Source organism: Micromonospora arborensis (assembly GCF_003205615.1).
Taxonomy (GTDB): Bacteria; Actinomycetota; Actinomycetes; order Mycobacteriales; family Micromonosporaceae; genus Micromonospora; species Micromonospora arborensis.
The window spans coordinates 65,960-123,057 of sequence record NZ_PYBV01000016.1 but is presented as its reverse complement, the minus strand read 5'-3'; the positions used below and the strand labels follow the sequence as shown (position 1 = coordinate 123,057).

The following is a 57,098-nucleotide window of genomic DNA, read 5'->3' as shown; positions in this document are numbered from 1 at the left end:
CGAGTTGGCCGCCGCGCAGCCGTACGGCGAGTGGCTGCACGCCGGGCTGATCGAGCTGGGCGACCTGCCCGCCCGCGAGCACACCGTCTACACGCACGACTCGGTCCGCCGCCGCCAGCAGACCTTCGGCTACACGGAGGAGGAGCTGAAGATCCTGCTCGGGCCGATGGCCCGTACCGGGGCCGAGCCGCTCGGCTCGATGGGCACGGACACTCCGATCTCGCCGCTGTCCACCCGGCCGCGGCTGCTCTACGACTACTTCCACCAGCTCTTCGCCCAGGTCACCAACCCTCCGCTGGACGCCATCCGCGAGGAGCTGGTGACCAGCCTGGCGTCGACGATCGGGCCGGAGGGCAACCTGCTCGACCCGGGCGCGGCGAGCTGCCGGCAGATCGTGCTGCCGCATCCGGTGATCGACAACGACGAGCTCGCGAAGATCCTCTCCATCGACGAGGACGGCGACCTGCCCGGCTTCAAGGCGGTCCGGGTGTCCGGCCTGTACCGCATCCGGGAGGGCGCCGCCGGGATCAAGGCACGGCTGACCGAGATCTGCCGGCACGTCTCCGAGGCGATCGAGGACGGCGTCCGCATCCTGGTGCTCTCCGACCGGGACTCCAACGCCGACCTGGCGCCGATCCCGTCGCTGCTGCTCACCGCCGCCGTGCACCAGCACCTGGTGCGGGAGCAGACGCGTACGCAGGCGGCGCTGATCGTGGAGTCCGGCGACTGCCGCGAGGTGCACCACGCGGCGGTGCTGATCGGCTACGGCGCGGCGGCGGTCAACCCGTACCTGGCGTTCGAGTCGGTGGAGGACATGATCGCCACCGGCGCGCTGGCCGGTGTCGAGCCCGTTGCGGCCGTGCACAACTACGCCAAGGCGCTCGGCAAGGGCGTCCTGAAGATCATGTCGAAGATGGGCATCTCGACGGTCTCCTCGTACTGCGGTGCGCAGGTCTTCGAGGCGGTCGGCCTGGACACCCGGCTGGTCGAGCGCTACTTCCGGGGCACCCCCAGCCGGATCGGCGGGGTCGCGCTCGCGGGCGTGCACACCGAGGTGGCCGCCCGGCACGCGCTGGCCTGGCCGCCGGCCGGCACCGCCGTCTCCGACCGCTTGGAGGTCGGCGGCGAGTACCAGTGGCGCCGCGAGGGTGAGCTGCACCTGTTCAACCCGGAGACGGTCTTCCTGCTGCAGCACGCCACGCGCACTCGGCAGTACGACGTCTTCCGGCAGTACACCGCGAAGGTCGACGCGCTCGCCGCGCAGGCCGGCTCGCTGCGCGGGTTGTTCACCCTGCGTACCGGGGTCCGCCCGGCGGTGCCGATCGAGGAGGTCGAGCCGGCCACCGAGATCGTCAAGCGGTTCGCCACCGGCGCCATGTCGTACGGGTCGATCTCCGCGGAGGCGCACGAGACGCTCGCGATCGCGATGAACCGCCTCGGCGGCAAGTCCAACACCGGCGAGGGCGGCGAGGACGTCGAGCGGCTGCACGACCCGGCCCGCCGCTCGGCGGTCAAGCAGATCGCCAGTGGCCGGTTCGGTGTGACGAGCGAATACCTGGTCAACGCGGACGACCTCCAGATCAAGATGGCCCAGGGCGCCAAGCCGGGTGAGGGTGGTCAACTGCCCGGCAACAAGGTCTGGCCGTGGATCGCCCGTACCCGGCACGCCACCCCCGGCGTCGGTCTGATCTCGCCGCCGCCGCACCACGACATCTACTCCATCGAGGACCTCGCCCAGCTGGTGCACGACCTGAAGTGCGTCAACCCGGCGGCCCGGGTGCACGTCAAGCTGGTCAGCGAGGTCGGCGTCGGCACCGTCGCCGCCGGGGTGGCGAAGCTCAAGGCGGACGTCATCCTGATCTCCGGCCACGATGGCGGCACGGGCGCGTCCCCGATGAACTCGCTCAAGCACGCCGGCACCCCGTGGGAGTTGGGGCTGGCCGAGGCACAGCAGACGCTGCTGCTCAACAAGCTGCGCGACCGGGTCACCGTGCAGGTCGACGGCCAGCTCAAGACCGGCCGGGACGTGCTGATCGCGGCGCTGCTCGGCGCGGAGGAGTTCGGCTTCGCGACCGCGCCGCTGATCGTCGAGGGTTGCGTGATGATGCGGGTCTGCCACCTGGACACCTGCCCGGTCGGCATCGCCACCCAGAATCCGGTGCTGCGGGAGCGCTTCACCGGCAAGCCGGAGTTCGTGGAGAACTTCTTCCTCTTCCTCGCCGAGGAGGTCCGGGGGTATTTGGCCGAGCTGGGTTTCCGGTCGATCGAGGAAGCGATCGGGCAGTCCGAGCTGCTCGACGTGGCCCCGGCGGTGACGCACTGGAAGGCGCACGGGTTGGACCTGGCGCCCGTCCTGCACCTGCCGGAGTTGCCGGCGGGCGCGGCCCGTCGGGGGGTCCGCGCGCAGGATCACGGCCTGGAGCAGGCGCTCGACAATGAGCTGATCGCGCTGGCCCGTCCGGCTCTGACGGACGGGGCGCCGGTGCGGGTCGAGGTGGCGGTGCGCAACGAGCACCGCAGCGTCGGCGCGATGCTCGGCGGCGAGGTGACCCGTCGCTTCGGCGGCGCCGGCCTCCCCGACGACACCATCGAGTTCGTGCTGCACGGCACGGCTGGGCAGTCGTTCGGCGCGTTCCTGCCGAGCGGGGTGACCCTGCGGCTGCATGGTGACGCCAACGACTACGTGGGCAAGGGCCTCTCCGGTGGGCGGCTCATCGTCCGCCCGGACGCCGCCGCGCCGTTCCTCGACGTCGACGCCGAGCCGGGGCAGCGGGCCGAGGATCAGATCATCGCCGGCAACACCATCCTGTACGGGGCCACCGCGGGCGAGGTCTTCCTGCGTGGCCGGGTGGGGGAGCGGTTCGCGGTGCGTAACTCCGGCGCGGTGGCCGTGGTCGAGGGTGTCGGCGACCATGGCTGCGAGTACATGACCGGCGGCACGGTGGTGGTGCTCGGTGCGACCGGCCGTAACTTCGCGGCCGGCATGTCCGGCGGTACGGCGTTCGTGCACCAACTGGACCGCGCCCGGGTCAACACGGAGCTGGTCGACCTGGCGCTGCTGAGCGAGCAGGAGCAGTCGTTGCTGCACGAGCTGGTCCAGCGGCACGTGGCCGAGACCGGGTCGGCGGTAGCCGAGGAGCTGCTCAAGCGTTGGCCGGAGGCGGTGGCTGAGTTCACCGCGGTGGTGCCGCGCGACTACCGCCGGGTAATGGAGATCATGCGGGCCGCCGAAGCCGCCGGCCGCGACGTCGACGACGCGGTGATGAGCGCGCTCAGCGCGCCGTCAGCCGTGCCGGTGCCGCCCGCCCCGCGGGTGGCGGCCCAGGAGGTGGCACGTGCCTGACCCGAACGGTTTCCTGCGCTACGACCGGCGACTGCCGGCCCGCCGCCCGGTGCCGGTGCGGATCAGCGACTGGCGTGAGGTCTACCCGCCGGCCGGCGAGGAACTGGTCCGCGAGCAGGCCACGCGATGCATGGACTGCGGCATCCCGTTCTGCCACAGCGACACTGCCGGTTGCCCGCTGGGCAACCGCATCCCGGACTGGAACGACCTGGTGCGGACCGGCAACTGGGACGCCGCCGTGGAGTCGCTGCACGCCACCAACAACTTCCCGGAGTTCACCGGCCGGCTCTGCCCGGCGCCGTGCGAGGCGGCCTGCGTGCTCGGCATCTCTGGCGGCCAGCCGGTGACCATCAAGCAGATCGAGGTGGAGATCGCCGACGCCGCCGTGGCGCGCGGACTCGGCGCCCGCCCGGTGCCGGCGCCGTCCGGTCGGTCGGTCGCCGTCGTCGGCTCCGGGCCCGCCGGTCTGGCCGCCGCCCAGCAGTTGGCCCGCGCCGGTCACGCGGTGACGGTGTACGAGCGTGACGACGCGATCGGTGGCCTGCTCCGGTACGGCATTCCCGACTTCAAGTTGGAGAAGCGGCACATCGATGCCCGGCTGGCCCAGCTCACCGCCGAGGGGGTGCGCTTCCGCACCGGCGTGAACGTCGGGGTGGACGTCACCGCCGAGCAGCTGCGCGCCGAGCACGACGCGGTGCTGCTGGCCTGCGGGGCGTTGCAGGGCCGGGACACCCCGGAGACCCCGGGGCGGGCGCTTCGGGGCGTACACCAGGCGATGGCGCACCTGGTCGCGGCGAATCGCGCGGTCGCCACCGCGGCCACCGACCAGGCCGGCGTGGTGGCCACCACCGAGCGTCGGCTGGCGCCGGCGGTGTTGCCGGACGGCACCCCGATCGACGCGGCCGGCAAGCACGTGGTGATCATCGGTGGGGGTGACACCGCGGCGGACTGCCTCGGTGTCGCACACCGCCAGGGTGCCGCGGGCGTGCACCAGCTCGACCTGTACCCACAGCCGCCCGAGGCGCGCGACGAGGCACGGGACCCGTGGCCGACCTGGCCGTGGATCCTGCGCAGCTACCCGGCGCACGAGGAGGGTGGCGAGCGGGTCTTCGCCGTGGCGGTGCAGGAGTTCGTGGACGACGGCACCGGCCAGGTGCGGGCGGTGCGGATCGCCGAGGTGACCGTGGAGAAACGCGACGGCCAGCGGGTCGTCACCGTGGTGCCGGGCTCCGAGCGGGAGTTGCCGGCCGATCTGGTGCTGCTGGCGATCGGTTTCGAGGGCACCGAGCAGCAGCCGCTGCTGGCCCAGTTCGGCGTGACCCGTAATCGCCGGGGCGCTGTCGACGCTCGCGACGACTGGCAGACCGACGCCGACGGGGTTTTCGTCGCCGGTGACATGCACCGGGGCGCCTCGTTGATCGTCTGGGCCATCGCCGAGGGGCGTGCGGCGGCGGCCGCCATCCACGGGTATCTCGGCGGTGTCGGTGTGTTGCCGGCGCCGGTGGGCTCGGCCGCGCAGCCCCTCGCCGCCGCCCGCTGAGGCGGCACTCGACGGGATCGACGGAGGTCCGGCCGGCGCGGCAGCTTCTGCCCGCCGGTCGGGCGTCTCCGCTGGTGAGACCGCTCACAAATATGGGCGAATAGGTTTAAAGCCGCAAGACTTGTCGGCTGCCGAACCGCACCGCGATCGGCATGAATGATCATGCAGCCGATCGCTTGGAGGTTCGTCGTGGCCAAGGGTGCCACCTTCGCCGCGTTGCGCCACCGCAACTACCGGATCTGGGCGTTCGCCGGGTTCGTCTCCGTCATCGGCACCTGGATGCAGGTCCTCGGGGTCAACTGGTACGTCCTGAAGGAGACCGGCTCAGCGACGTCCATGGGCTTCGCCGTGCTGCTCCAGGCGGCTCCCACGCTGTTGCTCAGCGTGTGGGGCGGTGTGCTCGCCGACCGCCTGCCGGCCCGCCCGCTGCTGATCGCCGCCCAGGTCGCCCACGCGGCACTCGCCGCCGGACTGGCCGCGGTCGCGCTGACCGGCGTTGGCGGCCTGCCGCTGATCTTCGCGATCTCCCTGGGCACCGGCGCCGTCTCGGCCATCGAGGGCCCGGTGATGGGCCGCTGGGCCTCCACCCTCGTCGACCGGGAGACGCTGGGCAACGCCCTGGCGCTCGGGTCGCTCACCAACTCCGCCGGCCGGATCCTCGGCATGAGCCTCGGTGCGGTCGTGGTGGCCGCCGTCGGGCCCGCGCTGCTGTTCGGCATCAACGCGGCGAGCTTCGCCGCCGTGGTGGTGGCGCTGTTCGCCGTACGCCCGGGAGCTTTGCCCGCGCTGGCGGCACAGGGCGGCCGTCGGAGCCACGACGGTGTTCGCGCCGGTTTCGCCTACCTGCGCGGGCAGCCCGTGCTGCTCCTCGCGCTCGCCCTGTCGTTCGTGCTCGGCAGCCTGGGCCGCAACTACCAGGTGACGATGGCGGCGATGAGCGACGGGCCGCTGGGTGCCGGCGCCTCCGGCTACGGCTTCCTCTCGACCGTGTTCGCGGTCGGAACGGTGCTGGGTGCGCTCGTCGCGGCCCGCCGGCGTTCCCTGGACTACCGGACCCTGGTCGTCGCGGGTCTGCTCGCGAGCGGGCTGCAGATCGTCGCCGGCCTCGCACCGAGTACCTGGAGCTTCGCCGCGGTGATCCTGCCGATCGCCGCCGCCGCGGTGGTCATCGACACCACCGTCGGCACCCGCGTCCAGCTCGACACCGACGGCGCGATGCGGGGCCGGGTGCTCGCCGCCCTGGCGGTCACCGGCTCGGTCTCCGCCGCGGTCGGCGCTCCGCTGCTCGGGTGGCTCGCCGAACACGCCGGGCCGCGCCAGACGCTCGTGCTCGCCGGCTCCGCCGCGGCGGTCGCCACGGCCGTCGCGGCGGTCGCCCTGGACCGTCAGCGCGCCCGCGCGACGACCCTCACGCTGGTCGTGCCGCGGCCACGCCATCCGGTACGACGAGTGGCGTGGAGGGCGGCCCGCATGGTCCGGCCCGCCGGGGCGGTCTGTGTCGTCGCGCCCGCCGGGCCCGGTGGGGTCCGGTTGGGCTCGGTCCGGCTCGGAGAGCTGGCCACGGCCGGGTCGGCGCCGCGCGGCTGAGACAGCGGTCACCCCCCGGCGGCCCCGCTACGGGACCAACCACCGCGAAGATCATCGTTACGCTGCGCTCATGGACAACGAGGAGCGGCTACGGCGGACCCGCCGGTGGCTGTGGATCGTGCTGATCGGGCTTTTCCTGAGCGGTGCCACCGCGTTTCCGCTGGAGATCGAGGTGCGCTGGCTGCTGCGGGCTCTGGATCCGCTCGCCGGCCAACTGCCCGCCCTGGTCGAGTGGATCGAGCGGGTGCACGCCGGGCTCGTGACCGCCGACGCGGACTACCCGTTCCTGCTCTACGGCACCGACTGGCTGGCCTTCGCCCACCTGGTGCTGGCGGTGGCGTTCTGGGGGCCGCTGCGCGACCCGGTGCGCAACGTCTGGGTGGTGCAGGTCGGCATGATCGCCTGCGCGGGCATCGTCCCACTGGCGTTGATCTGCGGCCCGATCCGGGACATCCCCTGGTTCTGGACGCTCATCGACCTCTCCTTCGCGGTCGGGGCGTTCCCACCGCTCTGGTTCGCCTACCGGCACATCCGTGCCATCGAAGCGAGCACGGCTGCGGCGACAGGTGTCCCAGCGATGTCCTGAGCGGGCCTCCCTCGGCCCCCGGCCCCCGGCCCTCGACCCTCGACCCTCGACCCTCGGCCCTCGGCCCCCCGGCCCTCGGCCCCCCGGCCCTCGGCCCCCCGGCCCTCGGCCCCCCGGCCCTCGGCCCCCCGGCCCTCGGCCCTCGGCCCTCGGCCCTCGGCCCTCGGCCCCCGGCCCCCCGGCCCCCCGGCCCTCGGCCCCCGGCCCCCCGGCCCTCGACCCCCGGCCCCCCGGCCCTCGGCCGGGTGGGCGGGGGTGACAACCCCCTGACGGTGCCTGTAGAGCTGCCCCAGATATGGGCCGCCGTCATCGCCCCATTTCTGGGGCAGCTCTACAGGCAAGCAGCGAAGTGGTCGGTCGCCGGTCCGCTCTACAGGCAAGCACTGAAGTGGTCGGTCGTCGGTCCGCGCCCCGGGAGAACAGTGGGATGCCGGGGAGACGGGGCGCCGACGACCCGGAAGGGCCCGCCGCGGGGGCGGCGGGCCCTTCCGTCCACACCGGATGCCTAGTGCGACAGCAGCTGGTGCGACTCGCGGATCTTGGCCCAGGACTTCGGCTCGGTCGGCGGGGCGGCCTTGCGCGCGGCGGTCGCCACGTCGGGTCGGCCGGCGGTGAACAACCAGGTGGTGAAGAGGTCGTCCAGGTCCAGACCGGAGATCCGTTCGGCCAGCGCCTGGAACTGCGCGATGCTGCCGTTGCCGTACCGGTGCTCGGCCGTCCAGGTCGGCAGGATCTCGAAGAACGCGTCGTCGCCCACGGCCAGCCGCAACTGGTGCAGGGTCATCGCGCCCCGGTCGTAGACGGCGCCGTCGAAGACCCGGTCGGCACCCGGGTCACCCGGCAGCACCTGCCAGAACTCGTCGTCGGCCGGGTAGCTGGCATAGGTGAAGTCGAACACCTCCTGCGCGGTGCCCTCGCCCTGCTCTTCCGACCAGAGCCACTCGGCGTACGAGGCGAAGCCCTCGTTCAGCCAGATGTTGCTCCACTCGGCCACCGAGACCGAGTCGCCGAACCACTGGTGGGCGTTCTCGTGCGCCACCACGTACGTGTTGGCGCCGCGTCGCCAGAAGCCCGGCCCGTACACCGGTCGGGTCTGCGTCTCCAGTGCGAAGCCGATGCCGTCGAGCGGACCGGCCACGCCACCCTGCGCCTCGAACGGGTACGGGCCGAAGATCCCGCTCTCCCAGTCGACGATCTCGGCGGTCCGCTCGATGCTGGCCTTCGCGGCCGGCCCGAGCTCGCCCAGTGAGGTGCTGTACGCGTTGATCACCGGCTGGCCGCTCGGGGTGGTGTCGGTGACGATGTCGTACTGGCCGATGGCCATGAAGGCCAGGTAGGGGGCGGTGGGGGAGGTGGTCCGCCAGATCCACCGGGTGCGGTTGCCGGCCTCGGCCAGCGGGGGCCGCGGCTGCACGCCGTTGCTGATCACCTCGACGCCGGTGGGCACCGACACCGAGACGTCGAAGGTGGCCTTGTCCAGTGGGTGGTCGTTGCTCGGGAACCACCACCACGCCGACTCGGGCTCGTTGACGGCGAGGGCGCCGTCGTCGGTGCGCGTCCAGCCGGTGTAGCCACCGACCAGGGTCTCCGACGGGATGCCGGCGTAGCGCACCACGATGGTGAGCTGCTGGCCCCGGGTCACCGTGCGGGCCGGAGTGACCACCAGCTCGTGGGCACCCGCGGTGCTGGTGCTCGCCGCCCAACCGTTGACCCGCACCGATTCGACGTCGAGCAGGAAGTCCAGGTTGAAGGCGGAGAGGTCCTGGGTGGCGGTGGCGAGGATGGTGGTGGTGCCGCTGAGCTGGTCGGTCGCCGGGTCGTAGCGCAGCCGGACATCGTAGTGCTCGACGTCGTAGCCGCCGTTGCCGTAGTCGGGGAAGTAGGTGTCGCCCAGGCCGGCCGCGCCGGGTTGTGGCGCCGCGGTGACGACGGGACGGCCCCAGCCGGTCGGGGCGGCCTGGCTGGGGGTGCCGGCGAGCATGGTGCCGGCGGTGGTGAGGGTCAGGGCGGCGGTGGCCGCCGTGAGAACTCGTCGCACGGGGTGGACTCCCTCCATCGGGTGTTCGCCACGCCAACGTAATCGACAACGTTGAACATCGCCGGCCTGCTGCTCGATCACGTCGGCCGGCGTGACACGTCCTCGCAGGACTGTCCGGGTGCCACCGGCGTCCGTTAGGGTTCCTGGGACCAGGCGGCCGTTGGCGTTGGGGGCAGAGGTTGAGCAGGCTCGCGTCGGCGTACCGGCAGGCGGTCAACTCGCACCGGGCGGCCCGGGCACACCTGGACACCGCCCGGCGAGCCCTCGGCACGGCACCGGCTGCCGTCGCGCCGGCCGGTGTTGACGAGCTGGTGGCCCGTCTCGCCCGCCTCGGCGGGGCCCTGGCCACACCCACCCCGAACGCCACGCCGTTGACCGACGCGCCGGCCGCGGTGCGGATCGGTGAGGCGTCCACCTCGGACGGCGGCTTCCCGGTGCTGGTCCCGCTCGGCGGCGGCCACCACCTGGCCCTGGACGCCGATGTCCGCGACCCGCGGGTCGCCGGGCTGCTGCGGGCGCTGGTGCTGCGGCTGGTCGCCACCGCACCGCCCGGGCACGTCCGGGTCGCCGGCATCGACACCGCCGCGGTGGGCGCCACCTTCGGCCCGTTGCGCCCCCTGCTCGACGCGGGGGTGCTCGACCCGCCGGCCACCGGCGAGGCCGAGGTGGCGGCGCTGCTGGACGCCGCCGAGCAGCACGCCCGCACCGCGCAGCACGCCCAGCCCGCCGCCCGGCACCTGCTGGTGGTGGTCGCCACCGCCGCGCCACCGCCGCGCGAGCTGGCCCGGCTCGCCGCGCTCACCCATGCCGGCCCGACCGCCGCCGTCTGCGTGCTGCTCGCCGGCCACCCGTCGCGGCAGCCCGGCGAGACCGCGACGCCGCTGGGCGGCACCACCGCGGTCCGGCTCAATCAGGGGTACGCGCACGTCGGCGACCCGCCCGGCACCCCGTTCAGCGCCGATGGCACCGGCCTCGCCGCACCCGTCCAGCTCGACGGCGACCCGCCGCCCGCCTCGGTACGCGCGCTCGCCGAGCACCTGGGTGCCGCCGCCCGCCGCGCCGACGCGCTGCCCTTCACCGACCTGCTGCCCGAGCGGCGCTGGGTCGAGTCCGCCGGCAACGGCCTGCGCACGGTGATCGGTCGGGCCGGCGCCACCCCGTGGACGCCCGCCTTCGACACTGCGTTGACTCTCGCCTTCGACGACGCCACCCCGCACTGGCTGGTCGGTGGACGCACCGGCGCCGGCAAGACGGTCTTCCTCCTCGACGTCCTCTACGGGCTGGCCGCCCGCTACTCCCCGGCCGAGCTGCAGCTCTACCTGCTCGACTTCAAGGAGGGCGTGAGCTTCACCGAGTTCGTGCCCACCGGTCGGGACCCGTCGTGGCTGCCACACGCCCGTGCCGTCGGCATCGAGTCCGACCGCGAGTACGGGCTCGCCGTGCTGCGCGAGCTTCGCCGGGAGGCGCAACGCCGGGCCACCGCGCTGAAGCGGCACGGCGTCACCAAACTCGCCGACCTGCCCCGCGACAACCCGCTGCCACGCATCGTGGCCGTCATCGACGAGTTCCAGGTGCTGCTCGCCGGCAACGACGCGCTGGCCCGCGAGTCCGTCGACCTGCTGGAGGAGCTGGCCCGCAAGGGCCGCTCGTACGGCATCCACCTGGTGCTGGCCAGCCAGAGCATGACCGGCATCGAGGCCCTCTACGGGCGGGCCGAGGCGATCTTCGGGCAGTTCGCGCTACGGGTGGCGCTGCCCGGCGGCGGCGGGGTGCTCGACCAGCTCAACGACGCCGCCGCGGCCCTGCCGATCGGCTCGGCCGTGGTCAACACCGCAGCCGGTGCGGTCGGCGCCGACACCGTGCTGCGCTTCCCCGACGCGCATGCCGCCACAGCGGACCTCGCCGCGCTGCGCCACGACCTGTGGCAGGCCCGCCCGCCGGGCTCGCGGGCACCGGCGGTCTTCAAGGGGTACGAGGCCGCGCGGGTCGAGGACGATCCCACCTTCGCCGGGTTGCGCCCCGGTGGTCGACGCCCGATGGCCCTGGTCGGCCGGACTGTCGACGTGCACGGCACCACCGCGCTGTTCCTGATGGACACCACCCCCGGCCGGCACCTCGCCGTGGTGGGCACCGCACCGACCGGCGCGGACGTGCTGCGCGCCGCGACGCTGAGCCTGGCCCGACAGCACACCCCCGGCGAGGTCCGGTTCCAACTGGCCTCGCTGGTCACCGCCGCCGACCCGGTCGCCGACGACGCCGAAGCCGTCCTGCGGGCCGCCGGTCACCCGGTGCGGCGTCTCGACGCGGCCGGGCTGCGCGAGCGCATCGCCACGCTGGCCGCCGAGCCCACCGGCCGCGAATACCTGGTGGTGTTCGGCATGGACGCCGCCGCGCCGGTCCTCGGGGCCGCCGACCCCAGCACGTTCCGCTCCGGCCTGGACGACCTGCGCGTGCTCCTGCGCCAGGGGCCCGGGCAGGGGGTGCACGTGCTCGGTTGGTGGCGTGGGTTGCGGCGGCTCGCCGACGACCTCGGTGGCACCCAGAACCGCGACGACGTCGCCTGCCTGGTGGCGCTCAACGTGCCCGGGCCCGAGTTGGCCCTGCACCTCGGAGTGCACGACCTGGCGTACACGCCCCGCGCCGACCGGGCGCTGCTGGTCGACCGGCACGACCAGCGCACCCGGCTGATCGTCCCGTTCGTCGGCGACGGGCACGAGCCGGACCTGGAGCGGTGACCATGTCCTTCGAGGAGTACGCGGCGCTGACCCGACAACTCGCCGAGCAGCACCGCGCAGGCGTTCAGCACGCCGCCGCCGAATCCGAGCGCCGTCGTGACCTGCACGCCACCGCCGAGTACCTGCAGCAGAGGTTGACCACCCAGGGGCAGCGCCTCGACCAGCTCGGTCGAGCGATCGGCCTCTACCAGCCGACCTCCGGCCCTGCTTCCGAGCCGGGCCCGGGGCATCCGGACGAGGCGGCCGCCTGGCCCGGTCCACCGTCCGGGTCCGGCCCGGCCTCCGCTGCTGGCGCCGTTGCCGGCCCCGGAACTGGGGACGGGGCACCCGCCGGCGCAGCCGGCGTGCCAGGGTGGTCGGGGGTCGGGGCGTACCCCCAGGTGCCGGCGGGGGAGGCGCGGCTGGCGCTGCCGACGGCGGTGAGCCCGGCGGGCGCCCTGCCGGCGCAGCGCGCGGTGGCGGTCGACCCGGCGGTGGAGCTGGAGCTGGCCCGGCGGATGGCCGACGAGGCCGACCGGCACGGGCACCAGGCGGAGCTGCTGGCCCAGCGGCCGGTGCTCCTGCCGACGTGGTCACCGCTGGCTCGGGCGGTCACCATCTACGCCGGTTGTGCGGCCGCCGCCGGGGTGCTCATGCTGGCCCTGGTGCTCGCCTCCGGGGTCGGTCTGGTCGACGGGTTCACTCTCGGCGCGTGGATCTGCGCGGGGCTGCCGGCGGTGGCGTTCTTCGGTGGGTACCTGGTGCTGGGCCGGTGGGGGCGGCCGGCCATGGTCGAGGGCGCCCCGCCGCGTTATCTGCCGCTCGGGTTCCTGATCTGCTTCCTGCTGGTGCCGATGGCCTACTGCGCCTACCTGCTGCTGGTCCGCGGCCTGCGCTGAGCCGGAGGCGTGCCCCGCCCGTCGGTGCGCGCAGCGGCCGCCCAGTGGATGCCCGGCTGGCGCCTAATTCAGGTGGTAGGTGAGTCTGCCGGTGTCGCTGAATTTCTGTTCGGCGCCACTGTTCGCTGGGCTGAAGACGCGGCAGGCGCAGCCCTCCTCGGGTTGCCCCGCTGCGGCTTCGGCGTAGTACCAGACCTGGCCCACCTGGGCCCTGAACGTGCGACTGGTGCGCGGTGGCACGTCGAGCGCCCTGTGTGGCGTGCAGTCAGCGTCAAAGAGCCACAGCACGTACGGCTCGCTGGCCGTTGAGGCGGTGCCGCGTACCGGGTCTCCCCACCTGTCCGCAGGGATGTCTCGTTGGAAGAACGCCACCGCGTCGTTGCCCTTGGTCTGCGCGATGCAAGCCCGGTCGAGCTGTGCCCGAGATTCTGGGGTCGGCTTGGGTGCAGGCGTTGCCGACGAGGACGACTGGAGGCCGCTGAGAATGCTCTGCCCGTCTCCGCCCGCGACGGAGACGACGAGCAGGAGGGCGAGAATGCCGATGAGGCCGCCGGACAGCCCAATGGCCCGAGCACGGCCGGTTGACTTTGTGTTCGAGCGCTGAGACGTCAAGCCGGGTCACCCCTCTCAGTCACCTGCCCGCCCGGACGAGGAGGTTGGACCGCCCCTCTCTCCGAGCCCGGAGTCTATGAGGCTTCGCGCTTCGGCGTCGTCCCCGAACCGGGCATGACCGCCCGACTCGGCCATTCCACTGTGTTTGCCTCGGTGCCGTAGTCTCGCGCCCCGAGCGCAATCGGTGCGCAGCCCACTTGGTAGTTCCGAGGCTTTGATCGTCACGCCTCGACGTCCGACAAGTGGCAGGTCGAAAGGTTGGTCAGGAATTGCAGGGACAGACGTCCACCCACGTTGAGCCGATGACGGTAGGGGGCGGTGTTGCCGTTCCGCCGGTCAACGCCGATGCTGCCGCGGGAACGGCGACGCCGCGCTCCGAGCAGGAGCCAGGGCTGTCGGTCGTCGGGGCGTCGCAGCAGGCCAGCCCGGGTGCGGTGGTTGCGGGTTTCGGGCTGATCGCCGTTGGCGCTGCCGCCGGCTGGATGATCTGGCGCAGCGGCGCCTCCGCGGCGAAGATCCAGCCCGAGGACACCACGGGTGTCTTCCTCACCCTGTTGGTCTTCGCCGCAGCGGTCGAGCGGATCGTCGAACCGTTCTCGCGGTGGCTGCCGGGACGCGCCGCCGAGGCCGCTCTGTCGAGGATGACCGACGAGCACAGCCGAGTCGACGCCCCCACCGAGGCTGACCGCGAGGCGATCGCCGTGGCCGAGGCCAAGGTCGCGCGGGCGAAGGCGAACCGCACCATCGTCGCGTGGGGTCTCGCGAGCGGGATGGCGACCGTGGCGTCCAGCGCCGGCGGATTCTACGTTCTGCACGCGGTCGCCGGTGGCGACTGGAACGGGGTCGCGGTCTGGGTCGACGCCGTCGTGACCGGTGTGATGGTCGGCAGCGGCACCAAGCCGCTGCACGATCTGATCACCCGGGCGCAGAACGGCCCGCCGTCGCCGTAGCGCGCTGCCCGGCCCGCCGCCGGCCTTGATCCGCCCGGCCCGTCTGGGCCTGCCAGGGTCGCTCCCGGCCCGCCGCCGGGCATGATCCACTCGATATCGCCGAAGTCGGGGTATCCGTGCCAGCGGGATACCCCGACTTCGGCGATCTTGTGTCGATCTTCCGCCGTGTTGCGCTCACTGCCGGTCGGATTCGACTGTGGCGCCTACCAGCTGGGGATCGGCGCCGTGCGCAGGGTCGTCCGCGGCGTGTGCGGCGGCCACCAGGATCTCGTCGAGTTCGCGGTCGGTGAGACCTTCGTCTTCGAGTAGGCCGAGCAGCAACACCGTCCGCGCGACGATCGCCGCCGCGTCGTGGGGCACGGGCGGGCGCTCACCGAGCGCCGCCCACACCAGCGCCTCGGCCAGCACCGGGTCGACGTCGCGCCCGGTCGCGTCGTAGCGTTCCCGGGCGGACGCCACGAACCGGATCACCGGCGCGCGATCCTGCCCCGCGACGAACCGCCGCCGCACCGCCACCAGCAACGCCCCGGCGAGCAGGTCCGCGTACCGCCGCCAGTCCGCCTCGGCAAACCGCCGCAGCCGCCGTTCGTGGCCGCGCAGCCTCCCGGCCAGCAAACCGCGCAGCGCCGCGTGCGGGTCGGTCACCACCGTCGCTCCCTGAGCATGGTCAGTCGTCTCCTTTGTCGGCGTCGCCTGGTCACCAGCATGCTCGCCAGGTGGCAGCCACGTGCGATCTCGTCGGTGCCTCGACTGTCGGCGTCCTCGTGGCTGGCGCTGGTGGGTCGGTGGGGCGGTGCTGCCGGTTCGCCGGTCAGTGTCGCTGGTTCGCCGGTCAGTGCCGCGGGTTTGCCCGTGAGCGCGGCCACGGAACGGTCGATGCGGCAGCCGCCGACCGCGAGCCGGGCACCGACCAGGTCCAACCGCGTGATGGCCGCCGCGAAGCGCCGGGCCGCGACCGCGTCCGCCACGATTCGGGTACGCCGTAGCCGGTCCTCGGTCGCACCCAACCGCCAACGGACACGGGCGGCCAGTGCGGCGGCGCGATCCGCGTCGACCCGAGCCGCTCGCAGGCCGGCGAGCAGGTCCCCGGCAGAGCCCGTCGGTGCTCGCCGATCGGCTGCCAGGCCGGCGTAGACGAGGCTCAGCGCCCGCCAACACTCCGTGACCGCGTCCTGCCAAGGCAGCCGCCGGCCGGGCGGCCCCGCCCCGTGCAGGTACGCGCCCGCCCGATCGGCGGCGGCGATCGTCGCCAGCCAGGCGTTACGCAGGTCGTCCACGGTGTCATGGCTCATTCGCCCGCCTCGGCGGTGGCTTTGACCAGGCGGGCGAAGAGCACGTCCGTGCAGGGATAGTCCGCGCCGCAGCCGCAGACCCAGCGGCGTACGACACGGGGCGGGTGGGCGAAGAGCATGTCGTCGGCATCCTCGACGTCCTGATCGGACACGAGGTGGGGGAGCTGCTCGGGTTTGCCGAGTGTCTTCCGGGCGGCGGGTTCGGGGTCGTTGGGCTGATCGTCGGGTCGATTGGGCATCGGGGCTCCCGGTGAGTTGGTCTCCTTGCTGGTCACGGCTTGTGGGCCGGGGTGGCGTGCGGGCACGCCCCGGCACGCCCGGCCGGACGGGGGGACCGACCGACCGGGCGCTCACTGCGCGGTGGGAAGAGACCAGCTCCGGGTTTGCAGACCTGGGAGCCAGTCACAGGGAAGCTTATATAACAGGTCATGTACGGCGCAAGCACTGTCTGCACATTACTTGCTATACAAAGTTCCTCGTGATCAAATGGCAGGGCAGACCTGGGAGACACCTATGCCCGCCAAGGCCAAGTGGGCGCTGATCGCCGATGGCATCCGCGCTCGGATCAAGTCCGGCGAACTCGCGCCGGGCGACAAGCTGCCCTCGACCTCCGAGCTGTGCCGTCAGCACGACGTCTCTGCCATCGTTGTTCGTCAGGCCATCAACGCGCTCAAGATCGAGGGCCTGGTCGAGGGTGTTGGCGGTGTCGGCGTGTTTGTCGCTGAGCGCTAAGCGCTTGACGACCCCGATCTCGGGGTGCGGCTTCCGATCTTGGACGATTTCCGTTAGCTCGTAACGGAAACCGTTCACGACTGGGCTTCCCCGTCCACGGCGGCTCACGAACAAGTCCCGTCAATGTCGCTAGTCAGGCATTCACTGCCTGCAAGGTGAGGGGTTAGCGAGCAGGTGGTCGCGCTCCGTGCACGGATCTCGTACGCTCCCATGTGGTCTCCGCCGGTGCGGTGGTGGAGGCGATGGTCGACCAGGGGGAGGGTGCGCGTGAGCGCAGCACAGATCATCGCAAGGTTGGCGGCGGCGTCGCAGAAGCTAGACGAGGCGAAGGCTAAGACCGCAGCGGCAGCGCAGGACGCAGCCGAGGCGCGGGCACTCGTCGCCGGGGCTCTGGAGGGTGTGGCCGCTGGCGCTCTGGTTGGCATGATCGACGCCTATCGTCAGGCCCTCGCTCAGGCGTCCCAGGGTGGCGACCCGGCCAAGCAGCACGTGCAGGAGACGATTGCCAAGGTGCGAGCGCTGGGAAACTGACCACGGGTGGTGGTAGCGCAACCCACCAACCACCCTCGACTGTCGACATCACCCTGAGGTCGGCAGTCCCGCTGATGGAGTCGGTCCTGCCTAACCGTGAAGAGCGACGTGAGGCACGAAGGCGGGAGGACCGCGAGGCACCGCTGCCCTCCCGACGCCGCATCAGCCCGGAGGGGATCGCTGTTGGCGGGTCAGCTGCAGCAACAGCGTGGGCGACTGTTGCAGAGTTCTTACCAGCCTTACCGAAGGCGGTAGCAGGCGTCGTGCTCGGGGCCGTGGCAACCTGGGGATCTCTCAAGGCGTACAAAGCGAGATCGCAAGAAAGCGGAGGTTCCGTTGAAGATCGATGATCGCGTCGAGCAACTCGTACGTGACGCGTTGCATTGGGCCGTTAAGCGGCAGCCAGTTGAATTCGATGAGGCGGTCAAGGCGTTCTCCGACGAATCATTGCGGCAGCCTGCCGTGGAGTTGCTCGTTGCGATCTCGGCCTTCGTCAGTGCGGACATCTGCGGTGGCAAGCCGTCTCCTGAGCAGATCCGAGAATTGGCCACAGAGGTCGCCGAGGCCGAGACGTGGAGCACTACAACCGCTCCGGAGGTCGAGACCTTCCTCAGCGCGATCCTGAATGGCCGCCCGTTGTCGGGTGTGCTGCCCGTCGGCAGCGCAGTTGTCCTAGCCTTCGTCGTGGCCGCAAGCCTGCTGTCGTCTCGCCCGAAGAGCGAGGGCCAGTGGTGGTTCAACTACCTGGACAAGGTGGAGGCGGCGATTGAGGCTGCGGGGTGACGGGCTTACCTGATCGGGCAACTCGGAGCGGTGGTGAGCTGGACGGCTTCCGCATCGGCTATCTGCCGCCGGACGTCGGTGAGCTGGTTTCAGACTTCGCGTCCGAGTGGGAGGACGTCACTTTCGCCACGCGCGTCTGGGAGCGTCAGGTCGACGACGGCTACCGAGTCGACCTGCGGGTGCACGTGCTCCGGGGCGATCGGCTGGGCACCCTCGCCGAGCTTCGCGACTTCCTGGCGGAATATCACGAGCGCGATGACGTTGACTGGGCACTTACCGACTTCCAGCACGGCGAGGACCCCGGCCTTATTGGTGCCGCCGAGGCGTTCTGGCTGGCCGCGCCTGGAGTGGCCGTCAACGTGCTGACCGACCCGGAGCGGTTCGCAGCGGACACCGTGCGGGCGATTACGCAGCGAATTTCAGCAGTTGCGGCAGACCTCGCCAGCCCGTCGGACTTGGGCGATCCGCTCGTCCGTTGAGCTGCGCAACTGCGCGGCAGGGATGAGCGCGGAGGCACGAACGGCCCGCTCACGCGGGCCCCACGTCTGGCAGAGAAGTCCGCCAACTTCGGGTTTGTGGGCGTTGGAATTGAAGTGACCCCGCGTGTCGCGGTGGATCGGCGGTGCGATTCGATAGGCTGCCTGGTATGACCGGATCGGTGAGCAAGAAGTCGTTCTCGCTTCCGCAGGACGTGGCCGAGCGCTTGGAGCGTGAGCCCAACGCCAGCGCGTATGTTGTCGACACGATCCGGGCACGCATGCGCGCCGAGGATCTCGACGCCGAGTTGGCGCGCCGGGGCATGACCGTGTCGGCGGAGGGGCAGGCCCGCGCCAGGGCACGACGCGCTCAGGTTGAGCAGGAGTGGTCGCCTGGTCGACGCGCCGCGTTGCGTGACCGTTCCCGCCGTGCGGCAGCGGAGATGCTCGACGGCTCCGGCAGCCAGGCTCCGGCAGCATGACGGTTCCCGAGGCGCCGTCGGTCCGGCTGATCCTGGACCGGTCCGCGCTGCTCGCCTACGTGGCTGGATCCATGGACGTCGCCGAGCCCATCCACGAGGTTGCCCAGGACGGTGTCCGGTTCGGTGTGCCGGCGGTAGTCGCGGCCGAGGTGCTGGCGGTGGTGGACGATCCGGGCGACCGAGCGGTGCTGCACCGACTGCTCGAACGTCCTGCCTGCGCGGTGCTGCCGACCTGGGGCGAGGACTGGCAGGAGTTGGCGTACTGGCGCGTGGTTACCGGTCGGGTTGACCTTGCCGCTGCCGTGATGGCTGTCCTGGAGCACGATGCCTCGGTGCTGACCAGCGAGGGTAAGGCGTACGGCGATGGCGGTGACCTTCCGGTTATCCGCTTTCCTGCCTAGGGTGCCCGCCACGGTGCACGTTCGATGACGACGATCGGGATCTCGCGGTCGGTGCCCTTTGATGGCGGGCGTACGTCGGGAAGACCTTCGTCACGACGGGCCACAGCCGAAGCCGCTCCTCGGCCGTGGCCGTCTGGGGCCGGTCGGCGAACCGCTCCGCGCCGACCTGGACCTCAGCGTTGAGGTTTAGACAGCTCGATCCACTCAGGATCGGCGATGTTGGGGTATCCGCCTGGAAGGACACCGCCACATCGGCGATATTAAGTTGATCAAGCGAGTGGTGCGGCGTTCCCGGGGCGGGGGGTCAGCACCTGGGGGCCGGCCTCGGTGATCGCGACGGTGTGTTCGGAGTGGGCGGTACGTGAGCCGTCCGCGGACCGGATCGTCCACCCGTCCTTGTCGAACTTGATCTTGTCGGTGCTGCGGCAGAACCACGGCTCGATCGCGATCGTCAGGCCGGGATTGAGCTTCAGGCCCCGGCCGGAGCGGCCGTCGTTGGCCACGTGTGGGGCCTCGTGCATGGTGCGGCCGATGCCGTGCCCGCCGAACTCGTTGTTGACCCGGTAGCCGTAGCGGCGGGCGACCTCGCCGATGGCGGCGGAGATGTCGCCGAGGTGATTGCCCGGCAGTGCGACGTCGATCCCGGCCTCCAGCGCTACCTCGGTGGCCTCGATCAGCTTCAGGTCCTCCGCGGCGGGCGTGCCGACGATGACGGACAGTGCGGAGTCGGCGACCCAGCCGTCGATCCCGACCGCCATGTCGATGCTCAGCAGGTCACCGTCGCGCAGCGAATAGTCGTGCGGCAGGCCGTGCAGCACGGCGTCGTTGACCGAGAGGCACAGCACGTTGCGGAACGGGCCGCGGCCGAACGACGGCGAGTAGTCCCAGTAGCAGGACTCGGCGCCACGTTCCTTGATCCGGCGGCGGGCGTGGTGCTCGAGGTCCATCAGGTTGACCCCGACGGCGGCGACCGCCCGCAGCTCCGCCAGCAGCTCGCCGACGAACTGGCCGGTCACGGCCATCTGTCGAATCTCCTTGGGGGACTTGAGCTCGATCACGATCCACCCCTCCCATTCCGTTGCCGGTATAGTTATACCACGCTGGTCGGCGCGTCCGCCGCGATGGCGTTGCCGGTCCGCACCGGCGGATCTATCCTGCTCACATGGTTCGCCCACCGCTCACACCCGCGCAGATCGCAGCGGGGCAACGTCTCGGGGCGGCGCTTCGGGTCGCGCGAGGTGACCGCAGCCCCGTCGAGGTGGCCCTGGCGGCCGGCATCTCGCCCGAGACGCTACGCAAGATCGAGGTGGGTCGGCTCCCGGCACCCGCGTTCGGCACGGTGGTCTGCCTCAGTGCGGTCCTCGGCGTCGCGCTCAGCGACCTGGCCGACGTGTGGCTGGCCGACGTGCGGGTGCGCGAAGCGTCCTGAGGGAGCGCCCGCGAGGACGACCCGAACGCGAAAGCCTCCAGACCGAGACCGTCAGCCGCGCGAGCGCGCCAGCGAAACCGTCAGCCGCGCGAGCGCGCCAGCGAAACCGTCAGCCGCGCCAGAGAACGTCAGCCGCGCGAGCGCGGCAGGCAGCACTTCTTGTACTTGGCACCCGATCCGCACCAGCAGGCGTCGTTGCGGCCGGGCGGCCAGGACCTGAGGTCGGCCCCGGTGAGCGAGTCGGCGTACTCGTCCTGGGTCTCCTCGTCGGTGGGGTCGAGGTCCTCCTGCTCGGCGAAGGCCGCCAGCCCGGCGACGGAGCCGACGACCACACCCAGGTCGGCGCCGCCCACCCCGGACGCCTCGACGAGGGCGAGTTCGATCTGGGCGCGGTGCTCGTCCCAGGCGGTGGGGTAGCTGCCACTCAGGGCGGGCCAGCGCATCATCAGCGCGTTGAACTCCGCCTGCGGCCAGAACAGCAGTGTCGCCGGGCCGTCGTCCAGCGCGTCGAGCGCGTGGTTGCTCGCGGCGCGGAGCCGGTCGGCGAGGTTGTCGTACTCGTCGTGCGGCAGGCCCATCTCCTCGCGGAGGTCGTGCCGCACCTGGGCCAGGCCGTAGATCATGGCGGCGGCCTCGTCCTGCGCGTCTTCGGACTCGTGCTGCTGGGTCCGGCTCCGTTCCAGGATCGCGTCCAGCGCGCCGGTCAGCCACTCCAGCGCCGTCTCGGTGCGGCCGGCCTCCGCCAGGTCGTCGATGAGGTACGTGGCGTCGGGGTCGGTCTCCAGCAGCGGGCGCAGGGCCGACAGCTCGGCCATGCCCTCTTCCTCCCGGCCCAGGCGCAGCAGCAGACCACCGCGCATCGATCGGGCGTAGGCGTCATCGTCCGGCTGCTCGGCGATGGCGCGGGTGGCCAGCGCGAGCGCGTCGGCCAGGTCGCCCGCCTGCGTCAGGATGTCCGCGGCGACCAGCAGGGCGTACCCGGTGTCGTCGGGGTCGGCGACCCGCCCCTCGTCGACGGCGCCCACCAGTTCGGCGACCAGCGCGGCCGGGTCCGGGCTTCCGGAGCCCAAGGAGTCGATCTCCTCGATGCGGTCGGCGGTCAGCAACTCGGACATGGGCGCATCCTGAGGGCGGGGAACGGACGGGGAAGCGGCCAGCGTACTCCGGAATGCGCCGCAGCCCGGGCGGCGAACCGCCCGGGCTGGGACACGAACCTCAGCGGGTCGCCGGCATGGTGGCGAACTCGCCGGCTAGCTCCGACTCGACGATCGTCGCGGTGGACGGCCGCCGACCGGCCGACGCCCGCCGGGCGGACGGGACGGCGAGGGCCGCGAGCGCGGCGGCCAGGGCGATCGCCGTGAGGACGAGAAACCCCGTCGTGAAGCCGGCCTCCCGGGGCAGGCCGTTGGCCTGCGGGTTCGCGGTGATCACGCCGCTGACCACGGCGGCGCCGATCGCGCCTCCGATGGTGCGGATGTTGGCGTTCATGCCGGTCGCCACGCCGGTCTGGCTGGCGGGCACGCTGGCGACGATCAGGTTGGCCATCGACGCGAACGCCAGACCGATGCCGAGGCCGACCAGGCCACCGGCGACGGCGACCTCCCACCGGGTGTCGTGCGCGGTGGCGAGCATCGCGGAGGCGGCCACGTTGAACGCGGCACCGGTGGCGAGCTGCGCCTTGGCGCTGAAGACGGCCTGGAGGCGACCGGCGACCAGGCCGGCGACGAACATCGCGACGAGCATCGGCAGCATGAGCAGACCGGCCTGGCTGATGCTGGCGCCGAAGCCGTAGCCGGCGACGGTCGGGGTCTGCACGAACTGGGGGAGGAACGCGTACATGGAGAACATCGACGCGCCGTAGAGCAGGGCGACCAGGTTGGTCGTCCAGACACCGGGCAGGCGCATCATCCGCATGTCGATCAGCGGGTTGGCCGAGCGCACCTCGGCGATCAGCCAGCTGACCAGGAGCACCACGGCGAGCGCCAGCAGGCCGAGCACCCGGGGGGAGGTCCAACCCCAGGCCGCGCCCTGGCTGATCGGCAGCAGCAGCGCGACCAGCCAGCCGGAGAGCAGCAGGGTGGCACGCCAGTCGATGCGTCCGGGGGTACGGACCGGCGACTCGGGGACGAAGAGATGGGCGGCGACGGCGGTCAGCCCGACGACGACCATCGGGATCCAGAACAGCCACCGGTAGTCCAACGCCGAGACGATCGGGCCGGCCAGCACGATGCCGAGGCCACCGCCGGCGGCGACGATCGCCGAGATGGCGGCGACGGCGGAGGAGACCCGCGCGGCCGGGAACTCGTCGCGGATGATGCCGAACGACAGCGGGAAGACCGCCCCGCCGATGCCCTGCACGACCCGGGCGATGATGAGGACGCCGATGTTCGGCGCGATGGCCGCCAGCAGGCAGCCGAGGGCGAGCGCGGCGAGCGAGACGACGAGCATCCGCTCCTTGCCCACCATGTCGCCGACCCGCCCGAGGATCGGCGTGAAGATCGACGCGGAGAGCAGGTAGGCGGTCAGGACCCAGGTCACGGTGTTCTGGGAGGTGTGCAGGTCCTGCTGGATGGTCGGCAGCACCGGGGTGATCAGCGACTGGAGCATCGCGAAGAACCCGGCACCGGCCGCGAGCACGGTGAAGGTGAGCCGACGCGAGCTGCGTCGGGAGGTCACTGCCACGAGAGAAAACTCCCTGATTACGTACGAAAGGAGGCTTGTCGCCCGCCGTCGGTGACGGGCTCTGGTGTCGGGTCCGGGCGATCGGGTGGCCAGGCGGCGATCGGGCGGGTCCCGAGGTAAGCTAACCGGAGGCAGGCCTCCGGGGATTCCGGAGGGGTGCCTCCATTAAGCTAGCGGAGGGTTGCCTCCGGATGCAACCACGATGAGGTGACGCACGTCATGACCAGCGCGGGGCAGGTGCCCGAGGTCTTCGCGCAGCGGCCCAAGAGGGCCGACGCGCGGCGCAACTACGACGCCCTGATCGCAGCGGCGCGCGACGCGTTCGCCGAGAACGGCGCGGCCGCCTCCCTGGAGGACGTGGCCCGCCGGGCCGGGGTGGGCATCGGCACGCTCTACCGCAACTTCCCCACGCGCCGTCACCTGTTCGAGGCCGTCTACGTCGAGGAGGTCCGAGCGCTGAGCCGCTCCGCCGAGGATCTGGCCGAGCTGCCCCCGTGGGATGCCCTCGTCGCCTGGCTGCACCGGTTCGTCGCGTACGTCGCCACCAAGCGAGCGCTCGCCGAGCAACTGCTGCACGACTCGGAGATCTTCACGAGCTGCCGGACGGAGATCTACGCCGCCGGTGAGCCGCTGATGCGCCGCGCCCAGGATGCCGGCGTGGTCCGTGCCGACGTCGGCTTCGACGACGTCGTGCGCCTGATCAGCGGGCTCACCATGGCCCAGTTCCCGTCGCCCGCGCAACGCGACCGGGTGCTCGGCGTGGCCCTGGACGGGCTGCGCGCCACCGTGCGCTGACCCGGCGTCAGCGGTCGACCAGCAGCAGCCACTCGTCGTCGAGGCGTTGCACGACCGTGCCCGCCGGCCAGCGGTGACCCAGATCGACGATCGCCCGGGCGTGTGAGTACGCCGACTTGGACTCCGACTACGTGTTCGTCAACCTCTGGGGTAAGCCCCACGGTCATCCGCTGACCTACCCCGCGGTCTATGACCTGGTCCACAGGCTACGACGCCGGACCGCGACCGACTTCGGCCCGCACTGGTACCGGCACACCGCAGTCACTCGGATGCTGCGCGATGGTGTGCCCGTCGAGGTCGTCTCCAAACTGCTCGGGCATGCTGACCTCACCACCACAACCAGCGTCTACGGGCACCTGACGGTGGAGGACGTGCGCGAGGCTCTGGATGAGGCGGGCTGGTTCACCGCACGGAAGGTGCGGCGGTGACCGCGCCGATCCCGATCTCCAGCGGCAGGACGGCTACACCTCGCCGGCACGCGCCTCGGCCACGAGCACAGGATCAGCATGCGCTAGATCTGATTCCCGGCGCTGCGGCCCGCCTCTCGGCCGATGACCCGGATCAGCGGCGTGGGGTGGCGGACCGCTCGTACCGGCGCACCAGCTCGGTCAGGGACCGGATCGGCTTGAGCACCCGCTCGGGGTCCTTCGCGCGGAACACCGGGCCGGACCCGATCACCGCACGCTCGTCCACCACCACATTGGTGAGCGGCTTGCGCCACCCGGAAGTGGTGGACGTAGCCCACCTGGCGAACTCCGGAGACGGCTCGGGCAGATGGACCAGCCAGGCCGTGAACGTCTTCCCGATCCAGGTGTAGTCGAAGATCACGAACCGCAACCCGTCGTGGGTGCCGCGCAGCACCGACCACGCCGCCGGGCTGCTCTCGAACCGGAGGTGATGCCGCAAGGTGTCCACCAGTTCCGTGTCCACCTCGGTGAACTGCCAGCCCTCCCGGCGGGCCAGCTCGAGCCGGTCGGTCACCGGGGCCGACGGGTCCGTCCCGCGGTCGCCGCGGATCAGGAACCCGCTGAGCAGGGCGATCAGGGCGCCCAGGCCGATCAGGGCGCCAGCCTCAGACTGGTTGACGGTGCGCTGCCCCTCGGCGTCTTCGACGCTGCGCTGTCCGTCGCGGTAGGTGATGCACGTGTCGCCCTCGCTCATCTTCGAGCCGCCGCAGGAGTTCGAGCCCGCCGCCAGGGACACCGCGCCGAGGATCAGTATCGCGATCCCCGTCAGCAGGATGAACCACGATCGACGGTCCGCTCGTCGCTTGGCCATGAGTTCCCCCGGGTGACGCCGCTCGATGTTCGAAAGCCGGGTCACGCTATCAGGGCGCCCGGCGTGGGCGTCATACACCCAGCAGTGCGGGCCCGGCCCGGACCCGGCGGCGTTCGGCCTGCCCACCACCGACGACGGGGCACGCGATTACGTGCTGCTCGCCCAGAACCTGGTCTCCCTGCTGTCTCTACGAGCCCCATTCGACGCCCTGCGCGCGGCCTCCACCCGCATCGTCGTCGCTGTCGGAGCCGAGTCGCGAAGACGAGCTGGCCCACCGTTGCGGACGGGCGGTCGCGGGCCGGCGGTCCGATGTGGAGCGTGGCCGAATTGCCGGTTCACCCTTTCGGCGACACAACGGGTTACCCGCGCATAACAAGTCATTGACGTTTCTGAATCAAGGCGGGCATGATCGTCGCACGGTCGACCGGACACCCCACCCACCTGCCCGGTACGCCGGGTGCCTCTCCCCCCCCCGTTACCTTTTTGATCGTCCCCAGCCGGGGACCCTCGGTCGCTCGGCCCGGTATGACTTCCTGCCCCTGTCGTTCGGATGATCCGGGGGGTGTTGTCGCCGGGTCGGGTGGCGTCGGCACGCTCTACCGCAACTTCCCCACGCGCCGTCACCTGTTCGAGGCCGTCTACGTCGAGGAGGTCCGGGCGCTGAGCCGCTCCGCCGAGGACCTGGCCGAGCTGCCCCCGTTCGACGCCCTCGTCGCCTGGCTGCACCGGTTCGTCGCGTACGTCGCCACCAAGCGGGCGCTCGCCGAGCAGTTGCTGCACGACTCCGAGATCTTCACCAGTTGCCGGACGGAGATCTACGCCGCCGGTGAGCCGCTGATGAGTCGCGCCCAGGCCGCCGGCGTGGTCCGCGACGACATCGGCTTCGACGACGTGGTGCGGCTGATCAGCGGTCTCACCATGGCCCAGTTCCCGTCGCCCGCGCAACGCGACCGGGTCCTCGGCGTGGCCCTGGACGGCCTGCGCCCCGCAGCCGCCACCCGCTGACCGCTCAGCGGTCGACCAGCAGCAGCCACTCGTCGTCGAGTCGCTCGACCACGGCGTCCGTCGGCCATCGGTGACCAGGATCGGTCACCGCCCGAGCCTGGTCGACCTGTGGCGGGCGGCTGAACTGTGCGTCGCGGAAGCTGGCCATGCGGTGGAACCGGGCCCGGCCGAAGTTCGCCGCGTCGGTGAAGCGGGCGCGGTCGAACAGCGCCTCCGCGCCGAAGATCGTCCAGCGGAACAGCGCCATGTTCGTGAAACGGGCAGCGTGGAAACTGGCCGACCCGCCGAACTCGGTGTGCTCCATCGACAGGGCGCCGACAAAGTCGGCCTCCTGGAACGTGGCGGCATCCTCGAAGCGAGTCGCGTCGAAGCTGGTCGGCTGGCCAAAGGTCGCCCGACGGAAGGAGGCCGGGCCGGCGAAGCTGGACCGCCGGCAGGAGAGGCCGTCGAACGCGGCGTCGTCGAAGCTGGCCGAACCGCCGACGCGAACGCCGTCCAGCATGATCTCCCCCTCGACGTTGAGATCGTCGAAGACCACGTCATCGAAGACCGCCGCCCCGAGCAGGAGACGCCCCCGCGCCGTCGCGCCCGCGAAGGTGGTCGTGCCGGTGAACGCCGCCGCCGTGAAGTTCGCGTCGACCAGGGTGCAGCCGGCGGCGTCGAAGTCGACCAGCCGGGCACCGGCCAAATCCAGGGTTGCCTCCGGCCAGTGGGCCGCGTCGTCCGCGCGCAGGTGCCGGGTGAGCACGCGCTGCGCGGTGCGCCGGACCTCCGTCTCGCGCGGCTCGCCGTCGCCCGCCGGCATCCGCAGGTACGCGCAGAGCACCGCCGTGATCGTCGGGCGCTGCCCCGGATTGTCCTGGCCGAGGCGCTCCAGGGCGTGCAGGCCGCCGAGGCGTACCGCCGCGCTGTCGTTGCCGAGCAACTCGACCGCGCGGGTGTAGAGCTCGGTCAGCCGACGCTCGGCGGCGTCATGTTCGGCCGCGCCGGACTGCCGATCCTGGTGGCGCTGCGCGGCGTCGGCCACCGCCTCGGCGTGCGACTGCACCCGGTTCCGGTGTGCCTGATCCTGGGCCGCGACGCTCTCCTGATGCCGCTGCGCGCGCTCGGTGATCCACTGTCGCCGCGCGGCCAGCAGCAGCGCGAGCCCTCCGCCGGTGCCGGCGACGACGGTCAGGCCGGTGCGGATCGCGTCGATGCGCAGCGTGGCGCGGGTGTCCGGTTGGGTGGCCCGGTCGGCCTCGCTGAGTAGCAGGTCCAGCACAAGCCATCCCAGGGCCGCGGCGACCAGCAGGCCGACCAGGACCAGCCACCACGGCATCACTCGCAGCCGGTGCGCGTCGGGTTTGTCGACAGCCACGGCCACAGCATGCCAGCCGCCGGCCAGGTCCGATATGGAGCCGGACGGTATGCCCGTTTGCGCCCCCGCCGGAACAACTGGTTACCGGCGCGTAACAACTCATTGACGTTTCCAAATTGTTGCGGGCATCATCGTCGCACGGTCGACCGGACACCCCCACCCACCTGCCCGGTTCGCCGGGCGCCTCCCTCCGGAGGTGCAGCGATGCTGCTCCGAAAGACCGCCCTCGTCCTGGCCCTCGCCACCGCCGCCCTGCTCACGTTCACCACCCCGGCGACCGCCGATCCCGTGGCCCCCGTCGATCGGGTGGCCGCCCCGAAGGCCGCTGCCGCCGCCAACCCGGTGATCGTGGTCGGCGGGCTCAGCGGCGTCGCCGTCGCGTACGAGCCGATCGCCGCCCGCCTGCGCGGTGACGGCTACCGCACCTTCATCTACCAGTTGCCCGGGTTGGGTCTCGGCGACATCCCCACCTCCGCCCGCGCGTTCGCCACCTACGTCAACCAGGTCCGGACCAGCACCGGCGCGGCGGCCGTGGACCTCGTCGCGCACTCCGAGGGCGGCCTGGTCGCCCGCTACTACCTCAAACGGCTCGGCGGCACCGCCACCGTCGGCCGGTACGTCAGCCTGGGCTCACCGCAGTACGGCACCTACGTGGCCAACATCGTCGCGTTCCTCGGCCTGGGCAGCTGCGCCGGCATCGTGGCCTGCCAACAGATGACCATCGGCTCCGCGTTCCTCGCCGACCTCAACGGCGGCGACGACACTCCCGGGTCGGTGCGCTACACCACCATCCGCACCCTGCAGGACGAGTTGGTCCGCCCGACCGGGAACGCCGTCGTCAACGATGGCGCGACGAACGTCCTCATCCAGGCGTACTGCCCGCTGCGGGTGGTCGGGCACCTCGGCCTGGTGCTCGACGCGACGGCGTACACCATCGTGCGGGGCGCCCTGGTCGACGGCCCGGTGCGACCCAACTGCCTCGCGCTCTGACCCGGTCCGTGCGGGTGGTCCCGACGGGACCACCCGCACGGGAGTACGGCGGTGAGTGTCGGTTGGGCGACGTTCCAACGAACGGTGTGGCAGACATCAGATCCGCTCGATAGCCTGCTCCGGCTGTCCATTCCCGACAGACATGTTTCCCGAAGGAGCAGCGCGCATGACCGAGCCGCACACCGTGCCGCCGGAGAGCACCCCGCCGACCGTGCCTCAGCTCGACGTGCGCGCCGCCGAACCGCCGGCGGACGACACGCCACCACCCACCGGCGGGTTCGCCGACCGGCCACCCGGCTTCCCCAGCGCGCTGGTCTGGCTGCGCGCCGGGATCGTGCGGGACTGGCGGGGCGTGCTCGGGGCCTTCGTCGCCACCTGGTTCTACCTGCCGGTTGCGCTGCTGCTGGCGTTCTGGGGCGGCCTGAGCCTCGCCGCCGTCGGCCTCTTCGCCGGTGGGCTCGGCGCCGACGACCAGATGCCCGCGATGCTGCGCGACACCCCGCTGATCGGCCCACTGCTGGAGGCGTTCCTGAGCCGCTCCGGTGGGGTACTCGGCGGCGTCGTCGGTTTCGTCGTCGGGTTCCTGGTCGGTTTCCTCTCCGTGCTGGTGCTGCCCTGGCTGGGCAGCACCGCCGAGCCGTTCGCGCTGTTCACCGGGCTGGTCGGCATGGTCGCCGCGGCGGCGCTGATCGGCGTGCTCTACACGCTCTACCGGGTGCTGCTGGAACCACGCCTGCTGGTGGTCTCCGGTGCGCGCCAGCCCAGCCGCCGGGAGTCCGCGCGACTGCGCCCGATTCTGGATGAGTGCGCCCGGCGGCTCGGCCTGCCGAGCGTGCCGCGGCTGCTGATGGAGGACGACCCCGTCCTGAGCAACGCCCGCACGTACTCCCGGCACGTGGTGGTCACCACCGCCGTGCTGACCGAGCCGGACGACGAGATCGCCGCCCTGTTCAGCCACGAGTTGGTGCACTGGCGCACCGGGGATGAGGTCACCAGCGCCTTCGTCCGTGGTGTCGGCCTGCCGCTGACCCTCGCGCACGCCCTGCCGACCTGGCTGATGCGGACCTTCCCGCACCCGGCCACCAACTTCGTGGTCTTCGTGTTCTTCTGGCCGGTGCTGCTGACCATGCGCTACGTGGTGCTGCCGCTGCACGCCCGCGACGTCCGCGCAGCCGAGTACCGGGCTGATCTCGGTGCGGTGCTCACCGGCCACGTCGACGGCATGCGGCGCATCCTGGAACGCCGGCTGTCGTTCGAGAGTGGCCGCAGTGGCTGGGACGAGGCGGTCTGCGCCACCCACCCGCCGCACGAACTCCGGCTCGACCAACTGGAGCTGGCCTCGGAGGCCGACGCGCCGGGGGTGCCCGAGGCCGTCCCGGTCACCGCCGAGCGGCTGTTCGGCCATTCCGGTCCCGTCGGCACCCGGCGGACCTGGCTCCTGGTCGGTGCACTGGTGCTCGCCGCCTGCGTCGGCACTGGCGGGCTCGGCGTGGTGCAGTGGGCGTTCTTCCGCCCCCAGGGCGCGATCGAGGGCTACTTCTCCGCGCTCGCCGACCGGGACAGCGACGCCGCGCTCGGCTTCCTGAGCGACGAGAGCAGCGTCGGTGATCGCAAACTGCTCGCCCAACTGCTCCGCGGCGAAGGCTACCAACCGCCGACCGACGTCGAGATCAGCTCGCTGGAGCGCGACGGCGACAGCGCCACCGCCGCCGTGGCGTACCGGCTCGGCGGTGAGCGGCACACCGTCACCGTGGGACTGCACCGCGACGAGGAAGCCACCCTCGGGCTGTTCCACGGCTGGCAACTGCTCGGTGGGTTGATCCCGCTCGACGTCCCGGCCGCCGGCCCCGGGGTGCAGCTCAACGGGGTGGCCCTGCCGGCCGGCACCGAGGGGCCCACGCTGGCGCTGCTGCCCGGCGGCTACACCGCGACCGGCCCGTCCACCGCCCTCAGCGAGACACCGACCACGACCGTGGCGGTCGGCCCGGGGCAGAGTGCGGCCACCCTGCAGATGGTCCCGGTGCTCAAGCCGTCGGCGGTCGAGGCCGTCGACGCGCGGGTACGGGCCTGGCTCGACGAGTGCGCCAAGCAGACCGTCGCCGCACCGGAGGGTTGCCCGTTCCGCTACTACAACGCGAGCGCCGGACAGAAGGTCACCTGGAAGATCCTCGACTACCCGCGGCTCGCCGTCGAGCTGACCGGACCGGACACCGCCCAGGTCGACACCCCGTACGAGGCCAAAGGTCGAGTGCAGGTCAGCGGCACCACCACGTACTTCGGCACCAGCTCACCCTTCACCGACGACCAGGAGATCGACGTCGCCGGCGTCGCCACCGTCGACGGTGCCACCGTCGCCTTCCGACCCACCGCCAACTGACCGGGAGAGACCGTGACCGACAGCGACACCGCCGCGCGACAGCCGGTGCGGCTGACCATCAGTCCCCGGCACCGGCAGCCGCCGCCAGTCGCCCTGCTCGACTGGATCCACCGCAGCCCGCAGTACCGGCCGGTGGTCCGTCCGGCCGGTGGCGGCGGCGGGGGACGGGCGGGCTTCAGCGACGCGGTGATCATCGCGGTGCTCGCCCAGGGGCTGCTCCCGGGGCTGTTCAACCTGTTGCAGTCCTGGGTTGACCAGCAGCGCACCGAGGCCAGCATCCGGATCCAGGCCGGGGACACCGAGGTGGAACTCCAGGTGAGCGGGCGCACCGACTCCGCTCGCCTGCTGGCCCAGGCGACCGAGGCGCTGCGGGCCGCCCGGGAGGCCGGTTCGGACGCCGCCGACTGAACCGGCGACGTCCGAACCCGACGCGTCAGCTCGCCTTGGCCAGCGCCTCGAACTCGTCGTCGGTGAGCCGCACGTCGGCCGCGCTCACGTTCTCCTCCAGGTGCGCCACCGAGGACGTACCGGGGATCGGCAGCATCACCGGCGAACGGCGCAGCAGCCAGGCCAGCGCGAGCTGCGCGGGTGACGCGCCGTGCGCGGTGGAGATGGCGTCCAGCGGGCCGCCCGGACGGGCCAGCTCACCGGTCGCGATCGGGAACCACGGGATGAACGCGAGATCGTTGCGCTCGCAGTACTCCAGCACGTCCTCGGCGCTGCGGTTCGCGAGGTTGTAGAGGTTCTGTACGGAGGCGATCGTGGTGATCGCGCGAGACTCCTCGATCTGCGCGACGCTCACCTCGGACAGCCCGATGTGCTGGATCTTGCCCTCCTGCCGCAACAGCGCCAGCTCACCCAGCTGATCGGCGAGCGGCACCTTCTCATCGATCCGGTGCAGCTGGTACAGCGGGATGCTGTCCAGGCCAAGGTGGCGCAGGCTCAGCTCACACTGCTGACGCAGATACTCCGGGCGGCCCACCGGACGCCAGTCGCCGGGGCCGGAGCGGGTCAGCCCGGCCTTGGTCGCGATGACCAGATCGTCGGTGTACGGGTGCAGAGCCTCGCGGATCAGCAACTCCGAGACGAACGGCCCGTACGAGTCGGCGGTGTCGATGAACGTCACGCCCAGCTCGACGGCGCGGCGCAGCACCCGTACCGCCTCCGCCGGGTCCTTCGGGTCGCCCCAGACACCCGGGCCGGTGATCTGCATCGCCCCGTAACCGAGACGGTTGACGGTGACGTCCCCGCCGATCCGGTACGTGCCGGACGCCTTCGCGGGCTGCTCACTGATGTTGGTCGCCATAGGTAGATCATCCCCCGGAACTCGGCCGTCGCACGGCGTGTCGGCCGACTGTGTGCGTTGACACGTCACCTGCCCGCCGGGGCCAGTTGCCGGCAAGCGCCCGCCACGAGGGGGCGTACGTGCGACGCTGGCCGGGGCCGGCGCATGCCGGCGCGACGGCGGAGCGGAGGAAGCACCCATGGCGGGAGTGCCGCAGGTCAACTTCGCGCTCGACACGTACGAGTGCATCGTGATCTATCCCGGCGCGGCCGGACGGGCCCTGCCCGCCGAGACCGTCCAGCGGTTGCAGTCCGAGCACGCCGAGCACATGCAGGCGTTGCAGCGCAGCGGCATCGTCCTGGTCGCCGGGTCGATCGACGGGCCGGCCCGCAACCCGGAGCCGCCGATCGGCTTCGGGCTGGCCCGCACCGGGAGCGTCGACGACGTCCGCAGCGTGCTGGAGGCCGACCCCGCGGTGCAGGCCGGGCTCTACCGGGTGGACGTGCTGAGCTTCCTCTGCCCGGCCGGGTCCCTGGAGTTTCCCCTGGTCAAGACCGGGAGCTGAGCTGCCGCTCAAGCACCGGCTGTCGTGATGACGACGGCGCTCACCGGCCTGCCGGTGTTACGGTCGCGCCCAGCGAGGGCCGCCACCGGGGCGCACCCGGAAGCCTTGGGTCGGCCCCGGTCGAGGAGTCGCCATGATCTCCGCCGCCACCGGTGATGTCGCGACGGCCGCCGCCCGGTTGCGGGCCCTGCTCGGCGACCGGCTGCGCGAGCCGGGCGATCCCGGTTTCGTCACCACCACCCGGCTCTGGAACGGCGCGGTGGACCGCGCGCCCGTCCTGGTCGCCCAATGCCTGAACGACGACGAGGTGGCCGACGCGGTCCGCATCGCCACCCGGTGCCACCTGCCCCTCTCGGTCCGCTCCGGCGGGCACGACTGGGCCGGCCGGGCGCTGCGCGACGGCGGCCTGGTGCTCGACCTGACCGGGCTGCGCGACGTCCGGGTCGACCCGGACGCGGCCACGGTGACCATCGGCGGCGGCGCCACGGCGGCCGAGTTGCTCGCCGCCGCCCGCCCGCACGACCTGGTGGTGCCCACGGGGGTGGTCCGCGACGTGGGCATGGCGGGGCTCACCCTCGCCGGCGGGTACGGCCCGCTCTGCGGTCGGTTCGGTCTGACCTTGGACAACCTGCTCGGCGCGGAGGTGGTCCTCGCCGACGGCCGCCGCGTCACCGCCGACCCCGATCACGACGCCGAGCTGTACTGGGCGCTCCGCGGCGGCGGAGGGAACCTCGGCGTGGTCACCGAGCTGCGCTTCCGCGCGCACCGGCTGCCCGCCGTGCTGGCCGGCATGATCATGTTCGCGCTGGCCGAGGCGCCGGCCGTGCTGCGCGGCTACGGCGCGCTGATCGCCGAGGCCCCGGACGAGCTGACCGTGATGGCCGGCTTCCTACCCGGCCCGGCCGGCGCGCCTGTGGTCTTCGTCTGCCCGTTCTACAGCGGCCCGGACCTGGACGCCGCGTTGCCGTGGCTGCAGCGGCTGCGCGCGCTCGGCACCCCGCTGGTCGACCAGATCGCCACGATGCCGTACGCGGACGCGCTGCGGATGTTCGACGGCGGGATGGTCGACGGCAACCACTACCTGCTGCGTACCCGCTGGCTGCCCGCGCTGACCGACGGTGCGGCGGATGCGCTCGTCGACGCGGCCCGGCAGGTCAGCTCGCCGTTCTCCGCGCTGGCCCTGCACCACTTCCACGGTGCCGCCACCCGGGTCCGGCTGGCCGACACGGCGTTCGGCCTGCGGAGCGACCACCTGCTGACCGAGATCATCGCGGCCTGGGCGCCCGGCGAGCAGGCCGGGCCGCACCGGGAGTGGGCCGAGCGCACCTCGGCGGCGCTCGCCCCGCACGCCCTGCCCGGTGGTTACCCCAACCTGCTCGCCCCGGAGGAGACCGACCGGGTCCGGCTCGCCTACGGCACGAACTGGGCGCGGCTGCGCCGGGCCAAGCGCCACTACGACCCGCGTGACCTGCTTACCGCGGTGCCCACCCTGCCGCCGTCGAGGCACCCACGGTGAGCGTCTGTCGGGAGCACCCCGACAGCGCACGCCGACGGAGGCGTACGATTCCCGGCGCGCGGTCGCCGTTGCCCGTCGCCACAACGTTCCCGGTGCGGTTCCGCCCGCCGGCCCGACGCGCACCGCGCGTTGTTGGACACATGTTCCGCTGCCTGCAATGGGTCGGACCCGAGTCCGACCTGAAGGAGAGACTAGCCTGATGGGCGTGACACGCCGCGTTAAGATCGTCTGCACCCTGGGTCCCGCTACCTCGTCCCCGGAGCGCATCCGGGGTCTTGTCGAGGCCGGCATGAACGTGGCGAGGCTCAACTTCAGCCACGGCAGCCACGCCGACCACGAGGCGGTCTACCGACTGGTCCGGGAGGCGTCCGAGGCGGCAGGTAAGCCCGTGGCGATCCTCGCCGACCTGCAGGGCCCCAAGATCCGGCTCGGCAAGTTCGCCGACGGCCCCCACGAGTGGCGCACCGGCGACTCGGTCGTGATCACCAGTGACGACATCCTCGGCACCAAGGAGCGGGTCTCCTGCACCTACCAGAAGCTGCCGCACGAGGTGAAGCCCGGTGACCGCCTGCTGATCGACGACGGCCGCGTTGCCGTCGAGGTCACCGACGTCACCGGCAACGACATCCGCTGCCTGGTCACCGAGGGCGGCCCGGTCTCCAACAACAAGGGCGTCTCGCTGCCCAACGTGGCGGTCAGCGTGCCCGCCATGTCGGAGAAGGACGCCGAGGACCTGCGCTTCTCCCTGGGCCTCGGCGTCGACCTGGTCGCGCTCTCCTTCGTCCGCTCGGCCGAGGACATCAAGCTCGTCCACAACATCATGGCCGAGGAGAACGTGTTCCGGCCGGTGCTGGCCAAGGTCGAGAAGCCGGAGGCGGTGGAGCACCTCGAAGCCATCGTGCTGGCCTTCGACGGCGTGATGGTCGCCCGCGGTGACCTCGGCGTCGAGATGCCGCTGGACCAGGTCCCCCTGGTGCAGAAGCGCGCCGTGCAGCTGTGCCGGGAGAACGCCAAGCCGGTCATCGTGGCCACCCAGATGCTCGACTCCATGATCGAAAATTCCCGCCCCACCCGGGCCGAGGCCTCCGACGTCGCCAACGCGGTGCTCGACGGCGCGGACGCGGTGATGCTCTCCGGCGAGACCAGCGTCGGCAAGTACCCGGTGCTGACCGTCAGCACCATGGCCAAGATCGTGACGACCACCGAGGCCGGCTCGATCGGCGTGCCCCGGCTGCAGCACGACCCGCGTACCCACGGTGGCGCGCTCACCGTTGCCGCCTCGTCGATCGCCCGGGCCATCAACGCCAAGGCGCTCGTCGCCTTCTCGCAGACCGGCGACACCGTCCGACGGCTGTCCCGCCTGCACTGCGACCTGCCGCTGCTGGCGTTCACCCCGGTCCCCGAGGTGCGCGACCAGCTCGCCCTCACCTGGGGCGTGGAGACCTTCCTGATGCCGTTCGTGCAGCACACCGACGACATGTTCCGCCAGGTCGACCAGGCGCTGCTCGGCCTCAACCGGGCCAACCCCGGCGACTACGTGGTGATCGTGGCGGGCAGCCCGCCCGGCACCCCCGGCTCGACCAACACGCTGCGCGTCCACCAGCTCGGCTCGCTGGTCGACGCGGCGTCGGCGCGGGCGCTGCAGTGACCGACGGTCGGGTCGCGGTCGGCCAGGCGGCGGTGGACCAGCTGCTGGAAGTGCTGGACCTCGACCCGACCGGGGAAATGACCTTCCGGGGGATGAGCCCCCCGGTCGGCCCACAACGGGTGTACGGCGGCCAGGTCGCGGGTCAGGCCCTGGTCGCCGCCGGCCGCACGGTCGACCCGGAGCGGTTCGTGCACTCGCTGCACGGGTACTTCGTCCGCCCCGGCGACCCGGTCGAACCGATCGAATACCAGGTGGAGAACATCCGCGACGGCCGGTCCTTCTCGGTACGCCGCTCGGTCGCCCTCCAGCACGACAAGCCGATCTTCTTCATGTCGGCGTCGTTCCAGCGGGCCGAGGAGGGTCTGGACCACCAGGCCACCTCCCCGCTGGACGTGCCACCGCCACAGGACGTCCCGACGATGACCGACCGGCTCTCCCGCTACCCCGAGCGGCTGGGCATCTGGGGGCAGATCCCGCGCCCGATCGACGTGCGCTACGTCGGTGAGCCCGGCTGGGTCCGCCCCGGCGATCGACCCGCCGACCCGCACCAGCGCGTCTGGATGCGGATCGACGGCAAGCTGCCGGACGACCCACTGCTGCACGCCTGCGCACTCACCTACGCCTCGGACCTCACCCTGCTGGACTCGGTGCTCTCCGCGCACGGGGAGGTCTGGGGGCCGGGCGGGTTGGTCGGCGCGAGCCTCGACCACGCACTGTGGTTCCACCGGCCGTTCCGCGCCGACGAGTGGTTCCTCTACGACTGTTTGAGCCCGTCGGCGTCCGGCGCACGAGGGCTGGCCACGGGCCGGATGTTCACCACGGACGGCCGGCAGATCGCCAGCGCCGTCCAGGAGGGTCTGCTGCGCCGCGTGGGCGCCTGAGACTGTCGCGGCCATCCCCGCCAGGGCGCGTCGTGGCGGGGATGAGGTGCCGTCAGGCCTGGTAGATGGCCTCGCCGGCGATTTCGATCTGCACCGTCTTACCGACCAGCACCCCGCCGCTCTCGAGCATCACATTCCAGAGCAGGCCGTAATCCTCGCGGTTGATTTCGGCCGTCGCGCTGAAGCCAAAGATGTTCTGCCCGTACGGGTCGGTACGAGCGCCACCGAAATTCACCTCAAGGTCGACAGCTCGGGTGATTCCCTTCACCATCAACTCGCCGGTGAGCACGAATCGGCTGGGGGTGCCGTCGGACTGCGGCGGGACAATGGGACTCCGGCCCCGCCCACCCAGTCGATGGCTGCGCAGACGGGCCCACGCGAAGATGGGGTCCTCGTTGCCCTGCCACCTGATGCCGGTGCTTCGATATTCGAGAGTGGGATAGCGCTCCACGTCGAGGAAATCGGCACTCTTCAGATGCGTGTCCCGGTCGACGCTGCCGGTGCTGATACTTGCCGATTCGATGGTCGCCGTCACCGAGGAGAGCAGCGGGTCCTCCGCCACGGAAATCTGCGCCGTGGCCTCGGCGAACTCGCCGCGTACCGGGCTCACCATCATGTGTCGGGACAGGAAGCCGATCCGCTTGTGCGCCTGATCGAGAAGATAGGTGCCGGCGACCGGGATGGTCATGCCATCCCAGGTGCGTGTGGCGATATCGGTCATCGTGTTGCCTTCCCCCCGATGTGTAGCAATGTGCGGCCCGGCGTCGCTCAAGCGGTCTGACGGTCGTACCGCCGCTCAGCATAAGGGCGCTCCATGCTGGCATTTTCGTGCCCACCAAACGGTGGTTCATGAGGTACTTCACTCGTCCTCAACAGCGACCGGAACCGGCACGAATAGCGCGAGTTCCCATCGATGCGTGCCCGATCGGCCGAGGGTCGGCGGCCCGGCCGACTGACCAGCGGCTAACCTTGCCGGCATGCGCTTATCCGCCCGGGTCGACTACGCCCTCCGCGCGGCCGCCGAGCTTGCCGCGACGGCCAGTGGTCCTGGGCGCGGCCGGCCGGTCACGGCCGACCAGATCGCCCGTGCCCAGGAAATCCCGCCGAAGTTCCTGGAGAGCATCCTGCTCCAGCTGCGCCGGGGCGGCATCGTGCACGCCCAGCGCGGCCCGGAGGGCGGATACTGGCTGGCCCGCCCCGCCGAGGAGATCACCCTCGCCGAAGTGATCCGGGTGATCGACGGACCTCTCGCCCACGTACGCGGACAGCGCCCCGAGGAGCTCGGCTACCACGGCCCAGCCCGCGCGCTCCAGGAAGTCTGGATCGCGTTGCGGGCGAGCGAGCGGGAGATCCTGGACCTGGTCAGCATCGCCGACGTGGCCGCGGGCACCCTGCCCGCGCGGGTCACCGAGCTGGTCGCCGACCCGCGCGCCTGGATCTGAGGGCCGGCCCCACGCGGGCATCGCGTCACTCGTGACGCGCGGTGGGCTCGCGGTTCCGCGTGGTTCGTGTTGCGCGATGGGCTCGCGGTTCCGTGTCGTTCGTGTTGGGCGGTGGGCTCGCAGTTTTTGCGTGGTTCGTGGTGTGCCGTGGCCTCCTCGCTCCGCGTCGCCCGTGCGGCGGCGTCTGACCGAGGGTGCCGCAGGATGGCGTCCCAACCACCGATCTGGGGCTTGACCCCGGCAGTCCCGTGGCGCATTGTCGACCAAGTCGATAGGAGATGCCGAAAAGTCAGGGGGCGCTCGTGCGCAAGCTGCTGATCCTCGCTCTGGTCGGGCTCGCCGCGCAGTTGATCGACGGGTCGCTCGGCATGGCGTACGGGCTGACGTCGTCCACTCTGCTGCTGGTCGCCGGGGTCGCCCCGGCCGCCGCCTCGGCCTCGGTGCACCTTGCCGAGATCGGCACCACGCTCGCCGCCGGGGTCGCGCACTGGCGGTTCGGCAACGTCGACTGGCGAGTGGTGACCCGCATCGCCCTGCCCGGCGCGATCGGTGCCTTCGCCGGTGCCACCCTGCTCAGCTCGATCTCCACCGAGTCGGCCGCGCCGTGGATGGCCGGCATCCTCTTCACGCTCGGCGCGTACCTGCTGGTCCGCTTCGCCCGACCGCTGCGCACCGATCGGGTCGGCGGGCGGCTACGTGGTCGTTTCCTCGGCCCCCTGGGCCTGGTCGCCGGCTTCGTCGACGCGACCGGCGGCGGCGGGTGGGGGCCGGTGGCGACACCTGCGCTACTGGTCTCCGGCCGGATGGAGCCACGCAAGGTGATCGGCTCGGTGGACACCGCCGAGTTCGTGGTGGCCGGCGCGGCCAGCGTCGGCTTCCTGATCGGGCTCGGCACCGAGGGGTTCCTGCTCCCCACCGTCGCCGCGCTGCTGGTCGGCGGGCTCATCGCCGCCCCGCTGGCCGCCTGGCTGGTGCGCATCGTGCCCGCCCAGCTACTCGGCGCGGCGGTCGGCGGCGTGATCGTACTGACCAACGCCCGCACGTTGATCCGCTCCGCCGAGCTGGGCGGCCCGGCCCGGCCCGCCGTGTACGCCCTGCTGGCCGCCGGCTGGTTGGCCGCGCTGGTGCTGGCCGTGCGGGCTCTGCGTCGTACCCGCCGAGCTCGCGCTGGGGCCGGGAACACCTCCGCCCCTGCCTCCCTTGCCGTTCCCGCTGACGTCACCGTTGCTTCCGCCTCGGCGTTCGACGACGCGGTCCCGGCCGAGTTGGCTGGAACAGGTACGCCCAACCCGCGCTGAACCCGCGCTGCCTGCCTGCCTGCCTGCCCGCCCGCCCTTCCGCACGCCCGGACGCGCCGGAACGCCCGCCAACGTCATGATCACCGAGTCGAGCAGTCAAGATCGTGCTCGATCATTGATGTAGTGGCTTCCGGCGAGTTCGAGGCCACTACATCCATGATCGAGCACGATCTTGGTGCGGGGTGCGGGGTGCGGGGTGCGGGGTGCGGGGTGCGGGGTGCGGGGTGCGGGGTGCGGGGTGCGGGGTGCGGGGCCCAGAGGCGCGGGAGCCGGGGGTGTCAGGGGGTGAGTAGGTTCTTGGCCGTGTTGGCGAGCAGTGTCCAGGCCTCGTCGACGTGCGCCTCGGTGGTTTGTGGCGAGCCGACTGCCAGCCGCAGTGTGTAACGACCGGCGACCCGGGTGTGCGTCAGGTGCACCCGCCCGGTGCCGTTCACCTCGGCCAGCAGTGCCGCGTTGACGTCGTCGTCGGCGCGTAGTCGGAAGCAGACGAGCGAGAAGGGGTGCGCCGCCGCCAGCTCGAACCGGTCGTCGGCGCGGACCCGCTCGGCGAACCGGTCGGCCAGCGCCACCCCGGAGCGGATGTGCGCCCGCAGCCCTTCGGCGCCGTACCAGCGCAACACGAACCACAGCTTCAGGGCCCGGAATCGCCGGCCCAGCGGCACCTGCCAGTCCCGGTAGTCGATCACCGCGCCGGACTCGGACGCCGCGTTGCGCAGGAACTCCGGCAGTACGGTCAGCGCCTCGACCAGTTCGGCGCGGTCGGCCACCCAGAACGCGTCGCAGTCGAAGCCGGTGAGCAGCCACTTGTGAGGGTCGAAGCAGTACGAGTCGGCGTACTCCAGGCCGGCGTGCGACCACCGCAGTTCGGGGCAGACGGCGGCGGCGCCCGCGTACGCGGCGTCGACGTGCAGCCAGATTCCGTACTCGGCGCAGATCGCGCCGATCTCCGGCAGCGGGTCGACGGCGGTGGTGGAGGTGGTGCCGATGGTCGCCACCACGATGGCGGGTACGTTCCCGGCGGCGAGGTCGGCTTCGATCGCCGTGCGTAGCGCGTCCGGCAGCAGGGCCTGGGTGTCCGGGGCCACCTGGATCGGGCGGACCCCGTCGGTGCCCAGCCCGGCGATCCGCACGGCCTTCTCGATGGAGGAGTGCCCGTGGATGGAGGTGTACGCGCGGTAGCGCCGGTCGATGCCGGTGTCGCGCCAACGACCGCCGCTGGCCCGGTGCAGCGCGGCCAGGGTGGCCACCAGGGTCGCCGAGGACGCCGAGTCCTGGATGACCCCACCGCCGGTGGCGGTCGAGCGGAACCGTTGCGGCAGGTCCATCAGTTGGGCCAGCCAGTCCATCAGCACCGTCTCCAGTTCGGTGCAGGCGGGGCTGGTGGCCCAGAGCATGCCCTGCACGCCGAGCCCGGAGCTGACCAGGTCGCCGAGCACGCTCGGGCCGGACGTGTTGGCCGGGAAGTAGCCGAAGAAGCCGGGGTGCTGCCAGTGGGTGAGCCCCGGTAGGACGATCGAGTCCAGGTCGGCGAGGACCGCTTCGACGGGTTCGCCTCCGGTGGTGGGCGGCGCGGTGGGGAGGGCCGCGGTCACCGTGCCCGGCGGGTCGGCAGGGGCGACCGGGTGTTGCTCCAGCGTCGTCCAGTAGTCGGCGATCCAGTCGACGACGGCGTGGCCGGCGCGACGGAACTCGGCGGGGTCCATGTGGGGGGCGCTCACCCGAACGAGTTGATCAGGCATCGATCGTCGAGGCAAGACCGGGCACCCACGACGACCATCGATGTTGCGCGCTGGAAAACGCTTGCCTTACGATGCGCGGTGAGTCGGATCCGTGAGTTCCAGGGCGTTCACCCCCGATCAGATCGCTGTCCGCCGCCGTGGCGGCGGGGCGAGTCCACTGTGCTTCCCGGGCGAGGCGGGTGGGCCGCGGCGATCACCAGCGGATCCCCGGAGGCAGTCCCATGCACCCGTCCAGACATCGGCTGATCCTGCTCGCGGCCACGACGACGGCCGCCGTCGTGGCCGGCACCCTCGGCACGGTCGTCGCCTCGGCCGCCGCCGTCGGCTGCCGGGTCGACTATCAGATCACCAACCAGTGGCAGGGCGGCTTCGGCGCCAACGTCACCGTCACCAATCTCGGCGACCCGGTCAACGGGTGGGCCCTCACCTGGTCGTACGCGGCGGGTCAGCAGGTTACCCAGGCGTGGAACGCCACTGTGACCCAGTCCGGTGCGCAGGTCACGGCGCGCAACGTCGACCACAACGCCACCATCGCCACCAACGGCACCGCCGCCTTCGGCTTCAACGGTTCGTGGACCGGCACCAACCCGGTGCCGTCCAGCTTCGCGCTCAACGGGACCACCTGCACCGGTGCCCCATCCACCGACGGGCCGACGACCACCCCGCCGACGACCACCCCGCCGACGACCACGCCACCGACCACCACGCCGCCACCGACGACCGCCCCACCGACCACGCCTCCGCCGTCGGGGGCGAAGCAGATGGAGGACCTGGACCGAGGGCTGATCAGCGTCCGCTCCGGCAACGGCAACCTGGTCTCCTGGCGGCTGCTCGGCACCGAGACCTCCGGGGTGGCGTTCCACCTCTACCGGGGGTCGACCAGGGTCAACGCCAGCCCGATCACCGGCGCCACCAGCTACCTCGACAGCGGGGCGGCGGCCGGCTCGGCGTACACCGTGCGGGCCGTGGTCGACGGCGCCGAGCAGGCGGCGTCCGCGCCCGCCCTGCAGCTCGGCGCGGGCTACCTGGACGTGCCGTTGCAGGTCCCGGCCGGCGGCAGCACCCCCAGCGGCGAGAACTACACCTACAGCGCCAACGACGCCTCGGTCGGTGACCTCAACGGCGACGGCACCTACGAGATCGTGCTCAAGTGGGATCCGTCGAACGCCAAGGACAACTCCCAGTCCGGCTACACCGGGAACGTCTACGTCGACGCGTACACCCTGACCGGCAGCCGGCTGTGGCGGATCGACCTGGGCCGCAACATCCGCGCCGGCGCCCACTACACCCAGTTCCAGGTGTACGACTACGACGGCGACGGTCGCGCCGAGGTGGCCATGAAGACCGCCGACGGCACCCGCTCCGGCACCGGCCAGCTCATCGGCTCGTCGTCGGCGGACCACCGCAACTCCAGCGGCTATGTGCTGTCCGGCCCGGAGTACCTGACCATGTTCAACGGTCAGACCGGCGCGGTGCTCTCCACCGTCAACTACGACCCGCCGCGCGGCACCGTGTCGTCCTGGGGTGACTCGTACGGCAACCGGGTGGACCGGTTCCTCGCCGGCACCGCGTACCTCGACGGCCAGCGCCCCTCGCTGATCATGGCCCGGGGTTACTACACCCGCGCGGTGGTCGCGGCCTGGGACTTCCGCAACGGCACGCTGACCAAGCGTTGGACGTTCGACTCGAACACCTCCGGCAACGGCGCCGCCGCCGGTCAGGGCAACCACCAGCTCTCCGTCGCCGACGTGGACGGTGACGGCCGTCAGGAGATCGTCTACGGCGCCGCCACCATCGACGACAACGGTCGCCTGCTCTACTCGACCGGTAACGGGCACGGGGACGCCCTGCACGTGGGGGACCTCGACCCGGGTCGCGCCGGCCTGGAGGTGTTCAAGGTCGACGAGGACGCCAGCAAGCCCAGTTCCTGGTTCGCCGACGCCCGTACCGGTCAGATCCTCTGGTCCACGCCGGCTTCCGGCGACAACGGCCGGGGTGTCTCCGCGGACATCTGGGCGGGCAGCCCCGGTGCGGAGTCGTGGTCGTCGGCCGTCGCCGGGCTGGCCAACACCAGAGGGCAGAACATCGGCCGCAAGCCGTCGTCGGCCAACTTCCTCGCCTGGTGGGACGGCGACCCGGTGCGGGAACTGCTCGACGGCACGGCGGTCGCCAAGTACGGCACCGGCGGCGACACCCGACTGCTCACCGGCAACTCGGTGGCATCGAACAACGGCACCAAGTCCACGCCGGCGCTCTCGGGCGACATCCTGGGTGACTGGCGTGAGGAGGTGATCTGGCGCACCACCGACAGTCGGGCCCTGCGCATCTACAGCACACCCACAGCGACCAGCACCCGGATCCACACCCTGATGCACGACCCGCAGTATCGGGTGGCGATCGCGTGGCAGAACACCGCCTACAACCAGCCGCCACACCCGGGGTTCTTCATCGGCGACGGAATGGCCAACCCGCCCACGCCGAACATCTACCTACGTTGATCTGACCCCTGGCGGTCCCGAACGGGGTCGCCTAGGGTGGCAGGCACCGGGCCGCAGCCGCGGAATCCGCTCAGCTCCGGCCCGGTGCGCCACACCGCGGCATTCCCAACCCGTCCCGACCGGGAATGCCGTACCACCACCGGCACCAACATTAGGCACCGTCGGGGTCGGCGGGGTGACGCTGACGTGAAGATCGTGTTTCACGCCCCCTGGCGTAGACCGCCCGCCACCTGCTCGGCGATCAACTCGTACGACCGCACCCGGTCCTGCACGTCGTACACGAGCGTGGTCAGCATCAGCTCGTCCGCGCCGGTGCGCTCCACCAGCTCGGTCAGCTGCCGGCGCACCGTCTCCGGTGACCCCATCGCCTGACCGTCACGGCGCTGCAGCACGAACTCCCGCTCGATCTCGGAGTACGGGTACGCCGCCGCCTCGTCGGGCGTCGACAGCGGCTCCGGCCGGCCGGAGCGCAACTTCAAGAACGACAGAGCGCTCGGCCCCGCCAACCACTCGGCGCGTTCGTCGGTGTCCGCGCAGACCGCGTTGACCGCCACCATGGCGTACGGCTTGTCCAACCACTGCGACGGCCGGAAGTTCTGCCGGTACAGGGCCAGCGCCGGCAGGGTGTTCGCCGAGCTGAAGTGGTGCGCGAAGGAGAACGGCAGACCGAGCAGGCCGGCCAGTTGGGCGCTGAAACCGCTGGAACCCAGCAGCCACACGGCCGGCTGCTCGCCGTGCCCCGGCGTGGCGGTGATCTGCCCCGGCCGTTCCCCGCTGAAGTAGTTCATCAGGTCCGCCAGCTCGCGCGGGAAACCCTCCGCCGACAGGCCCTCCATGGTGCGCCGCAACGCCAGCGCGGTCACCTGGTCGGTGCCCGGCGCCCGCCCGATGCCCAGGTCGATCCGACCAGGGTGCAGCGCTTCCAGGGTGCCGAACTGCTCGGCCACCACCAGCGGCGCGTGGTTGGGCAGCATCACCCCGCCCGATCCGAGCCGGATGGTCGACGTGTTCGCGGCCAGGTGCGCCAGCAGCACCGCGGGGGCGGAGCTGGCGATCGCCGGCATGTTGTGGTGCTCGGCCACCCAGAACCGGTGGTAGCCCAGCTCCTCGGTGCGGCGGGCCAGCTCGGTGGTGGCTTCCAGGGCCGCGCCGACAGTGGTGGCCTTGGCGACCGGAGCAAGATCAAGAACAGACAACGGTACGGTGATCACACGGTCAGCCAACCCGCTGTCGACCGGATTTGTTCCGCTTGGCTGGCATCTGTCGGTTGATTCACCCCTGCCACCGCTCAGCCCATCCCACGAGCCTGCTCGAAGATCAGACTGGTCTGGGTGTGCTGCACCACCGGATCGACCGCCAGATGATCCAGCACGAAATCACGCAACGCGTCACCCGACGCCGCCCGTACGTGCAGCACGTAATCCTCCGCACCGGCCACGTGGAACACCGACACCACCCCGGGCAGTCGCACCGACCGGGCCCGGAACGCGTCCACCGCCGCCCGTTCGTGCGCGGTCAACCGCACCGACACCAACGCCTGCAACGGCAGCCCCAGCGCGGCCGGATCCACCTCCGCGTGGAAACCGCGGATCGCGCCGCGCTCCCGCAGCGCCCGCGTACGGGTCAGGCACGTCGACGGCGCCACCCCCACCCGCTCGGCGAGGGCATTGTTCGGCAGCCGACCATCAGCGGCCAGCTCGGTCAGGATCGCGCGGTCCACGTCGTCCAGGGCCGGATACGGCCGCACATCATTCGGCTCAGGAGGCATCCGACCATCCTCGCCCGAATCCAGCACCGAAACCAAGCCAACTAACAGAATCATCTGCCGACCCATTGCCTATCGACAGGTGAATGTTCGACGCTACCCGGCATGACATCGGTGGACACCCGGGCCGTACACGCCGGCCGCGACGACCTACGCACCCTCGGCGTGCACGTACCACCCATCGACCTGTCCACCACCAACCCACTGCCCTCCGTCGACGGCGGCGGCGCCGCGTACGAGCAACTCGCCACCGGCGGCACACTCCCCACCGAGGGCGGAGCCGTCTACCAACGGCTCTGGAACCCCACCGTCGCCCGCTTCGAAACCGCCCTCGCCGAACTCGAAGGCACCGCCCAAGCCGTCGCCTTCGCCAGCGGAATGGCCGCCCTCACCGCCACCCTCCTCGCCGCCGCCCGCAACGACCGCCGGCACGTCGTCGCCGTCCGACCCCTCTACGGCGGGACCGACCACGTCCTCGCCACCGGCCTGCTCGGCACCACCGTCACCTGGGCGCACCCCGACGAGATCGCCGCCGCCATCCGCCCCGACACCGCACTGGTCATCGTCGAGACACCCGCCAACCCCACCCTCGACCTCGTCGACATCGCCGCCCTCGCCGCCGCAGCCGGCGACATCCCGCTGCTGGTCGACAACACCGTCGCCACCCCCGTACTGCAACAACCCGCCCGACACGGCGCCACCCTCGTCCTGCACAGCGCCACCAAGAGCATCGGCGGGCACGGCGACGTGCTCGCCGGCGTCGTCGCCTGCGACGCAGACTGGGCCGCGCGACTACGCCAGGTCCGCGCGGTCACCGGCGCGATCCTGCACCCACTCGGCGGCTACCTGCTGCACCGCGGCCTGCAAACCCTGCCCCTGCGGGTCCGCGCCCAGCAGGCCACCGCCGAGAAACTCGCCGGCTGGCTCGCCAACCACCCCGCCGTACACCGGGTGCACCACCCCTCGGTGCACGACCCGGCGGCGCTGGTCGGCCGCCAGATGGCCGGACCCGGCAGCCTGCTCGCCTTCGAGGTACGCGGCGGCGCACCCGCCGCGGCCACCGTCGCCGGCGCCTGCCAACTCATCACCCACGCGGTGTCCCTCGGCGGCGTCGACACCCTGATCCAGCACCCCGCCTCGCTGACCCACCGACCCGTCGACGGCGACGCGAAACCCGCCGCCGGGCTGCTGCGCCTCTCGGTCGGCCTGGAAGACCCCGAAGACCTGCGCGCCGACCTCGCGCACGCGCTCGACACGCTCAGCTGACCCTCAGCGCAGCTCGCGGTTGCCCAACACCCGCACGGGCGAGCCCTGCCGGGCCACCCGCAACATCGCCAGGCCGATCCCCTCGGTCGTGGTGATCTGATTCGGCAGCCACCGGCGCAACACCGGAACGAGCGGACGGGTGATCGCGTACCCGATCCGGTACCAACGGGTCTTCGACACCACCCCGTGCGTCGGCTGGATGAAGCCGGGCCGCGCCGCGTAGCCGTTGGGCAGCAGATCGATGATCGCGTTCTCGGTACGACCCTTGACCCGGGCCCACATCACCCGACCCTCGCCCGACGAATCGGTCCCCTGACCCGAAACGTAGATGAACGTGACCTGCGGGCTCACCTCCGCCAAGGTGACCACGCGCATCGGTCCCCACCCCTGTCGTCGACCCCGCCGACGGCCGTTCCGCCCGCGTGTCAGCCAGGCTCCCACGGTCGGGGTGATCCGCGCGGGTAGCGGTCAGGACTTCGGGCCCACGTGCCGGTCCAGGGTGGCGACCGCGTCGCGCCGCGCCACCGACAGCGAGTTGCGGCGGTTCATCCGCCAGGCGACGCCGAGCAGGTCGAGGCTCCACTGGCAGAGCGCCATGATGTCCGCCGACTCGTTGACGAACATGTAGCGCGGGTAGACGTACGCCTTGCCGCGCACGGTCACCCGGTTGGCGAACCGACAGCCGTCGGAGTGGAACAGCCCACGCAGGAAGTCACCCGGATGCGTCGCGACGATGTCCCGTTGCCAATCGGCGAGAATGATCGGACGTTCGTGTTTCTTGCCGGGACCATGCTGGGGAAGCAGGCATGGCCAGTGCTTGCCGGAGCTCTGCACGCTGACGCAACCAGGCTGCTGGACGCGCTGGACCTTCGCCGCGAGCACCTGCTGCATGCTGGCGTCGCACGCCTCGATCAAGCCCGGCCAACTACTGCTGCAAGCGATGCGCAGCACCGGTACCCGTGCGGAGGTGACGAGATGCCCGTCGCCCAGGTAGAGACCGAGCAGGTAGAGGTATGCAGACGGATCTGTCTGATTCCTGACCTCGGGCCGGCAGCGAAAGCACCGAAGCTCGCTGCTGGACCTTCTCGGCTCGACCGGGTGTTTGCACCAGCCCCTGACCGTCGGGTACGGAAGTCTCAGACGTCTGGCGACCTCGGCGACCGTGCTGCCGGCGAGGTGCTGCTGCCGTGCACGAATGCGTAGTTCAGGTGGATGCACATGACGATTTTGGAACAGCTGTACGACACTTTTGGTGCCCCCGGTGGGAGTCGAACCCACACTGTCGGAGGTTTGAGCTCCGCTTCTCTGCCGGTTGGAATACGGGGACGGCTTGGCCGAATGCTCTGGTGGCCTCCCATAGGTTACCTACTACGCTGAGGGCGGCGACACCCGGTCGGGTTGGTGTCGGCTTATGACTGGTGGGGGTAGGGCTGGTGGCTGAGATGCCGACGGATGCCGAGCGTAGGCGCGTACTGATCGCCGAGGACGAGGCGCTGATCCGGCTGGACCTCGCCGAGATGCTGGTCGAAGAGGGTTACGAGGTGGTGGGGGAGGCCGGTGACGGTGAGACCGCCGTCCGCCTCGCCGAGGAGTTGAAGCCCGATCTGGTCATCCTCGACATCAAGATGCCGATCATGGATGGGCTGGCCGCGGCCGAGCGCATCGCCGGCGCCCGGATCGCCCCGGTGATCATCCTCACCGCGTTCAGCCAGCGTGACCTGGTGGAGCGGGCGCGGGCGGCGGGCGCGATGGCGTACCTCGTGAAGCCTTTCCAGAAGAGCGACCTGGTCCCGGCGGTGGAGATCGCGCTGTCGCGTTACTCGGAGGTCGCGGCCCTGGAGGCGGAGGTCGCGAGCCTGACCGACCGCCTGGAGATCCGCAAGGCCGTCGAGCGCGCCAAGGGCGCGCTGATGACCACGTACGGGATGACCGAGCCGCAGGCGTTCAAGTGGATCCAGCGCACGGCGATGGATCACCGGATGACCATGAAAGAGGTCGCCGAGCGGATCCTCGCGGAGACCGCTGGTGGCGAGGTGTCGCAGCAGCCGACCGTCTGAAGTCCCGACCTGCGCGATCCGGGTTGCGCGGGGGTCCCCGGGTGTGGTCTGCGGTGGTTAGCATCGACGGGTGTCCGTCCGACGGGTGATCGCGGTGTTCGGCCTCTTCGCGCTGGTCCTTGTCGGGTGCGACGGGCCGTCCGCGCCGAGCGGCGCCGGGTCGACGTCGGCCGCCGCGCCGGCGCTGCGACCGGGTTGGCAGCCCGTGACGCTGCCGGCGCCGCCGGGTGGCGAGGGCCGTCTTCTGGTACGCGACGCGACGTCCTGTGCGGGTCGGTGGTTCCTGGTCGGCGGCGTCGCCGACACCTCCGGCGGGACTCGTCCGGCGGCGTGGACCAGCGTGGACGGTACGACCTGGACGGTGGTGACGGTCCGTCCGGATTCCTTCTACGGTCGGCAGAACGTCTTTCTCTCGGTGGCGTGCCGCGACGGCGTGGCGGCGCTGATCGGCGCCAAGGTCGGTGGCGCGCACGGCTATCCGCGGATCAGCACGTGGCGGCAGGTGGCTGACGGCGCGTTGGTCGAGGTGCAGGCGCCGTTCGAGACGTTCGGCGGGCCGACGGCGGTGAACGTGTCCCGCCTGACGGCCGGTGCGCAGGGCTGGTTGATCGTCGGCAATCGTTCGGCGGGTGCGGCCTCCTGGGTGTCGTCGCCGGACGCGGCGGAGTTCGCGCTGGTCGAGGGTGCACCGGAGTTGGCCAGTGACGCGGTCGGGGTGACCTGGGCGTTCGACGCGGTGGCGACGTCGTCGGGCTGGCTGGCGGTGGGTGGTCTGCTGCCGGCGGGCCGGATCGACCGTGACCCGGCGCTGTGGTCGTCGCCGGACGGGCGGTCGTGGCGGCGCACGGTGTTGCCGGGCGGTGCGGAGTACGAGGAGTTGCAGCGGGTTGCGCTGGTCGGCGGGGTGCCGGTGGCGGTGGGGCTCCGGGGGTCGACGTTCGGTGTGTGGCGGCAGGAGGCCGCGGGCTGGGTGGCAGCCGGGACGTTCGGGCGGCGGGCCGGGGCGGGGGTGCTGGGTGTGGCGTCGCTGGTGTCGTCCGGGGACCGGCTGTTCGCCGCGGTGACCGATGGGGCGCGGCAGTCGGTGTGGGTGTCGACGGATCGGGGCGGGTCGTGGCGGGAGGTCGCGATGCCGCTCGATGTGCCGGCCGGCGTTGATCGGGACATGTCACTGGTGGCGGTGGGTGACCGGTGGTGGTTGGCGGCGGACGACGGGGCGCGGGCCGGGCTGTGGTGGGCGGCCGGCGTCGGCGTCTGAGACTCGGCGGTGGCGTTTCCTGTCGTGTCGGTGCGATGCGCTGACCTATTTTCGCAGGTCAATGGCCGTCTCGCAGACTGGGAACGATCCGGATGGATGCGCGTGACCTCCCACCGGACGTGGGCATAAGGACCAAAAGACGGGTTCACATGTGACGGCCATCGACATGATTGCCCGTGTCTTCGTAACGGTTTCGCAGACCCCGCCTTCAGGCCTTCCGGGACGGTATGCGGTGTCGGTACGCTCCGCCATCACGAGCCGTAACGCAGGGGCAGTCCCTGCGGGGTGGGTGGAATTGCGGTCTGCTGCTGTCGCCGTCGCAAGGGGTCAGCCGCGTCCGCATCTGGAGGAGGTCAGGAAGCCGTGAGGCGAAGCTATGTACGGGCGCTGGGTACCGTTGCGCTCGCCGCGACCCTGGTGGTCGCGGCAGGTTGCCAGGATTCCGGTGGTGGCGACAGCAACACCGCGTCCGGTGACTGCGGTGGCAAGATTGCAATCTTCGGCGCGTTCACGGGTGACAACGCGGGTCTGGTGATCCCGTCGCTGAACGGCGCGAAGCTCGCTGTGAAGCAGTTCAACGCGGCGAACCCGAACTGCAAGGTCACCATGCAGGAGTTCGACACCCAGGGTGACGCTGCGGTGGCGACCCCGTTCGCGAACCAGATCGCGGGGGACAACTCGTTCCTCGGTGTCATCGGTGGTCACTTCTCCGCTGAGTCGGACGCCACCATGCCGATCTACCAGGCCGCGGGTCTGGCGATGGTCAGCCCGTCGGCGACCCGGACGGACCTGACCCAGAAGGGCAACACGTCCTTCTTCCGGGTGGTCGGCAACGACGGCACGCAGGCTGGCGCGGTGGCCAGCTACCTGAAGACGCAGAACGCGGCGAAGGTCTTCCTGATCGACGACGCCAGCGCGTACGGCGCCGGCATCACCGAGGAGCTGGGCAAGCAGCTCGGCCCGCTGGTGGTCAACAAGGACAAGATCCAGGAGCGGCAGGCGCAGTTCGACGCCACCATCTCCAAGATCAAGGCTGCGCAGGCGGACTTCGTCTTCTACGGCGGTTACACCCGTGAGGCCGCTCCGCTGGTGAAGCAGATGCGTGCCGCTGGTGTCCAGGCCAAGTTCGTCGGCCCGGACGGTCTCTACGACCCGGCGTTCCCGGCGGGTGCCTCCGGCGGTGCCGAGGGCGCGATCATCACCTGCCCGTGCCTCCCGGCTGACAAGGCCGGCGGCACCTTCTCGGCCGACTACCAGAAGGAGTACGGCATCGCGCCGGGCTCCTACGGTGCGGAAGGCTTCGACGGCGCGACGGTCTACCTGGACGCCTTCAAGGCTGGCAAGAAGACCCGGGCGGACATCCTGTCGTACGTCAAGTCGTACGACAAGCAGGGCGTGTCGAAGTACATCAAGTTCGACAGCAAGGGTGACGTTGACCCGACCAAGGTCGTCATCTGGGCCTACCAGATCAAGGGCACTGCTATCGAGGCGCTGCAGGAGCTCAAGCTCAGCTGACGCCCACGCAATGGAGTGCGGCCGGGGTGTTTAACCCCGGCCGCGCTCGATTCAAGGAGACCCCCGGTGCATTTTGATGAATTGATCGGCCATCTCGGCCAACACACGGTCGATGGCCTGTCCAAGGGCGCCATCTACGCCCTGATCGCCCTTGGCTACACCCTCGTCTACGGCGTCCTTCGCCTGATCAACTTTGCTCACTCTGAAGTTTTCATGGTCGGTACCTTCGCGGTGCTGATCCTGTGGACCCAGCTCGGCGTGCAGAACAACCCGCCTGTCGGCCAGGCGATCCTGTTCCTGGTGCTCGGTCTGGTCGTCGCGGCTGCTGCCTCGGGCGGTACGGCCCTGGCGCTCGAGCGGATCGCGTACCGGCCGTTGCGGCGTAAGAACGCACCGCCGCTGATCTTCCTGATCACCGCGATCGGTCTGTCGCTCGTCTTCGTGGAGCTCTTCGGGCAGGTGCTGCCCAAGCTACTCGGTGGAGTCTTGCCGGAGGCGTTCGGTCGGCCCCGGCAGATCGTCGGTATGCCGACGATCATCCAGCAGGAGACCCTCTTCACCATCGGCAACACGGCGATCACGAACATTCAGTTGATCGTCTTCGTCGCGGCCGTGGCGATGATGGCGATATTGGACTGGTTCATCAACCGCACCCGGTACGGCCGGGGTGTGCGGGCGGTGGCCCAGAACCCGGAGACCGCCGCGCTGATGGGCGTCAACCAGGAGCGCGTGATCATGCTGATCTTCGTGCTCGGTGGCATCATGGCCGGCGCCGCCGCGCTGTTGTGGAGCATGCGGTTCGGCTTCACCCAGAACAGCATCGGCTTCGTGCTCGGCTTGAAGGCGTTCACCGCCGCGGTGCTCGGCGGCATCGGCAACCTGCGCGGCGCACTGCTCGGTGGTCTTTTCCTCGGCATCGTCGAGGTCTACGGCGCCTCGCTCTTCGCGTCCAACTGGGAGGACGTCATCGCCTTCGTGGTGCTGATCGTGGTGCTGATGTTCCGGCCCACCGGCCTGTTGGGTGAGTCGCTCGGGAGGGCCCGCGCATGATCGACAAGATTCGCTCCGCAGACCGCCGCCGGGTTGGCGTGCTGACCTCGGTCGGCGACCGCTGGCGGGCGCTGACGAAGTGGCAGCAGGCCATCGGTCTGGCCGCTTTCGTGGCGTTCCTCTACTACCTGCCGCTGCTCGGCGTTCCGGGCCTGACCTGGTTGCGTACCGACTCGATCGAGGGCGGTAACAACTGGGCGGGTGTGCTCTTCGTCTGCGCCATCTACGTGTTGGTCGCGATCGGCCTGAACGTGGTGGTCGGCCTCGCCGGCCTGCTCGACCTGGGCTACATCGGCTTCTTCGCCATCGGGGCGTACAGCGTCGCGCTGTTCGGTTCGGTGAACTCGCCGGTGGTCAAGTGGATCCAGCAGGAGTTCAACCTGCCGCCCACCTGGGCGGTGACCTGGGCGATCTGCCTGTTCATCGCGATCGTGCTGACGATGATCTCCGGGGTGCTGCTGGGCTGGCCGACGCTGCGGCTGCGCGGTGACTACCTGGCCATCGTGACCCTGGGCTTCGGCGAGATCATCCGGATCGTGGCCCGCAACGCCACCGGGCTGACCAACGGCCCGGTGGGCATCTCGGCCATCCCCGGCCCGGAGGGTCCGCCGTCGGTGGACAACAAGGTCTTCGGTCTGATCGACGCGAAGCCCTGGTACTGGTTGGCGATCACCTTCGTGCTGATCATGGTGATCCTGGTGCGTCGGCTGGAGCACAGCCGGGTCGGCCGGGCGTGGTTGGCCGTGCGGGAGGACGAGGACGCTGCCGCGGTGATGGGCGTGTACCCGTTCAAGTTCAAGCTCTGGGCGTTCGCCATCGGTGCGGCGCTGGGCGGCCTGTCCGGCTTCCTGTTCGGCAGCCGGAACGCGTTCATCGACCCGACCCAGTTCAACGCGAACCTGTCCATCCTGTTCGTCGCCATGGTCGTGGTGGGTGGCTCCGGCAACATGATCGGCGTCTCGCTCGGCGCGGTGCTGCTGGCGTACCTGCCCGAGCGGTTCCGCGACTTCGCCGACTACCGGTGGTTGGTCTTCGGTCTGGCCATGGTCCTGGTGATGATCCTGCGTCCGCAGGGCCTCGTTCCGAGCCGGCGGCGTGCCCGCGAGTTGAAAGACCGCGCGGCGGATGCAGAGGAGGTGCCCGCTCATGTCTGACCAGAGCACCAGCACGTCAGCGCCGAAGATCCCCACTCAGGCGGGGCCACGGTCGGTGCTGCTCGAAGTCGACGACGTCACGCTCCGCTTCGGCGGTGTGGTCGCCCTCGACAAGATCAATTTCCAGATCTACCAGGGCGAGATCCTCGGCCTCATCGGGCCGAACGGTGCCGGCAAGACCACTAGCTTCAACGTGATGACGGGGGTCTACAAGCCGACCTCCGGGGCTGTCCGCTTCAACGGCCAGAAGGTGACCGGCCGCAAGCCGCACCAGATCAGCCAGTTGGGCATCTCCCGCACGTTCCAGAACATCCGTCTCTTCCCGGAGATGACGGCACTGGAGAACGTGATGGTCGGCACCGACTCGCGGCACAAGACGAGCGTGCCGGGGGCCCTGTTCCGGCTCTACCGGGTGCGGCCGAAGCCGGAGGAGTTGCCGCAGGTCACCGCCACGTCCGGGATCGTCCGGACCTGGCAGCAGGTGCGTCTGTCGGCCGCGAAGATCTTCGGCCTGTCCCGGCACATCCTCGAGGAGCGGGCGGCCGAGGCCAAGGCGCTCGAGTTGCTCCGTCTCGTCGGGATCGCCGATCGGGCCAACGACGAGGCACGCAACCTGCCGTACGGCTACCAGCGCCGGTTGGAGATCGCCCGCGCGCTGGCCACCGAGCCGAAGCTGATCTGCCTGGACGAGCCGGCCGCCGGCTTCAACCCGGCGGAGAAGGAGGAGCTCCTCACCCTGATCCGCAAGATCCGTGACATGGGCCTGACCGTCCTGCTCATCGAGCACGACATGCGGCTGGTCATGGGAGTCACCGACCGGATCGTGGTGTTGGAGTTCGGCCGCAAGATCGCCGAGGGTGCGCCCGCGGAGGTCAGCCGCGATCCGAAGGTGATCGCCGCGTACCTGGGGGAGCCCGCCGATGACGCTGCTTGAGCTCGAGAACGTCGCCGTCGCGTACGGCCGGATCGAGGCACTGCACGGGATCAGCCTCACCGTGAACGAGGGCGAGGTGGTGGCCCTGATCGGCGCGAACGGTGCCGGTAAGACCACCACCATGCGGGCCATCTCCGGCACCCGGCCGCTCGCCGGCGGGAAGATCACGTTCAACGGCGAGGACATCAGCAAGCTCCGGGCCGACCTGCGGGTGGTCCGGGGGCTGTGTCAGTCGCCGGAAGGGCGGCAGATCTTCCCCGGTATGACGGTGATGGAGAACCTGGACATGGGGGCGTACACCCGGCGGGACTCCGCCGGCATCGCCTCCGACCTGGATCGGGTGCTGACCCTCTTCCCGCGGCTTGCCGAGCGGCGTAAGCAGGCCGGTGGCACGCTCTCCGGTGGCGAGCAGCAGATGCTCGCGGTCGGCCGGGCGCTGATGAGTCGACCGAAGCTGCTGCTGCTCGACGAGCCGTCGATGGGTCTGGCTCCGCTGGTGATCCGGCAGATCTTCGACATCATCACGGAGATCAACCAGCAGGGCACCACGATCCTGCTGGTGGAGCAGAACGCCCAGCAGGCGTTGTCGCGGGCACACCGCGGCTATGTGCTGGAGACCGGTCAGATCGTGAAGGAGGGGTCCGGTCAGGACCTGCTGCACGATCCGTCGGTCAAGGAGGCGTACCTCGGCGTGGCCTGAACCACCCGAGCGGCGGCCGGTCATCCCCTCGCGGGGGTGGCCGGCCGTCGGCGTTCGGGCCGGCTGTCGTCTCGGCGTCGCGGCACCCCGTGCCGAGGGCCAGGGATGTCGGTGCGACGGACTAGAGTCGCTGCCGTGACAGCTACGACACCGCGCCTGCTCCTCGTCGACGGACATTCCATGGCATACCGGGCCTTCTTCGCCCTGCCGGTGGAAAACTTCTCCACCACGACGGGGCAGCCGACCAACGCGGTCTATGGCTTCACCTCCATGCTGATCAACGTGTTGCGGGATGAGCAGCCCACCCACATCGTGGTGGCCTTCGACGTCTCCCGCCGCTCCTTCCGCACCGAGAAATACTCGGAGTACAAGGCCGGCCGCAGCGAGACTCCGACCGACTTCAAGGGCCAGGTCAGCCTGGTCAAGGAGGTCCTGGCCGCGCTGCAGATCCCGGTGGTCGAGAAGGAGGGCTTCGAGGCCGACGACGTCATCGCCACGCTCGCCTGCCAGGCCCGCGACCAGGGCATGTCGGTGCTGATCAGCAGCGGTGACCGCGACGCGTTCCAGCTCGTCGACGACCAGATCACCGTCCTCTACCCGCGCAAGGGTGTCTCCGACCTGGCCCGGATGGACCCGGCGGCGATCGAGGCGAAGTACGGCGTCACCCCACAGCAGTACCGGGACCTGGCCGCGCTGGTCGGCGAAACCAGCGACAACCTGCCCGGCATCCCGGGCGTCGGCCCGAAGACCGCCGCCAAGTGGATCACCACGTACGGCGGGGTGGAGGGCGTGATCGCCCGGGCCGACGAGATCAAGGGCAAGGCCGGCGACAGCCTGCGGGAGCGGCTCGCCGACGTGATCCGCAACTACGAGATCAACCGTCTCGTCTCCGACCTGGAGCTGCCGCTGCGCCCGGAGGACACCCGCTGGGCCGGTTGGGACCGGGAGGCCGTGCACCAGGTCTTCGACACCCTGGAGTTCCGCATTCTGCGTGACCGCCTCTACCAATACCTGGAGGCGGTCGAGCCGGAGGCCGAGTCCGGCTTCGACCTCGCCGGCGAGAGGCTCACCGAGCCCGGCGCGCTGGCCGGCTGGCTGACCACGCACGCCCCGACCGGCACCCCGGTCGGGCTGGCGGTCAAGCTCGACACCGGCCCCAACCGCCGGCACACCGCCTCGATCACCGGTCTCGCGCTGGCCACCGCCGGCGGCGCGGCGGCCTGGGTCGACCCGGCGCAGCTCGACCCGACCGACGAGGGTGCCCTCGCCGGCTGGTTGGCCGACGCGCAGCGGCCCAAGGTGCTGCACGACAGCAAGCCGGCCGTGCTGGCCTGCGCCGCGCACGGCTGGCAGCTCGCCGGCATCGTCCGCGACACCCAGATCGCCGCGTACCTGGCCCGCCCCGATCAGCGGTCCTACGACCTGACCGACCTGGCGCTGCGCTACCTGCACCGGGAGTTGCGGGTGGACGTGCCGGAGTCCGGCCAGCTCACCCTCGACGGGCTCGGTGACGAAGGCGTCGCCGAGCAGAACCTGATGCTCCAGGCCCGGGCCACTCTCGACCTGGCTGACGCCATCGACGCCGAGTTGTCCCGCGACGGCGAGCAGTCCGCCCGGCTGATGGCCGGGGTGGAGCTGCCGTTGA

General features: G+C 71.1%; 53 protein-coding genes and 1 tRNA gene (2 of these 54 running past the window's edge). 36 read left to right on the top strand and 18 right to left on the bottom strand.

All coding sequences use genetic code 11. From position 1 onward, the window contains the following. The 4 genes from gltB to C7C45_RS13680 all read left to right on the top strand — a co-directional run. On the top strand, positions 1-3,343 hold the 3' portion of the coding sequence (gene gltB, locus C7C45_RS13695) for a glutamate synthase large subunit (RefSeq protein ID WP_208641163.1). Its footprint begins 1,364 nt before the window's first position; the window shows 3,343 of its 4,707 coding nt (coding positions 1,365-4,707); its start codon lies beyond the left edge, outside the window; the stop codon is at positions 3,341-3,343. Further along, positions 3,336-4,883 carry a glutamate synthase subunit beta gene (locus C7C45_RS13690; protein WP_110564033.1) on the top strand — a complete coding sequence of 516 codons (1,548 nt, stop codon included), beginning with the start codon at positions 3,336-3,338 and terminating at the stop codon, positions 4,881-4,883. The genes gltB and C7C45_RS13690 overlap by 8 nt, the downstream gene beginning before the upstream one ends. 162 nt (positions 4,884-5,045) lie before the next feature. Beyond that, entirely contained in the window at positions 5,046-6,470 is a 1,425-nt protein-coding gene (locus tag C7C45_RS13685; RefSeq protein WP_244200374.1) for an MFS transporter, read from the top strand. 70 nt (positions 6,471-6,540) lie between these two features. After that, the gene (locus tag C7C45_RS13680; protein WP_110564032.1) at positions 6,541-7,056 is read left to right on the top strand and encodes a hypothetical protein; all 516 of its coding nucleotides are present in this window, start codon (positions 6,541-6,543) and stop codon (positions 7,054-7,056) included. Between the two features lie 505 nt (positions 7,057-7,561). Here C7C45_RS13680 and C7C45_RS13675 read toward each other — a convergent pair. After that, positions 7,562-9,094 (bottom strand): M1 family metallopeptidase, encoded by a 1,533-nt coding sequence (locus C7C45_RS13675; RefSeq protein ID WP_110564181.1) that lies wholly within the window; start codon positions 9,092-9,094, stop codon positions 7,562-7,564. Positions 9,095-9,273: 179 nt separating this feature from the next. On the opposite strand from C7C45_RS13675, the gene C7C45_RS13670 reads away from it, so the two are divergent. Together C7C45_RS13670 and C7C45_RS34980 are read left to right on the top strand one after the other, a co-directional pair. Continuing rightward, a complete protein-coding gene (locus C7C45_RS13670; RefSeq protein ID WP_110564031.1) occupies positions 9,274-11,829 on the top strand; it encodes an FtsK/SpoIIIE domain-containing protein in 2,556 nt (851 codons plus the stop codon). A gap of 2 nt (positions 11,830-11,831) precedes the next feature. Continuing rightward, complete coding sequence (locus C7C45_RS34980; RefSeq protein WP_110564030.1) at positions 11,832-12,707, top strand: hypothetical protein; 876 nt, start codon at positions 11,832-11,834, stop codon at positions 12,705-12,707. Between the two features lie 63 nt (positions 12,708-12,770). Here C7C45_RS34980 and C7C45_RS13660 read toward each other — a convergent pair whose 3' ends face one another. Further along, positions 12,771-13,319 carry a hypothetical protein gene (locus tag C7C45_RS13660; RefSeq protein WP_110564029.1) on the bottom strand — a complete coding sequence of 183 codons (549 nt, stop codon included), beginning with the start codon at positions 13,317-13,319 and terminating at the stop codon, positions 12,771-12,773. A gap of 302 nt (positions 13,320-13,621) precedes the next feature. On the opposite strand from C7C45_RS13660, the gene C7C45_RS13655 reads away from it, so the two are divergent. Next, complete coding sequence (locus C7C45_RS13655) at positions 13,622-14,269, top strand: hypothetical protein (protein WP_110564028.1); 648 nt, start codon at positions 13,622-13,624, stop codon at positions 14,267-14,269. A gap of 174 nt (positions 14,270-14,443) precedes the next feature. Here C7C45_RS13655 and C7C45_RS13650 read toward each other — a convergent pair whose 3' ends face one another. From C7C45_RS13650 to C7C45_RS13640, 3 genes are read right to left on the bottom strand one after another with little or no spacing between them, the layout of a single operon-like run. Continuing rightward, a complete protein-coding gene (locus C7C45_RS13650) occupies positions 14,444-14,914 on the bottom strand; it encodes a hypothetical protein (protein ID WP_146247317.1) in 471 nt (156 codons plus the stop codon). Next, the gene (locus tag C7C45_RS13645; protein ID WP_146247316.1) at positions 14,911-15,561 is read right to left on the bottom strand and encodes a hypothetical protein; all 651 of its coding nucleotides are present in this window, start codon (positions 15,559-15,561) and stop codon (positions 14,911-14,913) included. The genes C7C45_RS13650 and C7C45_RS13645 overlap by 4 nt, the downstream gene beginning before the upstream one ends. Next, a complete protein-coding gene (locus tag C7C45_RS13640; RefSeq protein WP_110564025.1) occupies positions 15,558-15,800 on the bottom strand; it encodes a hypothetical protein in 243 nt (80 codons plus the stop codon). Before C7C45_RS13640 ends, C7C45_RS13645 begins: the two co-directional genes overlap by 4 nt. Before the next feature lie 247 nt (positions 15,801-16,047). Here C7C45_RS13640 and C7C45_RS13635 point away from each other — a divergent pair, with 247 nt between their 5' ends. The 6 genes from C7C45_RS13635 to C7C45_RS13610 all read left to right on the top strand — a co-directional run bounded on the left by C7C45_RS13635 (position 16,048) and on the right by C7C45_RS13610 (position 18,966). Beyond that, positions 16,048-16,293, top strand: a complete 246-nt coding sequence (locus C7C45_RS13635; RefSeq protein ID WP_110564024.1) for a winged helix-turn-helix domain-containing protein — start codon at positions 16,048-16,050, stop codon at positions 16,291-16,293. 267 nt (positions 16,294-16,560) lie between these two features. Continuing rightward, positions 16,561-16,824, top strand: coding sequence for a DUF6244 family protein (locus C7C45_RS13630; protein WP_110564180.1), 264 nt, complete (start codon positions 16,561-16,563; stop codon positions 16,822-16,824). Between the two features lie 336 nt (positions 16,825-17,160). Then, positions 17,161-17,607, top strand: a complete 447-nt coding sequence (locus C7C45_RS13625; protein WP_146247315.1) for a hypothetical protein — start codon at positions 17,161-17,163, stop codon at positions 17,605-17,607. Further along, on the top strand, positions 17,604-18,086 hold the full coding sequence (locus C7C45_RS13620) for a hypothetical protein (protein WP_110564022.1): 483 nt from the start codon (positions 17,604-17,606) through the stop codon (positions 18,084-18,086). The genes C7C45_RS13625 and C7C45_RS13620 overlap by 4 nt, the downstream gene beginning before the upstream one ends. A 167-nt stretch (positions 18,087-18,253) precedes the next feature. After that, positions 18,254-18,565: a hypothetical protein gene (locus C7C45_RS13615; RefSeq protein WP_110564021.1), complete on the top strand. Its 312-nt coding sequence runs from the start codon at positions 18,254-18,256 to the stop codon at positions 18,563-18,565. Further along, on the top strand, positions 18,562-18,966 hold the full coding sequence (locus C7C45_RS13610; RefSeq protein WP_110564020.1) for a hypothetical protein: 405 nt from the start codon (positions 18,562-18,564) through the stop codon (positions 18,964-18,966). Before C7C45_RS13615 ends, C7C45_RS13610 begins: the two co-directional genes overlap by 4 nt. A gap of 269 nt (positions 18,967-19,235) precedes the next feature. Here the strand turns inward: C7C45_RS13610 and map are convergent, their stop codons facing one another. Beyond that, on the bottom strand, positions 19,236-20,024 hold the full coding sequence (map, locus tag C7C45_RS13600; protein ID WP_110564019.1) for a type I methionyl aminopeptidase: 789 nt from the start codon (positions 20,022-20,024) through the stop codon (positions 19,236-19,238). Between the two features lie 104 nt (positions 20,025-20,128). Between map and C7C45_RS13595 the strand changes: the two genes are divergently transcribed. Further along, on the top strand, positions 20,129-20,395 hold the full coding sequence (locus C7C45_RS13595) for a helix-turn-helix domain-containing protein (protein WP_110564018.1): 267 nt from the start codon (positions 20,129-20,131) through the stop codon (positions 20,393-20,395). A gap of 128 nt (positions 20,396-20,523) precedes the next feature. Here C7C45_RS13595 and C7C45_RS13590 read toward each other — a convergent pair whose 3' ends face one another. After that, complete coding sequence (locus C7C45_RS13590) at positions 20,524-21,510, bottom strand: SEC-C domain-containing protein (RefSeq protein WP_110564017.1); 987 nt, start codon at positions 21,508-21,510, stop codon at positions 20,524-20,526. Between the two features lie 100 nt (positions 21,511-21,610). Next, positions 21,611-23,077, bottom strand: coding sequence for an MFS transporter (locus tag C7C45_RS13585; protein ID WP_110564016.1), 1,467 nt, complete (start codon positions 23,075-23,077; stop codon positions 21,611-21,613). Between the two features lie 219 nt (positions 23,078-23,296). Between C7C45_RS13585 and C7C45_RS13580 the strand changes: the two genes are divergently transcribed. After that, positions 23,297-23,872, top strand: coding sequence for a TetR/AcrR family transcriptional regulator (locus C7C45_RS13580; protein WP_110564015.1), 576 nt, complete (start codon positions 23,297-23,299; stop codon positions 23,870-23,872). A 116-nt stretch (positions 23,873-23,988) separates the two neighbouring features. Continuing rightward, positions 23,989-24,300 carry a tyrosine-type recombinase/integrase gene (locus C7C45_RS13575; protein WP_208641162.1) on the top strand — a complete coding sequence of 104 codons (312 nt, stop codon included), beginning with the start codon at positions 23,989-23,991 and terminating at the stop codon, positions 24,298-24,300. A 133-nt stretch (positions 24,301-24,433) separates the two neighbouring features. Here the strand turns inward: C7C45_RS13575 and C7C45_RS13570 are convergent, their stop codons facing one another. Further along, a complete protein-coding gene (locus C7C45_RS13570; protein ID WP_110564014.1) occupies positions 24,434-25,150 on the bottom strand; it encodes a hypothetical protein in 717 nt (238 codons plus the stop codon). A 525-nt stretch (positions 25,151-25,675) separates the two neighbouring features. Here C7C45_RS13570 and C7C45_RS13565 point away from each other — a divergent pair. Beyond that, positions 25,676-26,155 carry a TetR/AcrR family transcriptional regulator gene (locus C7C45_RS13565; RefSeq protein ID WP_244200373.1) on the top strand — a complete coding sequence of 160 codons (480 nt, stop codon included), beginning with the start codon at positions 25,676-25,678 and terminating at the stop codon, positions 26,153-26,155. 4 nt (positions 26,156-26,159) lie between these two features. Here the strand turns inward: C7C45_RS13565 and C7C45_RS13560 are convergent, their stop codons facing one another. After that, a complete protein-coding gene (locus C7C45_RS13560; RefSeq protein WP_146247314.1) occupies positions 26,160-27,515 on the bottom strand; it encodes a pentapeptide repeat-containing protein in 1,356 nt (451 codons plus the stop codon). A gap of 204 nt (positions 27,516-27,719) precedes the next feature. Between C7C45_RS13560 and C7C45_RS13555 the strand changes: the two genes are divergently transcribed. The 3 genes from C7C45_RS13555 to C7C45_RS13545 all read left to right on the top strand — a co-directional run bounded on the left by C7C45_RS13555 (position 27,720) and on the right by C7C45_RS13545 (position 31,290). Then, positions 27,720-28,505 carry an esterase/lipase family protein gene (locus tag C7C45_RS13555; protein ID WP_110564012.1) on the top strand — a complete coding sequence of 262 codons (786 nt, stop codon included), beginning with the start codon at positions 27,720-27,722 and terminating at the stop codon, positions 28,503-28,505. Positions 28,506-28,671: 166 nt separating this feature from the next. After that, positions 28,672-30,882 (top strand): M48 family metalloprotease, encoded by a 2,211-nt coding sequence (locus C7C45_RS13550; RefSeq protein WP_167454718.1) that lies wholly within the window; start codon positions 28,672-28,674, stop codon positions 30,880-30,882. Between the two features lie 12 nt (positions 30,883-30,894). Then, positions 30,895-31,290, top strand: coding sequence for an effector-associated constant component EACC1 (locus C7C45_RS13545; RefSeq protein WP_110564010.1), 396 nt, complete (start codon positions 30,895-30,897; stop codon positions 31,288-31,290). Positions 31,291-31,315: 25 nt separating this feature from the next. Here C7C45_RS13545 and C7C45_RS13540 read toward each other — a convergent pair whose 3' ends face one another. After that, positions 31,316-32,188 (bottom strand): aldo/keto reductase, encoded by an 873-nt coding sequence (locus C7C45_RS13540; RefSeq protein ID WP_110564009.1) that lies wholly within the window; start codon positions 32,186-32,188, stop codon positions 31,316-31,318. Positions 32,189-32,366: 178 nt separating this feature from the next. On the opposite strand from C7C45_RS13540, the gene C7C45_RS13535 reads away from it, so the two are divergent. From C7C45_RS13535 to C7C45_RS13520, 4 genes are all read left to right on the top strand, one after another. Then, the gene (locus C7C45_RS13535; RefSeq protein WP_110564008.1) at positions 32,367-32,732 is read left to right on the top strand and encodes a YciI family protein; all 366 of its coding nucleotides are present in this window, start codon (positions 32,367-32,369) and stop codon (positions 32,730-32,732) included. A 133-nt stretch (positions 32,733-32,865) separates the two neighbouring features. Further along, complete coding sequence (locus tag C7C45_RS13530) at positions 32,866-34,248, top strand: FAD-binding oxidoreductase (protein WP_110564007.1); 1,383 nt, start codon at positions 32,866-32,868, stop codon at positions 34,246-34,248. A gap of 199 nt (positions 34,249-34,447) precedes the next feature. After that, on the top strand, positions 34,448-35,896 hold the full coding sequence (gene pyk / locus C7C45_RS13525; RefSeq protein WP_110564006.1) for a pyruvate kinase: 1,449 nt from the start codon (positions 34,448-34,450) through the stop codon (positions 35,894-35,896). Further along, positions 35,893-36,777: an acyl-CoA thioesterase gene (locus tag C7C45_RS13520; protein WP_110564005.1), complete on the top strand. Its 885-nt coding sequence runs from the start codon at positions 35,893-35,895 to the stop codon at positions 36,775-36,777. The genes pyk and C7C45_RS13520 overlap by 4 nt, the downstream gene beginning before the upstream one ends. A 52-nt stretch (positions 36,778-36,829) precedes the next feature. Here the strand turns inward: C7C45_RS13520 and C7C45_RS13515 are convergent, their stop codons facing one another. Next, positions 36,830-37,498, bottom strand: a complete 669-nt coding sequence (locus C7C45_RS13515; protein WP_110564004.1) for a YceI family protein — start codon at positions 37,496-37,498, stop codon at positions 36,830-36,832. A 256-nt stretch (positions 37,499-37,754) separates the two neighbouring features. Between C7C45_RS13515 and C7C45_RS13510 the strand changes: the two genes are divergently transcribed. Together C7C45_RS13510 and C7C45_RS13505 are read left to right on the top strand one after the other, a co-directional pair. Then, positions 37,755-38,219 (top strand): RrF2 family transcriptional regulator, encoded by a 465-nt coding sequence (locus tag C7C45_RS13510; RefSeq protein ID WP_110564003.1) that lies wholly within the window; start codon positions 37,755-37,757, stop codon positions 38,217-38,219. Positions 38,220-38,521: 302 nt separating this feature from the next. After that, on the top strand, positions 38,522-39,517 hold the full coding sequence (locus C7C45_RS13505) for a sulfite exporter TauE/SafE family protein (protein WP_110564002.1): 996 nt from the start codon (positions 38,522-38,524) through the stop codon (positions 39,515-39,517). A 278-nt stretch (positions 39,518-39,795) separates the two neighbouring features. On the opposite strand, the gene C7C45_RS13495 is transcribed toward C7C45_RS13505, so the two are convergent. Beyond that, positions 39,796-41,235, bottom strand: coding sequence for a pyridoxal-dependent decarboxylase (locus tag C7C45_RS13495; RefSeq protein WP_244200372.1), 1,440 nt, complete (start codon positions 41,233-41,235; stop codon positions 39,796-39,798). A gap of 242 nt (positions 41,236-41,477) precedes the next feature. Between C7C45_RS13495 and C7C45_RS13490 the strand changes: the two genes are divergently transcribed. Further along, positions 41,478-43,754: a rhamnogalacturonan lyase family protein gene (locus C7C45_RS13490; protein ID WP_110563999.1), complete on the top strand. Its 2,277-nt coding sequence runs from the start codon at positions 41,478-41,480 to the stop codon at positions 43,752-43,754. Between the two features lie 200 nt (positions 43,755-43,954). Here the strand turns inward: C7C45_RS13490 and C7C45_RS13485 are convergent, their stop codons facing one another. Further along, positions 43,955-44,965 (bottom strand): LLM class flavin-dependent oxidoreductase, encoded by a 1,011-nt coding sequence (locus tag C7C45_RS13485; RefSeq protein ID WP_244200371.1) that lies wholly within the window; start codon positions 44,963-44,965, stop codon positions 43,955-43,957. A gap of 77 nt (positions 44,966-45,042) precedes the next feature. Continuing rightward, positions 45,043-45,522, bottom strand: coding sequence for an Lrp/AsnC family transcriptional regulator (locus C7C45_RS13480; RefSeq protein WP_110564179.1), 480 nt, complete (start codon positions 45,520-45,522; stop codon positions 45,043-45,045). A 102-nt stretch (positions 45,523-45,624) separates the two neighbouring features. Between C7C45_RS13480 and C7C45_RS13475 the strand changes: the two genes are divergently transcribed. Then, positions 45,625-46,785 carry a trans-sulfuration enzyme family protein gene (locus C7C45_RS13475; protein WP_110563997.1) on the top strand — a complete coding sequence of 387 codons (1,161 nt, stop codon included), beginning with the start codon at positions 45,625-45,627 and terminating at the stop codon, positions 46,783-46,785. 3 nt (positions 46,786-46,788) lie between these two features. Here C7C45_RS13475 and C7C45_RS13470 read toward each other — a convergent pair whose 3' ends face one another. The 3 genes from C7C45_RS13470 to C7C45_RS13460 all read right to left on the bottom strand — a co-directional run bounded on the left by C7C45_RS13470 (position 46,789) and on the right by C7C45_RS13460 (position 48,112). After that, positions 46,789-47,160 carry a hypothetical protein gene (locus C7C45_RS13470; RefSeq protein ID WP_208641161.1) on the bottom strand — a complete coding sequence of 124 codons (372 nt, stop codon included), beginning with the start codon at positions 47,158-47,160 and terminating at the stop codon, positions 46,789-46,791. A gap of 93 nt (positions 47,161-47,253) precedes the next feature. Next, positions 47,254-47,736 (bottom strand): hypothetical protein, encoded by a 483-nt coding sequence (locus tag C7C45_RS34970; RefSeq protein WP_244200370.1) that lies wholly within the window; start codon positions 47,734-47,736, stop codon positions 47,254-47,256. 299 nt (positions 47,737-48,035) lie between these two features. Then, positions 48,036-48,112: transfer RNA gene (locus C7C45_RS13460), tRNA-Leu, on the bottom strand. Between the two features lie 106 nt (positions 48,113-48,218). Here C7C45_RS13460 and C7C45_RS13455 point away from each other — a divergent pair. The 8 genes from C7C45_RS13455 to polA form a co-directional block, all read left to right on the top strand. Beyond that, positions 48,219-48,842, top strand: a complete 624-nt coding sequence (locus tag C7C45_RS13455; protein WP_088991522.1) for an ANTAR domain-containing response regulator — start codon at positions 48,219-48,221, stop codon at positions 48,840-48,842. Positions 48,843-48,912: 70 nt separating this feature from the next. Then, positions 48,913-50,100, top strand: a complete 1,188-nt coding sequence (locus tag C7C45_RS13450; protein WP_110563995.1) for a hypothetical protein — start codon at positions 48,913-48,915, stop codon at positions 50,098-50,100. A 363-nt stretch (positions 50,101-50,463) separates the two neighbouring features. Beyond that, the gene (locus tag C7C45_RS13445) at positions 50,464-51,615 is read left to right on the top strand and encodes a branched-chain amino acid ABC transporter substrate-binding protein (RefSeq protein ID WP_110563994.1); all 1,152 of its coding nucleotides are present in this window, start codon (positions 50,464-50,466) and stop codon (positions 51,613-51,615) included. 66 nt (positions 51,616-51,681) lie between these two features. Next, positions 51,682-52,665 (top strand): branched-chain amino acid ABC transporter permease, encoded by a 984-nt coding sequence (locus C7C45_RS13440; RefSeq protein WP_110563993.1) that lies wholly within the window; start codon positions 51,682-51,684, stop codon positions 52,663-52,665. Further along, entirely contained in the window at positions 52,662-53,819 is a 1,158-nt protein-coding gene (locus C7C45_RS13435; RefSeq protein WP_110563992.1) for a branched-chain amino acid ABC transporter permease, read from the top strand. The genes C7C45_RS13440 and C7C45_RS13435 overlap by 4 nt, the downstream gene beginning before the upstream one ends. Beyond that, positions 53,812-54,753: an ABC transporter ATP-binding protein gene (locus C7C45_RS13430; protein ID WP_244200369.1), complete on the top strand. Its 942-nt coding sequence runs from the start codon at positions 53,812-53,814 to the stop codon at positions 54,751-54,753. The genes C7C45_RS13435 and C7C45_RS13430 overlap by 8 nt, the downstream gene beginning before the upstream one ends. Continuing rightward, positions 54,740-55,453: an ABC transporter ATP-binding protein gene (locus C7C45_RS13425; protein WP_110563991.1), complete on the top strand. Its 714-nt coding sequence runs from the start codon at positions 54,740-54,742 to the stop codon at positions 55,451-55,453. The genes C7C45_RS13430 and C7C45_RS13425 overlap by 14 nt, the downstream gene beginning before the upstream one ends. 135 nt (positions 55,454-55,588) lie before the next feature. Next, positions 55,589-57,098, top strand: the 5' portion of a protein-coding gene (polA, locus tag C7C45_RS13420; protein WP_110563990.1) for a DNA polymerase I. The gene runs 1,190 nt beyond the window's last position; the window shows 1,510 of its 2,700 coding nt (coding positions 1-1,510); its start codon is at positions 55,589-55,591; its stop codon lies off the right edge, out of view.

Bases quoted from the DNA above. Each gene is read 5' to 3' on its own strand.
- C7C45_RS13610 (WP_110564020.1), top strand. From the start codon at position 18,562: ATGACGGTTCCCGAGGCGCCGTCGGTCCGGCTGATCCTGGACCGGTCC.
- C7C45_RS34980 (WP_110564030.1), top strand. From the start codon at position 11,832: ATGTCCTTCGAGGAGTACGCGGCGCTGACCCGACAACTCGCCGAGCAG.
- pyk (WP_110564006.1), top strand. From the start codon at position 34,448: ATGGGCGTGACACGCCGCGTTAAGATCGTCTGCACCCTGGGTCCCGCT.
- C7C45_RS13590 (WP_110564017.1), bottom strand. From the start codon at position 21,510: ATGTCCGAGTTGCTGACCGCCGACCGCATCGAGGAGATCGACTCCTTG.
- C7C45_RS13490 (WP_110563999.1), top strand. From the start codon at position 41,478: ATGCACCCGTCCAGACATCGGCTGATCCTGCTCGCGGCCACGACGACG.
- C7C45_RS13510 (WP_110564003.1), top strand. From the start codon at position 37,755: ATGCGCTTATCCGCCCGGGTCGACTACGCCCTCCGCGCGGCCGCCGAG.
- C7C45_RS13515 (WP_110564004.1), bottom strand. From the start codon at position 37,498: ATGACCGATATCGCCACACGCACCTGGGATGGCATGACCATCCCGGTC.
- C7C45_RS13595 (WP_110564018.1), top strand. From the start codon at position 20,129: ATGGTTCGCCCACCGCTCACACCCGCGCAGATCGCAGCGGGGCAACGT.
- C7C45_RS13685 (WP_244200374.1), top strand. From the start codon at position 5,046: ATGCAGCCGATCGCTTGGAGGTTCGTCGTGGCCAAGGGTGCCACCTTC.
- C7C45_RS13425 (WP_110563991.1), top strand. From the start codon at position 54,740: ATGACGCTGCTTGAGCTCGAGAACGTCGCCGTCGCGTACGGCCGGATC.
- C7C45_RS13540 (WP_110564009.1), bottom strand. From the start codon at position 32,188: ATGGCGACCAACATCAGTGAGCAGCCCGCGAAGGCGTCCGGCACGTAC.
- C7C45_RS13555 (WP_110564012.1), top strand. From the start codon at position 27,720: ATGCTGCTCCGAAAGACCGCCCTCGTCCTGGCCCTCGCCACCGCCGCC.
- C7C45_RS13475 (WP_110563997.1), top strand. From the start codon at position 45,625: ATGACATCGGTGGACACCCGGGCCGTACACGCCGGCCGCGACGACCTA.
- C7C45_RS13480 (WP_110564179.1), bottom strand. From the start codon at position 45,522: ATGCCTCCTGAGCCGAATGATGTGCGGCCGTATCCGGCCCTGGACGAC.
- C7C45_RS13550 (WP_167454718.1), top strand. From the start codon at position 28,672: ATGACCGAGCCGCACACCGTGCCGCCGGAGAGCACCCCGCCGACCGTG.
- C7C45_RS13655 (WP_110564028.1), top strand. From the start codon at position 13,622: ATGACGGTAGGGGGCGGTGTTGCCGTTCCGCCGGTCAACGCCGATGCT.
- C7C45_RS13470 (WP_208641161.1), bottom strand. From the start codon at position 47,160: ATGCGCGTGGTCACCTTGGCGGAGGTGAGCCCGCAGGTCACGTTCATC.
- C7C45_RS13635 (WP_110564024.1), top strand. From the start codon at position 16,048: ATGGCAGGGCAGACCTGGGAGACACCTATGCCCGCCAAGGCCAAGTGG.
- C7C45_RS13570 (WP_110564014.1), bottom strand. From the start codon at position 25,150: ATGGCCAAGCGACGAGCGGACCGTCGATCGTGGTTCATCCTGCTGACG.
- C7C45_RS13430 (WP_244200369.1), top strand. From the start codon at position 53,812: ATGTCTGACCAGAGCACCAGCACGTCAGCGCCGAAGATCCCCACTCAG.
- C7C45_RS13530 (WP_110564007.1), top strand. From the start codon at position 32,866: ATGATCTCCGCCGCCACCGGTGATGTCGCGACGGCCGCCGCCCGGTTG.
- C7C45_RS13645 (WP_146247316.1), bottom strand. From the start codon at position 15,561: ATGAGCCATGACACCGTGGACGACCTGCGTAACGCCTGGCTGGCGACG.
- C7C45_RS13435 (WP_110563992.1), top strand. From the start codon at position 52,662: ATGATCGACAAGATTCGCTCCGCAGACCGCCGCCGGGTTGGCGTGCTG.
- C7C45_RS13580 (WP_110564015.1), top strand. From the start codon at position 23,297: ATGACCAGCGCGGGGCAGGTGCCCGAGGTCTTCGCGCAGCGGCCCAAG.
- C7C45_RS13565 (WP_244200373.1), top strand. From the start codon at position 25,676: ATGACTTCCTGCCCCTGTCGTTCGGATGATCCGGGGGGTGTTGTCGCC.
- C7C45_RS13535 (WP_110564008.1), top strand. From the start codon at position 32,367: ATGGCGGGAGTGCCGCAGGTCAACTTCGCGCTCGACACGTACGAGTGC.
- C7C45_RS13680 (WP_110564032.1), top strand. From the start codon at position 6,541: ATGGACAACGAGGAGCGGCTACGGCGGACCCGCCGGTGGCTGTGGATC.
- C7C45_RS13640 (WP_110564025.1), bottom strand. From the start codon at position 15,800: ATGCCCAATCGACCCGACGATCAGCCCAACGACCCCGAACCCGCCGCC.
- C7C45_RS13615 (WP_110564021.1), top strand. From the start codon at position 18,254: ATGACCGGATCGGTGAGCAAGAAGTCGTTCTCGCTTCCGCAGGACGTG.